Annotated in this window: 57 protein-coding genes and 1 riboswitch (1 of these 58 running past the window's edge); of the genes, 36 read left to right on the forward strand and 21 right to left on the reverse strand. The window is 62.8% G+C overall.

Annotated features, from left to right (window positions below; genetic code table 11):
- Positions 1-370 precede the first annotated feature (370 nt).
- The 10 genes from M2394_RS29330 to M2394_RS29375 all read left to right on the forward strand — a co-directional run bounded on the left by M2394_RS29330 (position 371) and on the right by M2394_RS29375 (position 10438).
- Positions 371-964, forward strand: coding sequence for a transposase (locus tag M2394_RS29330; protein ID WP_259175731.1), 594 nt, complete (start codon positions 371-373; stop codon positions 962-964).
- A gap of 62 nt (positions 965-1026) precedes the next feature.
- Positions 1027-2613, forward strand: coding sequence for a ShlB/FhaC/HecB family hemolysin secretion/activation protein (locus tag M2394_RS29335; RefSeq protein ID WP_259175652.1), 1587 nt, complete (start codon positions 1027-1029; stop codon positions 2611-2613).
- 24 nt (positions 2614-2637) lie between these two features.
- Positions 2638-4437 carry a DUF2341 domain-containing protein gene (locus M2394_RS29340; RefSeq protein WP_259175653.1) on the forward strand — a complete coding sequence of 600 codons (1800 nt, stop codon included), beginning with the start codon at positions 2638-2640 and terminating at the stop codon, positions 4435-4437.
- 11 nt (positions 4438-4448) lie between these two features.
- On the forward strand, positions 4449-4874 hold the full coding sequence (locus tag M2394_RS29345) for a biopolymer transporter ExbD (protein WP_259175654.1): 426 nt from the start codon (positions 4449-4451) through the stop codon (positions 4872-4874).
- Positions 4875-4877: 3 nt separating this feature from the next.
- On the forward strand, positions 4878-5582 hold the full coding sequence (locus M2394_RS29350) for an energy transducer TonB (RefSeq protein WP_259175656.1): 705 nt from the start codon (positions 4878-4880) through the stop codon (positions 5580-5582).
- Between the two features lie 42 nt (positions 5583-5624).
- Positions 5625-7325: a putative porin gene (locus M2394_RS29355; RefSeq protein WP_259175658.1), complete on the forward strand. Its 1701-nt coding sequence runs from the start codon at positions 5625-5627 to the stop codon at positions 7323-7325.
- Between the two features lie 18 nt (positions 7326-7343).
- Positions 7344-7970 (forward strand): DNA repair protein, encoded by a 627-nt coding sequence (locus M2394_RS29360; protein ID WP_176999481.1) that lies wholly within the window; start codon positions 7344-7346, stop codon positions 7968-7970.
- Between the two features lie 20 nt (positions 7971-7990).
- A complete protein-coding gene (locus M2394_RS29365; RefSeq protein WP_176999480.1) occupies positions 7991-8470 on the forward strand; it encodes a YbjN domain-containing protein in 480 nt (159 codons plus the stop codon).
- Positions 8467-9408: a peptidylprolyl isomerase gene (locus M2394_RS29370; RefSeq protein ID WP_259175659.1), complete on the forward strand. Its 942-nt coding sequence runs from the start codon at positions 8467-8469 to the stop codon at positions 9406-9408. The genes M2394_RS29365 and M2394_RS29370 overlap by 4 nt, the downstream gene beginning before the upstream one ends.
- A 52-nt stretch (positions 9409-9460) precedes the next feature.
- Complete coding sequence (locus tag M2394_RS29375) at positions 9461-10438, forward strand: LysR family transcriptional regulator (RefSeq protein ID WP_259175660.1); 978 nt, start codon at positions 9461-9463, stop codon at positions 10436-10438.
- A 391-nt stretch (positions 10439-10829) separates the two neighbouring features.
- Here the strand turns inward: M2394_RS29375 and M2394_RS29380 are convergent, their stop codons facing one another.
- Complete coding sequence (locus tag M2394_RS29380) at positions 10830-11696, reverse strand: LysR family transcriptional regulator (RefSeq protein WP_259175661.1); 867 nt, start codon at positions 11694-11696, stop codon at positions 10830-10832.
- Positions 11697-11789: 93 nt separating this feature from the next.
- Here M2394_RS29380 and M2394_RS29385 point away from each other — a divergent pair, with 93 nt between their 5' ends.
- Positions 11790-12329, forward strand: coding sequence for a DUF4865 family protein (locus M2394_RS29385; protein ID WP_178919712.1), 540 nt, complete (start codon positions 11790-11792; stop codon positions 12327-12329).
- A 1-nt stretch (position 12330) separates the two neighbouring features.
- On the opposite strand, the gene M2394_RS29390 is transcribed toward M2394_RS29385, so the two are convergent.
- Both M2394_RS29390 and M2394_RS29395 read right to left on the reverse strand, forming a co-directional pair.
- Complete coding sequence (locus tag M2394_RS29390) at positions 12331-13059, reverse strand: CbtA family protein (RefSeq protein WP_259175662.1); 729 nt, start codon at positions 13057-13059, stop codon at positions 12331-12333.
- 19 nt (positions 13060-13078) lie between these two features.
- Entirely contained in the window at positions 13079-13291 is a 213-nt protein-coding gene (locus M2394_RS29395) for a CbtB-domain containing protein (protein WP_065905961.1), read from the reverse strand.
- 31 nt (positions 13292-13322) lie between these two features.
- Positions 13323-13454: riboswitch (cobalamin riboswitch) on the reverse strand.
- A gap of 36 nt (positions 13455-13490) precedes the next feature.
- Between M2394_RS29395 and M2394_RS29400 the strand changes: the two genes are divergently transcribed.
- The 3 genes from M2394_RS29400 to M2394_RS29410 are packed head-to-tail and all read left to right on the forward strand — an operon-like array spanning position 13491 to position 15577.
- A complete protein-coding gene (locus tag M2394_RS29400) occupies positions 13491-14045 on the forward strand; it encodes a histidine phosphatase family protein (RefSeq protein WP_259175664.1) in 555 nt (184 codons plus the stop codon).
- A 45-nt stretch (positions 14046-14090) separates the two neighbouring features.
- Positions 14091-14846, forward strand: coding sequence for a precorrin-6A synthase (deacetylating) (cobF, locus tag M2394_RS29405; protein WP_178919715.1), 756 nt, complete (start codon positions 14091-14093; stop codon positions 14844-14846).
- Positions 14847-14857: 11 nt separating this feature from the next.
- Entirely contained in the window at positions 14858-15577 is a 720-nt protein-coding gene (locus M2394_RS29410) for an alpha/beta hydrolase (protein WP_259175665.1), read from the forward strand.
- Positions 15578-15706: 129 nt separating this feature from the next.
- Here the strand turns inward: M2394_RS29410 and M2394_RS29415 are convergent, their stop codons facing one another.
- Together M2394_RS29415 and M2394_RS29420 are read right to left on the reverse strand one after the other, a co-directional pair.
- Positions 15707-16276 (reverse strand): hypothetical protein, encoded by a 570-nt coding sequence (locus tag M2394_RS29415; protein ID WP_178919717.1) that lies wholly within the window; start codon positions 16274-16276, stop codon positions 15707-15709.
- A gap of 72 nt (positions 16277-16348) precedes the next feature.
- Complete coding sequence (locus M2394_RS29420; protein WP_178919718.1) at positions 16349-18157, reverse strand: monovalent cation:proton antiporter-2 (CPA2) family protein; 1809 nt, start codon at positions 18155-18157, stop codon at positions 16349-16351.
- Positions 18158-18608: 451 nt separating this feature from the next.
- Here M2394_RS29420 and M2394_RS29425 point away from each other — a divergent pair, with 451 nt between their 5' ends.
- The 3 genes from M2394_RS29425 (at position 18609) to M2394_RS29435 (ending at position 20291) form a co-directional block, all read left to right on the forward strand.
- Positions 18609-18974: a type II toxin-antitoxin system RelE/ParE family toxin gene (locus M2394_RS29425; protein WP_178919719.1), complete on the forward strand. Its 366-nt coding sequence runs from the start codon at positions 18609-18611 to the stop codon at positions 18972-18974.
- The gene (locus M2394_RS29430) at positions 18967-19272 is read left to right on the forward strand and encodes an XRE family transcriptional regulator (protein ID WP_178919720.1); all 306 of its coding nucleotides are present in this window, start codon (positions 18967-18969) and stop codon (positions 19270-19272) included. The genes M2394_RS29425 and M2394_RS29430 overlap by 8 nt, the downstream gene beginning before the upstream one ends.
- Positions 19273-19394: 122 nt before the next feature.
- On the forward strand, positions 19395-20291 hold the full coding sequence (locus M2394_RS29435; protein ID WP_259175666.1) for a LysR family transcriptional regulator: 897 nt from the start codon (positions 19395-19397) through the stop codon (positions 20289-20291).
- On the opposite strand, the gene M2394_RS29440 is transcribed toward M2394_RS29435, so the two are convergent.
- The gene (locus M2394_RS29440; protein WP_259175667.1) at positions 20281-20682 is read right to left on the reverse strand and encodes a RidA family protein; all 402 of its coding nucleotides are present in this window, start codon (positions 20680-20682) and stop codon (positions 20281-20283) included. The two genes, M2394_RS29435 and M2394_RS29440, sit on opposite strands and share 11 nt — an antisense overlap.
- A gap of 85 nt (positions 20683-20767) precedes the next feature.
- Positions 20768-21655 (reverse strand): EamA family transporter, encoded by an 888-nt coding sequence (locus M2394_RS29445; protein WP_259175670.1) that lies wholly within the window; start codon positions 21653-21655, stop codon positions 20768-20770.
- Positions 21656-21758: 103 nt separating this feature from the next.
- Here M2394_RS29445 and M2394_RS29450 point away from each other — a divergent pair, with 103 nt between their 5' ends.
- From M2394_RS29450 to M2394_RS29460, 3 genes are all read left to right on the forward strand, one after another.
- The gene (locus M2394_RS29450; RefSeq protein ID WP_259175671.1) at positions 21759-22541 is read left to right on the forward strand and encodes a helix-turn-helix domain-containing protein; all 783 of its coding nucleotides are present in this window, start codon (positions 21759-21761) and stop codon (positions 22539-22541) included.
- An 87-nt stretch (positions 22542-22628) separates the two neighbouring features.
- Positions 22629-24182, forward strand: a complete 1554-nt coding sequence (locus M2394_RS29455) for a DUF726 domain-containing protein (protein WP_259175672.1) — start codon at positions 22629-22631, stop codon at positions 24180-24182.
- 41 nt (positions 24183-24223) lie between these two features.
- The gene (locus M2394_RS29460) at positions 24224-25543 is read left to right on the forward strand and encodes an Nramp family divalent metal transporter (RefSeq protein ID WP_259175673.1); all 1320 of its coding nucleotides are present in this window, start codon (positions 24224-24226) and stop codon (positions 25541-25543) included.
- Between the two features lie 13 nt (positions 25544-25556).
- Here M2394_RS29460 and M2394_RS29465 read toward each other — a convergent pair whose 3' ends face one another.
- Positions 25557-26489: a LysR family transcriptional regulator gene (locus M2394_RS29465; protein ID WP_176996563.1), complete on the reverse strand. Its 933-nt coding sequence runs from the start codon at positions 26487-26489 to the stop codon at positions 25557-25559.
- A gap of 119 nt (positions 26490-26608) precedes the next feature.
- Here M2394_RS29465 and M2394_RS29470 point away from each other — a divergent pair, with 119 nt between their 5' ends.
- The 6 genes from M2394_RS29470 to M2394_RS29495 all read left to right on the forward strand — a co-directional run bounded on the left by M2394_RS29470 (position 26609) and on the right by M2394_RS29495 (position 29912).
- Entirely contained in the window at positions 26609-27097 is a 489-nt protein-coding gene (locus tag M2394_RS29470; RefSeq protein ID WP_259175674.1) for a DMT family transporter, read from the forward strand.
- A 4-nt stretch (positions 27098-27101) separates the two neighbouring features.
- Positions 27102-27557 (forward strand): DMT family transporter, encoded by a 456-nt coding sequence (locus M2394_RS29475; protein ID WP_259175675.1) that lies wholly within the window; start codon positions 27102-27104, stop codon positions 27555-27557.
- Between the two features lie 89 nt (positions 27558-27646).
- Positions 27647-27817 (forward strand): metallothionein, encoded by a 171-nt coding sequence (locus tag M2394_RS29480; protein ID WP_178919728.1) that lies wholly within the window; start codon positions 27647-27649, stop codon positions 27815-27817.
- Positions 27818-27893: 76 nt separating this feature from the next.
- Positions 27894-28658: a helix-turn-helix transcriptional regulator gene (locus tag M2394_RS29485; RefSeq protein WP_259175732.1), complete on the forward strand. Its 765-nt coding sequence runs from the start codon at positions 27894-27896 to the stop codon at positions 28656-28658.
- Between the two features lie 89 nt (positions 28659-28747).
- A complete protein-coding gene (locus M2394_RS29490) occupies positions 28748-28921 on the forward strand; it encodes a DUF1427 family protein (protein WP_176996559.1) in 174 nt (57 codons plus the stop codon).
- Positions 28922-28952: 31 nt separating this feature from the next.
- Entirely contained in the window at positions 28953-29912 is a 960-nt protein-coding gene (locus M2394_RS29495; RefSeq protein WP_178919729.1) for a zinc-binding alcohol dehydrogenase family protein, read from the forward strand.
- A gap of 115 nt (positions 29913-30027) precedes the next feature.
- Here M2394_RS29495 and M2394_RS29500 read toward each other — a convergent pair whose 3' ends face one another.
- From M2394_RS29500 to M2394_RS29510, 3 genes are all read right to left on the reverse strand, one after another.
- Entirely contained in the window at positions 30028-31056 is a 1029-nt protein-coding gene (locus tag M2394_RS29500) for a purine nucleoside permease (RefSeq protein ID WP_259175679.1), read from the reverse strand.
- 14 nt (positions 31057-31070) lie between these two features.
- Positions 31071-32033: a nucleoside-specific channel-forming protein Tsx gene (locus M2394_RS29505; RefSeq protein ID WP_178919731.1), complete on the reverse strand. Its 963-nt coding sequence runs from the start codon at positions 32031-32033 to the stop codon at positions 31071-31073.
- 155 nt (positions 32034-32188) lie between these two features.
- Positions 32189-33127 carry an AraC family transcriptional regulator gene (locus M2394_RS29510; RefSeq protein ID WP_178919732.1) on the reverse strand — a complete coding sequence of 313 codons (939 nt, stop codon included), beginning with the start codon at positions 33125-33127 and terminating at the stop codon, positions 32189-32191.
- A 277-nt stretch (positions 33128-33404) separates the two neighbouring features.
- Between M2394_RS29510 and M2394_RS29515 the strand changes: the two genes are divergently transcribed.
- Entirely contained in the window at positions 33405-34664 is a 1260-nt protein-coding gene (locus tag M2394_RS29515; protein ID WP_372339898.1) for a sugar ABC transporter substrate-binding protein, read from the forward strand.
- A gap of 20 nt (positions 34665-34684) precedes the next feature.
- Entirely contained in the window at positions 34685-35458 is a 774-nt protein-coding gene (locus M2394_RS29520; RefSeq protein WP_259175681.1) for an L-iditol 2-dehydrogenase, read from the forward strand.
- 136 nt (positions 35459-35594) lie between these two features.
- Here the strand turns inward: M2394_RS29520 and M2394_RS29525 are convergent, their stop codons facing one another.
- Positions 35595-36287, reverse strand: coding sequence for an NUDIX hydrolase (locus tag M2394_RS29525; protein ID WP_259175682.1), 693 nt, complete (start codon positions 36285-36287; stop codon positions 35595-35597).
- A 147-nt stretch (positions 36288-36434) separates the two neighbouring features.
- On the opposite strand from M2394_RS29525, the gene M2394_RS29530 reads away from it, so the two are divergent.
- From M2394_RS29530 to nadE, 3 genes are read left to right on the forward strand one after another with little or no spacing between them, the layout of a single operon-like run.
- Positions 36435-37082, forward strand: coding sequence for a nicotinamidase (locus tag M2394_RS29530; RefSeq protein WP_178919736.1), 648 nt, complete (start codon positions 36435-36437; stop codon positions 37080-37082).
- Positions 37083-37093: 11 nt separating this feature from the next.
- The gene (pncB, locus tag M2394_RS29535) at positions 37094-38311 is read left to right on the forward strand and encodes a nicotinate phosphoribosyltransferase (RefSeq protein ID WP_178919737.1); all 1218 of its coding nucleotides are present in this window, start codon (positions 37094-37096) and stop codon (positions 38309-38311) included.
- A 1-nt stretch (position 38312) separates the two neighbouring features.
- Positions 38313-39122 (forward strand): ammonia-dependent NAD(+) synthetase, encoded by an 810-nt coding sequence (gene nadE, locus M2394_RS29540; protein WP_178919738.1) that lies wholly within the window; start codon positions 38313-38315, stop codon positions 39120-39122.
- A 76-nt stretch (positions 39123-39198) separates the two neighbouring features.
- On the opposite strand, the gene M2394_RS29545 is transcribed toward nadE, so the two are convergent.
- From M2394_RS29545 to M2394_RS29575, 7 genes are read right to left on the reverse strand one after another with little or no spacing between them, the layout of a single operon-like run.
- Positions 39199-40230: an ABC transporter substrate-binding protein gene (locus M2394_RS29545; RefSeq protein WP_178919739.1), complete on the reverse strand. Its 1032-nt coding sequence runs from the start codon at positions 40228-40230 to the stop codon at positions 39199-39201.
- Between the two features lie 14 nt (positions 40231-40244).
- Positions 40245-41342, reverse strand: a complete 1098-nt coding sequence (locus M2394_RS29550; protein ID WP_178919740.1) for an FAD-binding oxidoreductase — start codon at positions 41340-41342, stop codon at positions 40245-40247.
- Positions 41339-42682 (reverse strand): NAD(P)/FAD-dependent oxidoreductase, encoded by a 1344-nt coding sequence (locus M2394_RS29555; RefSeq protein WP_259175683.1) that lies wholly within the window; start codon positions 42680-42682, stop codon positions 41339-41341. Before M2394_RS29555 ends, M2394_RS29550 begins: the two co-directional genes overlap by 4 nt.
- Positions 42679-42969 carry a (2Fe-2S)-binding protein gene (locus tag M2394_RS29560; RefSeq protein ID WP_259175684.1) on the reverse strand — a complete coding sequence of 97 codons (291 nt, stop codon included), beginning with the start codon at positions 42967-42969 and terminating at the stop codon, positions 42679-42681. Before M2394_RS29560 ends, M2394_RS29555 begins: the two co-directional genes overlap by 4 nt.
- Positions 42969-43763 carry an ABC transporter permease gene (locus M2394_RS29565; RefSeq protein ID WP_016974527.1) on the reverse strand — a complete coding sequence of 265 codons (795 nt, stop codon included), beginning with the start codon at positions 43761-43763 and terminating at the stop codon, positions 42969-42971. The genes M2394_RS29560 and M2394_RS29565 overlap by 1 nt, the downstream gene beginning before the upstream one ends.
- Positions 43764-43767: 4 nt before the next feature.
- Positions 43768-44613, reverse strand: coding sequence for an ABC transporter permease (locus M2394_RS29570; protein WP_176996544.1), 846 nt, complete (start codon positions 44611-44613; stop codon positions 43768-43770).
- Positions 44610-45638: an ABC transporter ATP-binding protein gene (locus M2394_RS29575; RefSeq protein ID WP_178919744.1), complete on the reverse strand. Its 1029-nt coding sequence runs from the start codon at positions 45636-45638 to the stop codon at positions 44610-44612. The genes M2394_RS29570 and M2394_RS29575 overlap by 4 nt, the downstream gene beginning before the upstream one ends.
- A gap of 243 nt (positions 45639-45881) precedes the next feature.
- Between M2394_RS29575 and M2394_RS29580 the strand changes: the two genes are divergently transcribed.
- Complete coding sequence (locus M2394_RS29580; RefSeq protein WP_178919745.1) at positions 45882-46712, forward strand: IclR family transcriptional regulator; 831 nt, start codon at positions 45882-45884, stop codon at positions 46710-46712.
- A gap of 132 nt (positions 46713-46844) precedes the next feature.
- On the opposite strand, the gene M2394_RS29585 is transcribed toward M2394_RS29580, so the two are convergent.
- Positions 46845-47510, reverse strand: coding sequence for a response regulator (locus M2394_RS29585; protein WP_178919746.1), 666 nt, complete (start codon positions 47508-47510; stop codon positions 46845-46847).
- Positions 47485-50868: an ATP-binding protein gene (locus M2394_RS29590; RefSeq protein ID WP_259175693.1), complete on the reverse strand. Its 3384-nt coding sequence runs from the start codon at positions 50866-50868 to the stop codon at positions 47485-47487. The genes M2394_RS29585 and M2394_RS29590 overlap by 26 nt, the downstream gene beginning before the upstream one ends.
- A gap of 313 nt (positions 50869-51181) precedes the next feature.
- On the opposite strand from M2394_RS29590, the gene urtA reads away from it, so the two are divergent.
- The 4 genes from urtA to urtD form a co-directional block, all read left to right on the forward strand.
- Positions 51182-52390 carry an urea ABC transporter substrate-binding protein gene (gene urtA / locus M2394_RS29595; protein WP_178919748.1) on the forward strand — a complete coding sequence of 403 codons (1209 nt, stop codon included), beginning with the start codon at positions 51182-51184 and terminating at the stop codon, positions 52388-52390.
- 184 nt (positions 52391-52574) lie between these two features.
- The gene (gene urtB / locus M2394_RS29600) at positions 52575-53492 is read left to right on the forward strand and encodes an urea ABC transporter permease subunit UrtB (RefSeq protein WP_176996539.1); all 918 of its coding nucleotides are present in this window, start codon (positions 52575-52577) and stop codon (positions 53490-53492) included.
- Between the two features lie 10 nt (positions 53493-53502).
- Entirely contained in the window at positions 53503-54654 is a 1152-nt protein-coding gene (gene urtC / locus M2394_RS29605) for an urea ABC transporter permease subunit UrtC (RefSeq protein ID WP_178919749.1), read from the forward strand.
- Positions 54651-54980, forward strand: the 5' portion of a protein-coding gene (gene urtD / locus M2394_RS29610; protein WP_025855702.1) for an urea ABC transporter ATP-binding protein UrtD. 429 nt of this gene lie beyond the right edge of the window; 330 of the gene's 759 nt are visible here — the first part of the coding sequence; it begins with the start codon at positions 54651-54653; the stop codon falls past the right edge of the window. Before urtC ends, urtD begins: the two co-directional genes overlap by 4 nt.

The raw sequence follows: 54980 nt of genomic DNA on the forward strand, positions 1-54980 counted from the left end.
GGGTTAGCCGTCCTGGGCCAGGGATGGCCCATGACGGCGGCCCACGGATTCAAGCCTTCGTTCGGGCACACCGAGCCTAGGCGAGGTGCCGAGTGTTGGGGCAAGAGCCCTTTGGTTACTTTGGGGCTCTTTTCCAAAGTGACCCGCCGTAAGGGCGGAACCCTACTCAGCCATCACCCAAATAACGGATATACCCCCCACCCCAAGCCCCCCAAAAAATTGCCCCCCACTCAATCCAAAATGAAGCTTTCATGACAAAAGTTCGGTAGCTCCCACCCCCTCCCGTCTCTCCTGTGTAACGCGCTGGATACGATCAAAAGTCGTCTCCCAAGCCGTCAGCAGGACGCCAGGAGTGGGGCAAATGGGAACTATGGAACGTTATTCGAAAGTAGGCATGCAGGAGCTCGATCAGCGCCTGTCGAAGATCGTCGAAGCCGCGCGCAAGAAGCCGGTTTCGGTATACCGCTACGGCGCGCCGTGGGTGTGGATCGTCTCCCAGGACGACTGGCAGGGCGCCTTGAAGGAAGTGTCCAGCTACATCCCCTCCGGGCACTCACTGGTGCTGTTGCGCCCGCAGATCGACGAGGTACTCGACAACCATCGCGACCTGCTCCAGGCCGATCCTGGCATGTCCATCGCGCCGCACACCGTGGTGCACATCCTCCTGCTGCAACTGCTGTATTCGGTGCCCAGCGAACAACAGCTGCACGAACAGCTCAACTACAACCTGCTGTTTCGCTGGTTCGTCGGCCTCGACCTGAACCAGCGTGTATGGGGCATCCAGACCCTGCAGCGGGATATCGCCACGCTGTTGAACAACCCGCAGGCGGTACAACTCATCCAGAAAATCATCGGTGAAGTGTTCTGTGGCGCCTTGCTGCACATGCCGGAGTTCTCGTTGAACTTCGCCCTGTTGCACACCTGGCTGGCCCGGCACAGCCATCTTTCGACCAGCAGCAATTGAGCAGGCCGAACGCCGTGCAATCGGCGAAGGCATACAACTTTTTCAGAAAACCAGGGGGCGGTGTGGAGCATCTGTTCAAGTCAACGCTGGCGCTGTGCCTGACGCTGGGGGCCTTGGCCCAATCGGTGCTGGCCGAAGAGGCCGGGGACGCGCCGGCACGCCGGGTGGACGTCAACGAGTACTTCGTGCGCGGCAATACCGTGCTCGACGCGGCGACCATTGAGGAAGCGGTGTACCCGTTCCTCGGTCCGCAAAAGACCCTCGACGATATCGAAGGCGCCCGCGATGCGTTGCAGAAGATCTATCAGGCGCGGGGTTACCAGTCGGTATTCGTCGAGTTGCCCGAGCAGAAGGTCGATGACGGCATCGTCTATTTGCAGGTCAGCGAAACCAAAATCGGCCGCGTCCGTGTGGTCGGTGCCAAGCACTATTCGCCGGTGGAGATCCGCGAGCAGGTGCCGGCGCTGGAGGAGGGCGCCGTGCCGGATTTTGCCACGGTGCAAAATCAGTTGGCCGGTCTCAACCGGGGGGTGGGGCGCCAGGTCACGCCGCTGGTGCGTGAAGGCGCGCGCCCCGGCACCATGGACGTGGACCTGCAGGTGGAGGACCAGAACCCCTGGCACGCCAGCCTCGGCCTGAACAACGACTACAGCGCCGACACCGAGAAGCTGCGCTCGGTCGCCACCCTGGGGTACGACAACTTGTGGCAACTGGGCCACAGCATTTCCCTGACCTACTTCACGGCGCCCGAGGACAGCAGCAATGCCAAGGTCTGGTCGGGTTCCTACAGCGCGCCGCTGAATGAGCGCTGGACCTTGCAGTTTTCCGGCTACCAGTCCGACAGCAACATCGCCACCATCGGCGGCAGCAACGTGTTGGGCAAGGGCCATTCCTACGGCGTATCGGCGATCTACAACCTGCCGGCGGCGGGCGCCTGGGCCAACTCGTTCTCCTTCGGCGTGGACTTCAAGGACTTCGACGAAGAAATGAAGTTCGGCTCCAGCAGCGACCAGGTGCCGCTCAAATACGCGCCGTTCACCCTCGGCTACAACGGCTATCGCTACACCGAGCAATCCCAGTTGGGCCTTGGCTTGAGCCTGGTGGTGGGCACGCGCGCGTTCTTTGGCTACGGCAGCGACGCCGAAGAGTTCGACTACAAACGCTACAAGGCCAGCGCCAGTTTTGCGGTGCTCAAGGGCGACCTGAATTACACCTACACCTTCACCAACGATTGGCAATCGGCAACCAAGGCGGCGTTCCAGCTGGCCTCGGGGCCGCTGGTCTCCAACGAGCAGTACTCCGCCGGCGGTGCCACCTCGGTGCGCGGCTACCTGGCGGCGGAGCGCACCGGTGACGAGGGCTATTTGCTCTCCCAGGAACTGCGCACGCCGTCCCTGGCCAAGTACCTGGGCAGCTACGTGCAGGAGTGGCGTTTCTATGCGTTCGCCGAAGGCGCACGCCTGCGCCTGCACGACCCGCTGCCCGAGCAAGAAGACGAATACAGCCTGGCCAGTGTCGGCCTGGGCACCCGCGCCAGTTTGAGCAAATGGTTGTCCGGCAGCCTGGACTGGGGCTACCCGCTGCTCGATGGACCGAACACCCAGAAACAGGACTCGCGACTGCACTTCAGTGTGCAGGCGACTTTCTGACTTTTTCTTCCGGAGACTTCACCCATGCAACGCCTATTCCTGAGCCTGTTGATCTGCCTGGGCTTCACGCTCCCGGCCACCGCCCATGCCTGGTGGCAGGACGACTGGCATTACCGCAAACAGATTTCGGTCGACACCACCGCCCAAGGCGCGGCGATCAACCAGGCCCTGGGCCGCACTGCGTTGCTGGTGCGCCTGCACACCGGCAACTTTTCCTTTGACGGGGTCAAGGACGACGGCGCCGATCTGCGCTTTGTCAGTGCCGATGACAAGACCGTGTTCAACCACCAGATCGAAAGCTTCGACCCGCTGATGGGCATGGCGCTGATCTGGGTCGATGTGCCCAAGGTCGAAGGTGGCCAGCGCCAGGACCTGTGGATGTACTACGGCAACCAGAAGGCTGCGGCGACCGCCAACGGCCAACTGACCTTCGATCCGAACTACACCGCACTGTTTCACTTTGACGGTGCCAACGGCACACCGGCCCGGGACACCACGGCCTATGCCAATACCGCGCTGAACGCCACCGGTGCGAGCATCGATGGCGTGATCGGCCGCGCCCTGCAACTCAGTGGCCAGCCGCTGATGTTGCCCGCCAGCCCGTCGCTGCAACAGGCGGCTGGTGGCGCATTCACCTTCAGCGCCTGGCTGCGTCTGGACCAGGCCAGCGGCGAGCAAGTGGTGTTCGCCCGACGTGACGGCGGCCACAGCCTGTTGCTCGGCCTGAACCAGGGCATGCCGTTCGTGGACATCGATGGCCAGCGTGCGGTGTCGACCCAACCGCTGAACCCGGGCCAATGGCAGCACCTGGCGTTCACCGCCGAGGGCCAAAAAATCGCGCTGTACGTCAATGGTCGCGAAACCGCGAGCCTGGCGGTCGCGTTGCCGGCGTTCAACACGCAGTTGGCCATTGGCGCCGACTTGCCGGACGCCGCCAGTGGCCACCTGCCGTTTGCCGGCGCCATTGATGAGTTGCGTCTGTCCAAGGTGGCCCGCCCGGCCACGCTGCTGCTGGCTGACGCGAGTGCCCAGGGCGCCGAGTCGAAACTGGTGGCCTACGGGGTGGATGAAGAACAGTCGGGCTTTGGCTTCGGCAGCCTGGGTTTCCTGCTCAATGCCGTGCCGGTGGATGCCTGGGTGATCATCCTGGTGCTGGTGGCGATGATGGTGCAGTCGTGGTTCATCATGCTGCGCAAAAACCGCATGGTCAGCCGCGTCAGCAGTGCCAACGAAGTGTTCCGCGAGCACTTCGCACAGATCGGTACCCGCCTGGAAATGTACTACGACGATGAAGTGCTGGCTGAGCGCCTGACCCACTCTTCGCTGTGGCGCCTGTACCGCGTGGCGGTCAAGGAGATCCGCACCCGCCGCGCCCAGGGTGCCGACACCTCGTCGGTGTCGGCCGCCACCATCGAAGCAATCCGCTGCTCCATGGACGGCGTGCGCACCCGTGAAAACCAGGCCCTCAGCGCCAAGCTCTCGACCTTGTCCAACGCCATCGCCGGCGGCCCGTATATCGGCCTGCTCGGCACCGTGCTGGGGATCATGGTGGTGTTCCTCGGCACGGCCATGGCCGGTGACGTGAACATCAACGCCATCGCCCCGGGTATGGCGGCGGCCTTGTTGGCCACGGCCATGGGCCTGTTCGTCGCGATCCCGGCGCTGTTTGGCTACAACCGCCTGATCACGCGCAACAAGGAAGTCAGCGCCGACATGCGCGTGTTCGTCGACGAGTTCATCACCCGCCTGGCGGAAATGCACGGCGAAAGCCAGTCCAGTGAAGCGGCCCATCGCCGCGAGCACCACGCCAGCGTGCCGGCCTGAGGAGAATCGCCATGGCTTCCGTAAACGCCTCCCACGACGATGACGAAGATGCCGCCGTCGACAGCATCAACATCACACCCCTGGTGGACGTGCTGATGGTGGTGCTGGTGATGTTCATCCTCACCGCCACCGCCCAGGTCTCGGGCATCCAGATCCACTTGCCCAAGGCCAGCGCCTCGGTGTCGTTGTCGGAGGCCAAGACCAAGGCGATCTCCGTCAACGACGGCGGCCAGGTGTTCCTCGATGCCTACCCGGTGACCCTCGGTGAGCTGGAAGAGCGCCTGCGCATCGAGAAAGCGCTGAACCCGGACTTCCCGGTGATCGTGCGCGGCGACGCGTTGGTGCAGTACCAGAAGGTGATCGAAGTGCTCGATTTGCTGCGACGGCTGGAGCTGTCCCAGGTCGGGCTGGTCACCGGCAAACCGAGCCAGGGCTGAGTCATGACCGCACAGATCCCGATCGCGCCCCTGGCGGTGAAGAAGAAACCGCCATTGCGCCCGTTGAAATGGGGCGCCGGCCTGCTGCTGGGCGCCGTGGCTGCCTGGTTCTTGTGGCAGTGGGCCAATGACATGAGTGGCGTGCGCCGCGAAGCACCCAAGGTGCCGACGATTATCCCGTTGCCGCCACCGCCGCCACCGCCGCCGGAAAAACCCAAGGAGCCCGAGCCCCAGGTGGAAGAAAAGGTGCCGGAACCGGTGCCCAGCCCCGAACCCGAAGAGGTCAAGCCCGCCGAAGAGGCACCGCCTTCACCGGCCGAGGACTTGGCCAACCCGATGCAGATCGATGGCGATGCGCAGTCCGGCAACGATGGTTTCAACATCGGCGCCGGCAAGGGCGGCGGCATGGCGGGCAGTGGCGGCGGCGGGTTGGGCACCGGCACTTACAAGCAGTACCTGGCGGGCACTTACCAGCGCCTGATGCGCGAGGACCCGGAGCTGCGCAAGAAGGCCTTCGCCATACAGATCGACCTGTGGCTGGGCGCGGATGGCCAGGTCACGCGGGCGGTGGTGGCCAAGTCCAGTGGTGATAGCGAGACCGACGCCCAGATGCTCGCGCTGGTGCAGGCACCGCGCGCCACACAGAAGCCGCCGGCGTCGCTGACGCTGCCCATGCGCTTGTCCCTCAAGGGCCGGCGTCCGGATTGATCGAACCCTCTTTCTACGGTTTTTTACAGGAGTTGCGTACACATGATTTCCCCCGTGAATCGACTGACCCTGGCGGTTGGCATGGTCATCGCGACCCTGGTCGGCCAGGCGACAGCAGCGCCGGTCGCCCCCTCGGAAAACGTCACCATCAACCTGATCCGCCTGCTGGTGCAGCAGGGTGTGTTGACCCAGGACACCGCCAATGGGCTGATTGCCCAGGCCGAAAAAGAAGCCCAGCAGGCGCGCCAGGCCAACGCCGCGCCGGTGGTTGCCAGCGGCCCTGTGGCGGCACCTGGGGATGTGCGGGTGCAGTACGTGCCGCAAGCGGTGCGTGATCAGATCCGCGACCAGGTGAAGGCCGAAGTCATGGCCACCGCCAAGAATGAAAACTGGGCCCAGCCCAATACCTTTCCTGACTGGGTGTCGCGTGTGACGTTCGACGGCGACATCCGCCTGCGGGATGAGTCGCGCTACTTCTCGGGCAACAACAGCAATGAGCTGGTCGATTATGCCAAGCTCAATGAAAGCGGGCCGTACGACGTCAACAAAGACACCAACACCAAGTTGCCGCCGCTGCTCAACACCACCAAGGACCGGGAAAACCTGTTTCGCCTGCGTGCGCGCCTGGGTATGAAAGCCGTGATCTCGCCGGAATGGACCGCGGGTATCCGCATCGGCACCGGCTCGGACAACAACCCGGTGTCCACCACCCAGACCCTGGGCGGCGGCTTTGGCAAGAAGGACATCTGGCTCGACCAGGGCTACCTGAGCTGGAAGGCCACACAGGACGTGACCCTCACGGCCGGCCGTTTCGCCAACCCGTTCTACTCCACCGACATGATGTATTCGGGTGACCTGAACTTCGACGGTATCGCTGCCAATTTCAACCACGCCCTGAACAACCAATGGGGGCTGTTCGGCACCTTGGGTGTGTTCCCGGTGGAGTACACCTCCGACGCGGCCAGCAGCAACGGTTTCGACAAGGAAGACAGCGACACCAAATGGCTGTTCGGCGGGCAGATCGGTGCCAACTGGAAGATCAACCGCGACAACAGCCTGAAGGGGGCGGTGGCCTACTACCACTTCGACGATATCGAAGGTCAGCGCTCCAGCCCGTGTGCGCCCTGGGCCGGGGCGCCGGGCTGCGACTCCGATGGTTCACGCCTGGCCTTCATGCAGAAGGGCAACAGTGTGTTCCTGCTGCGCAATATCTCGCCCAACCCGGCCACACCTGGGCTGACCCCACAGCCGCAGTACGTGGGCCTGGCTTCCAAGTTCGATGTGCTGGACCTGAACCTGGCGTGGGATGCCGAGCTGCCGAGCGACTTCAAACTGCGCACCCAGGGCAACTTCATCCACAACCTGGCCTACGACAAGGGCGAGATGCTCAAGCGCAGCGAAGGCGAGATCGTCAACAACATCAACAGCAAGGGCCAGTTTGAAAGTGGCGGCAATGCGCTGATGGTGCAGTTTACCCTCGGCAGTGCGCTGGAGATGCGCAAGCGCGGCGACTGGAACGTATTGGCCGGCTACAAATACATCCAGCCTGACGCCTTGCCCGACGGCTTCAACGACTCGTCCTTCCACCTGGGCGGCACCAACGCCAAAGGCTACTTCATTGGCGGCAACTACGGCATCGACAAGAACATCTACGCCAGTGCGCGTTGGTTGAGCGCGTCCGAAGTGTATGGCGCGCCGTTCGAAGTGGATGTGATGCAACTGGAACTCAACACGCGCTTCTGATGCGCAGGGAGATGCCACATGAACATGCGAATTGGCGGGCTGCTGTTGCTGTTCGTCGCCACGGCGGCCTCGGCGGAAGGCATGGAAGAGCGCCTGCGTACGCAACTGCGCAGCACCACCCAGCAATTGCAGGCGCTGCAGAGCGAACAGGCCCAGGCCAGCGCGGCGCGTATTGCCGCCGAAAACCAGGCCAAGCAGGCCCAGGCGCAGATCAAGCAACTGACCGCCGAGCTGGAAAAAGCCCGTGGCGTAGCCGAACAACTGGCCGGCCAGCAACAGAACCTGCACAGCCAGGCGCAGGCCCAGGTGGCGGCGAGCAATGAGCAGATCGGCAAGTTCAAGAAGGCCTACGACGAGTTGCTGGTGCTGGCCAAGGGCAAGGAAACCGAGCGCGCCCGCTTGCAGGCGCAACTGACCGAACGTGACACACAAGTGCAGCAATGTTCAGTCAAGAATCAACAGATGTACGGCGTGGCCCGGCAGTTGCTCGCGGCCTACGAAAAAATCGACGTGGCCGAAGTGATGAGCATCCGCCAACCCTTCGCCAGCAGCGCGCGGGTCAAGTTCGAGGAACTGGCCCAGGGGTTTGGCGACGAGCTTTACCAGAACCGCTTCGATGCGCCGCACACCGCCCTTAATCATTGATCGACAAGGAAGAGACTACGATGAGCGACGTTCAACTGATCACCAGCGTGACCCCACAGAGCCTCACCGAGCTGCTGCAGGAAGCCGGCTACCGGGTCAACCAGACCGAACAGAACGGTATTGTACAACTGCTCAGTGCCAGTCAGGGCATCGGCTTTGCCGTGCGCTTTGGCAACGCGGCGGTAGAGCCGGGCAACTACGTGGACTTCACCTACAGCTGCGCGCTGCGCGTGCAGGGTGAGTTGCCCGAAGGCCTGGCCCAGGTGTGGAACGCTTCGCGCCGTTTTGCACGGCTGTCGTTGCAGGGTGAATTCCTGCTGATGGAAATGGACGTGGTGGTGGCCGGTGTCGGCGCTACCCACTTGCGCAGCCAGTTGGAACTGTGGGACCGCCTGTTGCAGGAGTTCATTGTCTACCTGCGCGAGTACAGCCAGCAGGCCGCCCAATTGCAGGCCCAGGCCGCTACTGCCCCTGAGGGTGAAGAGGCGCCAGTCCTGTGAAAAAGCCAACCCTGATGGTCAGCGCCGGTGCCCTGGCGTTGCTGGTGGTCGCGGTGGGCCTGGGTTTGCGCCCGGGCAACGACCCCGTGGCTGCGCAGCAACCGACGCCGGCCGGTAAGCCGCTGCAAGACGGCCCGGCCGTGGCGCGCCTGGGCAACCAGCAGATCGACCTGCCCGAGCTGAAAAGCGTGCTGGCGAGTTTGCCCGCCGAGTCCCGCGAACAACTGCGCGGCAATCGCGGTGCGCTGGAAACCTGGATCCGGTCGCGCTTGGCGCAAAAGGCCGTGCTCGAACAGGCTGACGCCCAAGGCTGGCGCCAGCGCCCGGAGGTGGAGCAGCAGACCCGCGCCGCCACCGAGCAGATCGTGTTCCGTGACTACATGCTGTCGGTCAGCCAGGTGCCAGCCGACTACCCCAGCGCCGCCGAGTTGCAACAGGCCTACGACAGCGGCAAGGCCCAGTGGGTGACGCCGCCGATGTACCGGGTGAGCCAGATCTTCCTGGCGGTCAACGACCCACAAGGCGCCGACGCCGTGCGCCGTCAGGCACAGGAACTGAGCCGCAGGGCCCAGGCCGCACCGAGTGAGTTCGCCGCCCTGGCCACGCAATATTCCCAAGACCCGGACACCGCCCAGCGCGGTGGCGACTCAGGTATGCAACCGTTGCAGCAACTGGTGCCCCAGGTCCGCGACGCGGTGTCGCGCCTCAAGGTGGGGGCCGTGTCGGAGGTGGTGCAAAGCCCGGCCGGTTTCCACGTGCTCAAGCTGATCGGCCAGCAACCGGCACGCACCGCCACCCTGGACGAACTGCGCGAACGCTTGACCCAGGCCCTGCGCGCCCAGCGCCAGGAGCAGATCGCCAAGGCCTATCTGGAAGGCATGCTCAATACCGCCACCTTGAGCATCGACGGTGCTGAGTTGAACAAGGTGCTGGAGTAGCACACGCCAACACGCATTGGATGCACAAGACCTACAAGACAGGGAGTCTCCCATGGCATTTCTAGAACCGTCTGCCCCCCAGGGGGCTGCACCCTATCGTGAGCCGATGGCGCCGCGCAGCGCCTGGCTGGCCCAGGCCGGCGAGATCGAACCGGAGGTGGCGCGCTATTTCCTGGTGAGCGCGCGCTGTGGTTGTTTCATGCAGGCGGCGCGCAGCTTGAATATCAAGGCGACACTGCTGCGCAAGCGCTTGGCGCAGCTGGAGGAACAGCTGCACCACTCGTTGTTCACTTACCAGGGGAATGGGCTGGTGCTCAGCCGTGACGGTCAGCAGTTGCAAGCGCACCTGGTGGCGCTGGCCCATGAGCGGCGCTTGCCAGTGGTGGAGCAACCGCTGATTCGCCTGGCGGTGGCCGAGCCGATCCTGCATGACATTCTTGGGCGCGACCTGATCGCCTTGTTGCGCCGCAATGCCAGTGTGCGGTTGGAGATCATTTCCCTCGACAGCCAGTTGTCCCTGCAGGCGGTGGATGCGGATGTGGTGCTTTGGCTGTCGGATGCCGACGGGCCGTTGCCGGGGCCGAGTTTTCCGACGCAGCCGCCTCGGGCGTTGGCGCGGTTGCATTATCTGCCGCATATCGCCAAGCGTTATTCACGGTTGACCACGCGGCCGGACAGTGTCGAGGACCTGGACGATTACATGCTGGTGCAGTGGCAGCCCGATGTGCAGGTGGAGGCGTTGCAACCCTGGAACGCGGTGGTGGAGCAGCGGCTGGCGGCGGTGGTGCAGGTGCAGGCGTATTCGTTGATGTTGGAGATGATTCGCTGTGGGGCATGCATTGGGTTGTTGCCGCATTACATGAGCAGTTTTGACCGGGGGTTGGTGGCGTTGCCGGGGTTGCTGGCTGAGAGTATGCAGCGGCAGGTGTGGTTGGCGGTGAATGCGCGGGTGCAGGATGCTGATGCGGTGAGGAGGGTGGTGGAGTTGATTGTGGGGACGTTTGAGGGGCGGCGGGAGTGGTTTGATTGAGTACATATCCGTTGCTGGGGTGACGGCTGATATTGGTTCCGCCCTTACGGCGGGTCACTTTTGGAAAGAGCCCAAAAGTAACCAAAAGGCTCTTGCCCCAACACTCGGTGCCTCGCCTAGGCTCGGCATGCCCTCACTCCGGCTTGAATCCGTGGGCCGCCGCCCCGCGCCATCCATGGCGCGGGGCGGCTAACCCGGCGTCCTGCCGGGTTACCCACGGATTCAAGCCTGCGTTCGGCCAGCGTGTTTGATGGGGCGCCCAAGATCAAAAGCAAAAGCAAGAGCACGGCGGCCTAGTAGCCGACCTTAGTGGTGTGGATCTGTAGGAGCCGGCTTGCCGGCGATGCAGGCGCCTCGGTGAATCAGGCATGTGCCAAACCGGGTGGCGGGTTCAGCGTTGTAGAACCCCCCGAAAGGTTGCACTCAGCGCGCGCAAGGTTTCCCGCGAACGTGCATCGCTGATCCGGCTGAAGAGCACCACTTCACTGACGGGCAATGCGGGCAGTCCAAATTGCGCACTCACGTCCACCGCGCCGGGTGGGGCTACGCGATGGGCGAGGGCGGCGACGCCGAGGCCGGCGCTCACGGCGGCGCCCACGGCCATTACGCCGCCGCCGACGAAGACCTCGGTCCAGTCGATGTGGGCTTCGTCCAGGGCGCGGGTGGCCAGGTGGCGAACCCCGCACGGTGCGGCCATGGTCGCCATGCGCAGTGGCGTGCCTGGCGGGTGTTGCCAAGTGGGGGCGGCGAACCAGCCGAAGCGTTCCACGGCCAGGACTTCGCCGTCTTGGCGGTCGCCTTCGTTGCGCACGATCACGGCGTCCAGTTCGTTGCGGTCGAACGCGGCCACCAGGTCGCGGGACGAGGCGATGCGCACTTCGAGGATCACCAACGGGTCGTAGGCCGCCAGGCGGCTGAGCCACAGCGGCAGGTCGGGCCCGGCCACGTGGTCGCTGATGCCGATCACCAGACGTCGTTGCACTTGGGCGGCCATGTCGCCCAAGGCGCGCTCGTGGGCGTTGAGCAGGGCGCGGGCGGCGACGATGAATTGCTCGCCCTGGGGCGACAGCCGCACATGCCGGGGCGTGCGTTCCAGCAGGCGATAACCGAGGCGTTCCTCCAGGCGCTTGAGCTTGAGGCTGATGGCGGCCTGGGAGGTGTCCAGCGCCTCGGCGGCGCGGGTGAAACTGGTGAAGTCGGCCACCAGCACGAACGCTTGCACGGTGTCGATATCCAGGGGTTTGGGTGCGTCAGCCATATCGGTTCCTTATCGCACATATATCGGCTCATATCTTGTTGAAATCATCGCCGCTGCGCAAGCTGGAACCTCATCTTGCACAGGAGTTTTTGTATGTTCGCCAAACAGTATTCGCACCGTTTGCCCGCCGACTACGACATGGGCGTGATTCGCCGGCGTGCCGCGCAATTGGGGCCATTGTGGGATAACGCCGAGGGGCTGCTGTTCAAGGCGTTTATCGCTCAGGAGCAGGGCGGCAACGTGTATGCGTCGGTGTACCTGTGGTCCGACCCGTTGCAGGCCGCCGACTTTTTGCTGGGGTCACGCTTCCAGAAAGTGCTCGACAGTTTCGGCCGCCCGCATATCGAAAGCTGGCTGCCGCTGGATGTGCAACGTGGGCCGGCGCAGGCGGCGTTGAGTTTGTATCGGGAAGAGTGGCCACTGGCGCCGGGGGCGGATCGGGCCGCGATACTGGCTGAAGAGAAAGTGCGCAACCTGCAAGTGGCGGACAGCCGTGACACCTTCGCGGTGTTCCTGGCGCTGGATGTGCAAGCCTGGCGTTTGGTGCGCATCACCTTGTCGGCCAAGGCACTGGATGTGACGCATCCCGGGACGGGCTATCAGGTGTTCTACCTGGCCCATCCCGGAATCTAGCTCAGGAGTTCAAGCGTGCGCGTGGCTGGCTCAAGAAGCGCTCGGCCACCGCACCGAACACCAGGCCCAGGGTGGTCCACAGCACCAGCTGGATGCCCAGGGACGCGACGCGGAATTTCCACAGCAGCACGGCCGAGAATTGCTCCGGCACTTCATTGATCACCGGGAACAGGCTGCCGGCCACCGACACGATCACGATGTACAGCGCAACGCCCAGGATTACCCCGGCCCACACGCCACGGCGGGCAATCAGCTTGCGTGCGGCGTTGATCGCGATCACCGCGGCCGCTACCGACACCAGCAGCATCAGGAAGAACAGCTGGGTGCGCTGGGCGATGGTCTCCGGGTCACCCACGGATGGCGGGTTGGCCGGGTATTTCAGGCCGGGCACCAGGATGAGGGTGGCAAACGCCGCCAACGCCAGCAGTGCCGCCAGGCCACGGGGGCCGACCTTGCCGATGCGGCCCAGGGCGTAAGCAAACACCAGGGAGAAAATCCCGCCCAGGGAAACGCTATACACCACCACACCGGTGAACAGGCCGAAGGTGCTTTGCACGTCGCGGCTCACCAGTTCTTCTTCCGGCGCATCGCCGTGCATCTGTGCCATCTGGTCTTCAAAGGCGATGGCCTTGTCGATCTGTGGCTCACCAAAGGTCTTGGCGAAGCCGAATGCCAATACGCCGGCGAGCAGGCCCACCAGCATCCCGCGAACGAGTAATTGCCCTGTCATGTCCTGTCTCTCTTGTTGATTAATGGCAGGGAAAGCCCAGCAGATGGCGACCGTCGTGGACGAATTCGTGCACGTACATGCCCTTGAAAACCGCTGTGGCACCTTGCTCGGCGCCGACGAAGTAGATCGCCAGCATCAACAGCAGGCCGCCGAAGATCGCCCAAGGGAGGATTTCGCCCAGGGGAATCGTTGGCACATAGACATCAGGGTGGGTTGCAGCGGTATTAGCCATGAAAACCTCCAGGGATGACGCGTCCCGAAATGGAAAGCATAGGGAGCTGAAACAGGGTCTGGCTTACGGCTGTGGGGCCGAATACAGTGGCGCGACCGCGCCGGCTTCGAACCGGCTTCCTGTTTCATGTTCGTTGTAACATGTTGAAACAACTTTGCCAGTCTACGCTGACTGCGCGCCGAAACAGAGTGAATTTGTGATGCAGACCACCCGTTTAAGCCTGATCTGCCATGCCGCCACGCGGGCGCAGAAGCAGGGGCGGTTTCCCGATGACGAATCTGTCGTGCTGGACTGGCAGCGTGAGGCGCTATCCCAGGCCGGTCGCTACCCGAAAAAACACCGCCTGATCTGCGGGCCGGAAGCCAGGGCCCGGCAGACCGCTGGCTTGTTCGGTGACAACGCACAGGTAGAAGTCGCCTTGCGCGACGGCGATTTTGGCCACTGGAAAGGCCAGGCCATCGACCAACTGGACGATGAAGCCATGAGTGCCTGGCTCACCGACAGCGCCAGCGCGCCCCACGGTGGCGAGTCGGTGGACCAGATCTGCCTGCGGGTTGGACAGTGGATGACATCCCTGGAAAGCCAACCGGGGCATGTCGTGGCCGTTACCCATCCCTTTGTGATCCGTGCCGCGTTGTTGCACGTGCTGCAGTTGCCGCTGTCGATGTTCTACCGGGTCGACGTCGAGCCGCTGTCATGCACCGAGCTGCGTTTCAACCGCGTGTGGCGCCTGCGCCTGGAAACTCACGCCTGAGCCCGCGAACATGGCAAAATCCACGCCCCGCAATGAGAGCAACCCATGAAACGCATCCTGATCATCGGCATTGGCGCCGGCAACCCTGACTACATCACGATGCAGGCCGTGAAGGCGCTCAACCGCACCGACGTGTTCTTCCTGATGGACAAGGGCCAGAGCAAGGACAAGTTGATCGACCTGCGCCGCGAGATCTGCGAGACCTACATCACCGAGCCCGGCTACCGCTTTGTCGAGGCCGACTGCCCCGAGCGTGTGCGCGGTGATATCGACTACACCACCGCCGTGCAGGACCTGAACCGCGACAAGCAGCAGACCTTCGAACGCATGATCAATGAGGAAATGGCCGACGGCGAAGTGGGCGCATTCCTGGCTTGGGGCGACCCGGCGCTGTACGACAGCACCATTCGGATCCTGCAGGCGATCCTGGCCAGTGGCCGTTGCACCTTTGAATTCGAAGTGATCCCCGGCATCACCAGCGTGCAGGCCCTGGCAGCGCAGCACAAAGTGCCGCTGAACCGCATTGGCAAGTCCGTCGAGATCACCACCGGGCGCCGCTTGGCAGCAGGGCAGGCCAGCGACGCCGACACCCTGGTGGTAATGCTCGACGCCGAAGATTCCTACCGTACCGTGGCCGATCAGGACCTGGATATTTATTGGGGCGCCTACCTGGGCACGCCGGACGAGATCCTGATCAGCGGCAAGGTGGCTGATGTGGCAGAAGAGATTCAACGGGTGCGCAAGGCCGCGCGCCTGGCCAACGGCTGGATCATGGACACCTATTTGTTGCGCAAACCCTGAGGTAACGTCCCATGCTCAAACTGTATGCCCTGGCGCTGGCCCTGGTGGTCGGTGCTGCTCATGCTGACGATTCGCTGCACACCGACTTGCCGTTGGCGTACCTGGAACAGACCCAGAGTGACGCACGCAACCAGCCGTTGGTGATTTTCCTGCACGGGTTTGGCAGCAACGAGGAAGACCTGTTTGGCATCAAGGATTCGCTGCCGTCCACTTGGACTTACCTTTCGGCACGGGCACCCATGCCAGTAGACCCCCAGGGTTATCGCTGGTTTACCAAGACCCAGGGTGAAGCTGAGTACAACGGCGAAACGGCCGACCTGCAGCGCAGTGCAAAATTGATCGAAGACTTTATCGGCAAGGCCACGGCCAAGTACCACACCCGGCCCGATCGGGTATTCCTGGTGGGCTTCAGCCAGGGCGCGATCATGTCCTACGAGGTGGGCTTGCGTCAGCCGGAGCGGGTACGCGGGATCGCGGCGCTCAGTGGCAGTGTGCTGCCAGTGCTCAAGGCCGAGCTGAAACCGAATGACGCGTTGGGAGCGCTGGCGATCTTCATCGGGCACGGCACGCTGGACCAGGCGCTGCCCTATGCGTCGGCCACGCGGGCGAACGAAGTGTTGACGGGGTTGGGGTTGAAGCCGGAGTTTCACGGTTACCCGGGCATGCCGCATACCGTGAGTGAAGCCGAAGTGCAGGATTTGAAAGCCTGGCTGGAAAAAAGCCTGAAATAAACGCGGTCAAAAAATGTGGGAGCGGGCTTGCTCGCGAATGCGCTGGATCAGTCAACCTATCTGTGACGGGTACACCGCATTCGCGAGCAAGCCCGCTCCCACATTCGATTTGTGTTGTACGTAGCGGGGTTATTTACCGCCGGTAATCTGCTTCACCAACTCCGCATGCCCCTTCACATCATCCCCACGGGAAATGGCCTGGATCACCAGCAGGTGATTCCCCGAACCGCCGAGGAACGTGGAGTTCAGCGTCTTGCCGCCGCCCTGGGTGGCGGTGCTGTCGACCTGGCGCAGGCCCAGCCCCTTGAAGGTCAGCTTCTTTTCGCCTTGTTTCTTGAAGTCGGGCAGGGCGGCACTTTGGTCCTTGATAAACCCGGCCACGGCGCCATCGAGGAACTGGGTGTCGTTGTCCTGGATGGTGACCCCATCTTTACGCGCGGTTTCGGCGACGATCACCACGCTTTTGGTGGTCTGGTTGGCGTACAGCGTGCCCTGGGTGTCAGCAGTGCCGTCTTCGGCCTTGCCGGTAGGCAGCGTGTCGGCCACATACGCCTTGGGCAGCTTGAAGGTGAACTTGCCGCCCAAGGTCGAGATGGTTTGCGTGTCGGCTTTCTGTGGTGCGGGTTTGCTGGCCGCGAAGGCAACGCTTGCACTGAGCGCGAGGGCCAGCAGGGCGGCGGTCTTGGTGAGGGTGGCCATGTAGCGCTCCAGAGATGAACGAAATTGCGGCGTATTCTGTCAGAAATTTCGCAATATCGTTCATCTGCCGCCTCACACCTTATCGGACTCCTCCTCAAGCCGGTCCATCTCAAACAGCCGCGCCAGTTCCGCCCGGGCTTCCTGGGCGGTTTGCATCACCTTGGCCGCATCGTCGTACACCGCGTGCTGGGCAGCCAGCACTTGCAGATCGTGATTCTTGAAGCGGGTGATGCGCGCATCGGCCTGGGCCTGGGTCAAGCCGAGGCCGACCAGGGTACGGCGGCTCATTTCCAGGCTGGAGTAGAAGGTTTCGCGCACCGGTGATGCGTCCAGGTCCACCAGGCGGTGAACGTGCTGGCGGTTGCGGGCGCGGGCGATGATCTTCATGTGCGGGTAGAGGTTGCGCACCAGCTCCGCCGTCTTGATGTTGATCTCCGGGTCGTCCATGGCGATCACGAAGAATTCCGCCTGGTCGACCTTGGCCGCATGCAGGATCTCAGGGCGTTGCGGGTCGCCATAGAACACCGGCATGCCGCCGAAACTGCGGGTCAGCTCGATGGTTTCCACCGAGGTGTCCAGGGCGATGAACGAGATGTTTTGCGCACGCAGAATTCGCGCGACGATCTGGCCCATGCGACCCATGCCGGCGATCACCACGCGGGGCGCATCGCTTTCGATGGTGCGGTATTCCTCGGGCACTTCCACCGGCTTGGCCTTGGGCTTGAACAGCTTGGGGCACACCAGCAACAGCAGTGGCGTCACCGCCATGGACAGGGTGATGGTCAGCACCAGCACGTCGTACAGGTGAGGGTCGAACAGGCCCTGGTCGCGGCCGATCTTGAACACCACGAAGGCAAACTCACCGCCCGCCGCCAGCACTACGCCTAGGCGCAGCGCGCTTTCGCGGTTGAGGTCGCCCACCAGCCGGCCCACGGCGTACAGCAGGGGCAGCTTCAGGCCGATCAGCAACAGGGTCAGGCCGATCACCACCAGCGGCGCACTGAGCAGCAGGCTGAGGTTGGCGCCCATGCCCACGCTGATGAAGAACAGCCCCAGCAGCAGGCCCTTGAACGGTTCTATCTGGGATTCCAGCTCGTGGCGGTATTCAGAGTCTGCCAGCAGCAGGCCGGCGAGGAACGCGCCCAGGGCCATGGACACACCCACCAGTTCCATCAGCCAGGCGGTGCCGATCACCACCAGCAGCGCGGTGGCGGTGGACACTTCACGCAGGCCGGTCTTGGCCACGATGCGAAACACCGGCCGCAACAGGTAGCGCCCGCCGATGATCACCACCGCGATGCTGCCGAGAATCTGCAGCACATGCTGCAAGCCTTGGGCCTCTGTGGTGGGGTGATCACTGCCGGCCAGCAGCGGCACCATGGCGATCAAGGGGATGGCGGCGATGTCCTGGAACAGCAGGATTGCGAAGGCCAGGCGGCCGTGGGGCTGGTTGAGTTCTTTGCGCTCGGCCAGGCTTTGCAGGCCAAACGCGGTGGACGACAGTGCCAGGCCCAGGCCGAGCACGATGGCACTGTTCCACGATTGGCCAAACAGCCACAGCGCCACCACGCCCATCACCAGGCCGGTGAGCAGCACCTGGGCCAGGCCGACGCCAAACACCGCCTTGCGCATCACCCATAACCGCTTGGGCGACAGCTCCAGGCCGATGATGAACAGCAGCAACACCACGCCCAGCTCGGAGAACTGCGCGACACTTTGCGGGTTGCCCACCAGGCCCAGCACCGACGGGCCGATGATCACACCGGCGAACAGATAGCCCAGCACCGCGCCCAGCTGCAGGCGTTTGGCCAGGGGCACGGTCAGCACGGCGGCGAGCAGGAACACCACGGCTGCTTGTAACAGGTTGCCTTCATGGGGCATTGCGAACTCCAGGATCGTTGAAGCGGATCAAAACAGGGGCTATTAGAGCGCTTTTTACATTTCGAAAAATTGTATTTTTGCCGCGTGCAGCGATGGGTGTGGGGTGGAATCCCATTTCTGCTGGGCATTTACGAAAGTATTAATACCATTTAATTCAATGACGTTTTCGAGGGTCGACTACCGTTTTGGCACACAGGATCTGTCGTTGTCACTGTCAATTTCTACCTCGGTTTCTGATCAAAGCCGAGTTCCTTAAGCCGCCCGGAAGGGCGGTTTTTTTTTGGAATTTTTTGAATCCTATTCAATGAACCCTACAAGCACCGGGATTGCGGAAGCAGGTGCGTGCTGAAGAATGTACAAACAATTTGCCTAGGAACCTGGGTGGCGACAGAGGCCGCCGTGATCCTAAAGTTATGCCCTTGAGTTTATATTCCTTGGGTGGCATATTTGCATGGTCTGGGACATTGAATACACGGATGAATTCGGAGACTGGTGGGGCGGTCTTGATGCACGGGAGCAATCGTCGGTATCTGCCAGCGTTGACCTGCTTGGGCTTTTTGGGCCGGGCCTGCGTTTTCCCCATAGCAGCGATATCAAGGGCACTCGACATGGCAACTTGCGCGAGTTGCGCGTACAGCATGCAGGTCGGCCTTTTCGGGTGTTGTATGCATTCGATTCCAGGCGGTGTGCCGTTCTGTTGATTGGCGGCGATAAAACTGCACAGCACCGTTGGTACGACGTGCACGTTCCCATGGCAGAAAAGCTGTATGACGTGCATTTGGAAACATTGCGTAAAGAGGGCCGTAACCATGGCTAAAAAATTCGCTGACCTTCAAGCGTGCATGACGCCTGAGGCGCGCGCCGATGCCGAGCAAATACTGCGTCAGCACCTGAAGGAAATGCCGTTGCATGAACTGCGCAAGGCGCAGCAGTTGAGCCAGGAGAGCCTGGCCAAAGCGCTGAACATCAACCAGGCGGCAGTCTCCAAGATGGAGCGTCGCACTGACATGTACATCAGCACCTTGCGTGATTACATCCGCGCGATGGGAGGGGAGCTGGAAATTATCGCAACGTTTCCGGATGGCCAGGTCAGGATCGACAACTTCGCCTGCTAGAGGCGCAACCGTGATGGGCAGGAGCCCGGCCTGAGTGCCGGGCTTTTTGTTGCCTGGCGTTCTGTCGGTATTGTGCAGCTTGGTGGACAATAGCCGTCACTCCCCACCCGCGGAATCGCCCCGTGAACCAACTTCTCGCCATGCGTGCCTTCGTCCGTGTCGTCGACACCGGCTCTTTCAGCCGGGCGTCCGACCAGTTGGCGCTGCCACGTTCCACGGTCAGCAAGCTGATCACCGACCTGGAACAACACCTGGGCATCAAGCTGATGCACCGCACCACCCGCACCTTGGCACCCACCGCCGAAGGGCTGGAGTACTACGGGCATGCACGGCGGCTGGTGGCCGAGCTGGATGAGGTGGACAGCCTGGCCCGTGGACAGGTCCTCACGCCCCGTGGGCATCTGCGGGTGGATGCGCCGGCGTCGTTTGCCAATTGCCTGTTGATTCCGGCGCTGGTGGATTTTCATCGCGAGTACCCCGATATCACGGTTGCCCTGGGGATCAGTGACCGAGCGGTGAACATCGTCGGGGAGGGGGCCGACTGTGTGATCCGGGCCGGCAAGCTGGAGGACATGGGGATGATCGGGCGCAAGGTGGCCGACCTGGAATACCTGACCTGCGCCGCGCCCAGCTATCTGCAGCGCCGTGGCCTGCCGATTTCGCCCCAGGACCTGGAGCAGAACCACCTGCGGGCAGGGTATTTTTTTGCAGGTTCCGGCAAGCCTGAACCCCTGATCTTCGAGAAGGGTGAGCAGCACATTGAAGTGGGCGATTGCGCGTTCTCGACCAACGAAGGCAACGGGCTCAAGGAAATGCTGCTTGCCGGGCTGGGCGTCGGGCAACATTTCACATCGATCGTGCAGTACTACATCGATGCGGGCCAACTGATCAGCGTGTTGCCGGACTGGTCACGCCCGGCCACGCCGCTGCACATCCTTTACCCGCCCAATCGTCATCAGAGCGCGCGGCTCAAGGTGTTTACCGAGTGGGTGATCCGCACCTTCGGCGTCAAGGAATAATGGCCGTCACCCGGATCTCCACGCGCATGGTCGGCAGCCCCAAGGCGTCGACGCCGACCTGGGTCCAGATGGGCGCATGGTTTGGCATGTAGCGGCGGTACTGCTTGACCATTGCCTCGTTGACTTCGGGCGGGAAGCCGCCGACGTGGTAGGAGTTGACGTGAATCACATGCTCCCAACCGGCGCCTGCGCTGGCGAGGGTTCGCTCCAGGTTGTGGAAGGCCTGGGCGATTTCTTCGGCCAGGTCGGTGGGGATCTGGAACTCATCGTCCCAGCCTCCCTGGCCTGAGGTTTCAATGCGATTGCCGACTTTCACCGCCTGGGAATAGTGCAGGTGCTCGCGCATGTAATCGCCATAACCTGGGGTGACAAAGAATTCGGGCGTGCTCATGGGGTGACCTCGAGTCAATGGAAAACCCGGTGAATCCTAGTGAACACGCAGCAGCGGAAAAATCCCGGTTTTCTGCCATGACTGTCTATCGGTGTGCACAATCGGGCGCCACGCGCGGAGCCGGCTTGCGGTAAAGGCCGACGCCCAGGCCGGTGATGATGATAGCGATGGCGATCCACTCGACGGTGCTGACCTGTTCGCCGAGGATCAACACGGAACTGGCGATGCCGAACACGGGAATCAGCAGCGACAGCGGCGCTACGGTGGACACCGGGTAGGCCTTGAGCAGCGAATTCCAGCCCCAGTAGGCCACGTGCGTGGCCAGGTACACCTGGAACAGGATCGACAGCACGGCGGTCAGGTCAAGGCTGGCCTGCACCTGGGCGAACGACGCGCTGCCGTGCAGCCACCAGGCCATGAGCCCCAGCGGGATCGGCGGAAACAGGCTGGCCCACACCATGAACGAGAAGATCTCCTTGACCCCCGATTGCTTGATGATCACGTTGCCCACGCTCCAGGCGAGGGCGCTGAACACGATCATCATGACCCCCAGCACCGCATGCTCACCCTGCTGTGTGGCGATGATGCCGCCCAGTCCAATCAGCGCGAGCAGGGCGCCCACCCACTGGGTGCCGCGAATTTTTTCGTTGAACAACACGCAGCCCCAGCCCAGGGTGAAAAACACGCTGAGCTGAATGATCAGCGAAGCAATGCCCGGGCTGACGCCGACCTGGATGCCGTAATTGATCACGCCCCACATGCCCAGGCCGAAGATCACGCCGTAGGCGGCGACATAGCCGAAGTTGACGCGGGGGCGCTTGATGAAGAACACCAGGGGCAAGGCGGCGAGGGCAAAGCGGATGCCCGTGAGCACAAAGGGGTCGATCGAGCGCAGGCCCAGTGTTGTGATGGGAAAGTTCAAGCCCCAGATCAGCGTGACGAGTACGGCCAGAGCGAGGTGTTTCTTGTGCATGGGAAATCCTTGGGGCAGGCAGGGCTGTTCGATTGCCCACAGGTTAGGGCGCTGCCGGATGGCCCGCTTGCTATGTCGGGCCATGCTTTGACATTATCGGGCCATGATTCCGACCTTTGATGCCCATGTTCCCGAAGCGCTGGTCACCCTGCGTGAATACCCGTGCGGTACCGTCTTCCCACGGCACACCCACCCGCGTGGCCAGTTTGCGTATGCCTCCACCGGCGCACTGAAGATGTTCACCGACCTCGGCAACTGGGTGGTCCCGCCGCAGCGGGCGATCTGGGTGCCCGCCGGCGTGCCCCATGAGATGCACATGCGTGGTGAGGTGGTGATGCTCAACACTTACCTCGACGACCAGGCCACCGAGCGCGCCGGTTTGCAGGCGCGTTGCCAGGTCTTCGAGGTATCGCCACTGCTGCGCCATCTGCTGGAAGCGGCGCTGGCATTCGAGCCGTCGGCGCCTGCCAGTGAGCGACAGCGCTGTGTGCTGACGCTGTTGATCGACGAAATGGGCGCCATGCCCGAGCTGCCCCTGAGTGCGCCGCTGCCCGGCGAACCACGCCTGGCCCAGGCCTGCCAGCGCTTTCTGGAGGCACCCACGCAAACCATCTCACTGGATGAAATGGCCGCCTGGTCGAACATGAGCCGGCGCACCTTCACCCGTCATTTTCTCGAAAGCACCGGCATGACTTTCGTGGCCTGGCGCCAACAGGTCTGCCTGTTGGAGGCCACGGCACGCCTGAGCCATGGCGCTTCCATCACGGCGGTGGCGTTGGAGTTGGGGTTCAGCAGTTCCAGCGCCTTTACCTCTGTGTTCCGGCGCAACCTGGGCGAGTCGCCGGCGCGCTACCTGGCCAAGTCGAAGGCGGCCGCGTTGTTCTGAATCTTCAACACGTCGGTCAGGATTCACCTCTTTTGCGGCCGCGCTTTGGTAGTATCGCCCTCCATCGTCACCAGGAGTCACCGGCCCATGCAACACCAGTGGGATGAAATGCACCGCACCCGCAAGCCCACCTTTGTATTGTGCGGCGAGCCTCAGGGAGAGGTGCTCAATCTCTACGTTCACGGTTACTCGGCGTTCTTTAACCGCCAGCAATTGGGCAGCTTCAAGGACCAATTGGCCAGCATCGAAGGCTCGACCAACCTGATGCTGTTCTGGCCGGCGGGGCATTTCCTGGAGAACCTGTTTGCCCCGTTCAAGGAGGTGATAGGTTCGATACTCGGCGGCGGAGGCCTGGGCGCGGCCACCGTGGGCGTGGGCAAGGCCATCGCGTATTTTCTCGACCACTACAAAAGTGTCGAGGCGCGTGTCGATGAAGTGGCCAAGACCCTGTTGCCCGAGCTGGCGGGTTACCTGCACGCCGAAGCATTGCCAGTGCGGCGCATCAACCTGATCGGGCACTCCCTGGGCGCGCGCATCCTGGTCAAGAGTGTGCTGGCTCGTCCGGATATCGCCCGTGAGCTGCCGTTGAACAATCTGCTGTTGATGGGCGGTGCGATTTGTACGTCGAGCCCTTGGGACGAGGTGTCTGCGCCGCTCAAGGGGCGCGTGATCAACTGCCATTCCAGCAAGGACTGGGCGCTGGCGATGAAACCGGACACCGAGCGCTGCATCGGCCGTTATGCGATCCCGCTGACCCCGGCGCTCAAGGCCAAGGTGACCAATGTGCACCTGGCCACCTTCGACCATGCCGCGTACTGGCCGCAGTTGAAGACGGTGGTGCAATACACCGACCTGCTGCAGGAACGTCGCGGCCTGATTCGCTCTGATCAACGCAGTGTCGAAGTGCGGTTTGCCGAGGAGGACGTGGAGTTGTTCCCGGCGCTGGTGCAGGCCCGCCCTGAAGAACTGAAGTTTCTCGCCGAGCTGATGGCGCAAAAGCGCAGCGCGTCGATTGATGCCAGCGTGCGCGAACCGTTGAAGCTGGCGATCGAGTTGCAGCGCATGGGCGGCGACACGTTCATGAATCTGGCCCGTGGCCATGGCGTGAGTTATCGGCAGATCGCCGAAGATGTGGCGCAGCGGCTGGGCATCAAGTTCGATGAGCCGCTCGACAGCGTCGCGCTCGCAGACATCGAGGCACAGGTCGCGGAAACACTTATCGAGCAATACAAGGACAAACTCAACCGCGCCGACCGCCAGGCCTTCGACGCCGAACTGAAGGCGGCGGCGCAGAAAGAGCAGGGTGTGTTCAATCGTTTCGACGTGGGCCGTTCGGCGACAACCGCCTTGAGCGGCACGGCCCTGGCGGGACTCACCGGGTTCATGCTGCGGCGCGGGGCGGCTACGGCCATTCCGGTGGTGGGCCAGGCCCTGGCGGCGGCGATGTTGCTGGTGAGTGGTGTGCGGGCGTTTTCCGGCCCAGCCTACTCAATCACCACCCTGGCGGTGCTGGTGGTGGGTGTTATTCGCCAACGCATGGAGCGCGAGGCGTTGAACCAGGAGATGGACCTGGTGGTGCAAGTGGTGGAGGCGTTTGACCTGCCCCGGGACACGGTGATGCGCACGGTCGCGTCCGACTGATAAGCTGTTTCCCTGTCTTGTGTGTTTGCCTGGGATACCGCGTGAAATTCAGCCTGCCGAAAATCGCTACCGCCCCGTTTTGCCCGCCGGAAGTGGCCGGCTCCGTCGCCGTCGACCCCAAGGCTTCGTTTTTCAAGCGGATGCTGATGTTCGCCGGCCCCGGCCTGTTGATCTCCATCGGCTACATGGACCCCGGCAACTGGGCCACCGCCATCGAGGCGGGTTCACGCTACGGCTACAGCCTGTTGTTCGTGGTGTTGCTGGCCAGCCTGGCGGGCATGGCGGTGCAGTGCCTGTGTTCACGGTTGGGCATCGCCACCGGCAAGGACCTGGCGCAACTGTCGCGCGAGCGCTACAGCCAGCGCTCGGCCCGCACCCAATGGGTGTTGGCGGAAATCTCGATCATCGCCACCGACCTGGCCGAGGTACTGGGCTGTGCCCTGGCGTTTCACCTGCTGCTGGGCGTCTCGCTGACCACTGGCATCGTCATTACCGCCTTCGACACGTTGCTGATCCTGGCCCTGCAAAACCGTGGCTTCCGTCGCCTGGAGGCAATCATGCTGGCGCTGGTGGCGACCATCGGCGTGTGTTTCTTCATTGAACTGGTGCTGATCAAACCGTACTGGCCGGACGTGCTCAGCGGCTTTGCGCCATCCTTGTCGGCCATCAGCGATGCTGCGCCGCTGTACCTGGCCATCGGTATTCTGGGTGCCACGGTGATGCCCCATAACCTTTACCTGCACACCTCGGTCGTGCAAACCCGCCTGATCGGCAAGGACCTGGCCAGCAAGCGGGACGCCGTCAAGCTGGCACGGATCGACACCATCGGCTCCCTGGCCCTGGCCTTGCTGGTCAACGCTGCGATCCTGGTGCTCGCCGCAGCCGCCTTCCACAACACCGGCCATGCCGATGTGGTCGAGATCCAGGATGCCTACCACTTGCTCGATCCCCTGGTGGGCGGCGCGTTCGCCAGCATCCTGTTCGGCATCGCCTTGCTCGCCTCCGGGCAAAGCTCCACCTTCACCGGCACCATCGCCGGCCAGGTGATCATGGAGGGCTACCTCAACCTGCGGATTCCCTGCTGGCAACGCCGTCTCATTACCCGCGGGCTGGCGCTGATCCCGGCGTTCCTCGGCGTATGGCTGATGGGCGACGACGCGATTGGCAAACTGCTGATCCTCAGTCAGGTCGTGCTCAGCCTGCAGCTGCCGTTTGCGCTGTACCCGTTGATCCGCATGACCGGTGACGAGCGATTGATGGGGCCGTTCGTGAATCGCTGGCCCACGAAGCTGTTGGCGTGGTTTTTGTTCGCGGTGATCAGTGGGGCGAATGCTTGGTTGATTGGGCAGTGGGTGTTTTGATCGTTTGACTGGCTCACCGATCCCAATACGGCACCGTCCCAAAACACTCCACGAAATAATCAATCACCGTGCGCACCTTCAGCGACAGCCGGCGGCTGCCCGGCCATAGCGCGGCGATCTGCTGCGGCTCCAGGGTGGTCGCCACTTCGTATTCGGTCAGCACCGCCTGCAAGGTGCCCGCGCGCAGGCCTTCGCCGATCAGCCAGGACGGAAACACCACCAGCCCCAGGCCTTGTTCGGCGGCGTGGGTGAGGGTGTCGGCGTGGTTGCCGGTGATGGGGCCTTTCACGCTATACGGGGTCCAGTCACCCTGGTCACGGCGGAAGAACCAGCGTTGCTGGCCGGTGATGCCTTTGTAGGCCAGGCATTGGTGGTGGGCCAGCTCGTCGGGGTGCCGGGGTGTGCCATGCCGGGCCAGGTAAGCCGGGCTTGCGGCGATGCGAAAGCGTTGGGGGGCGAAGATGCGCGCCTGCATGCTGGAGTCGTTGAGCACGCCGATGCGAAACAGCAGGTCGGTACCGTCTTGCAGTGGGTCGACGTAGGTGTCGGTCTGCTGGATATCCAGCTGCAACTTCGGGTAGCGCCGGCACAGTTCGCCCAACCATGGCGACAGGTGGCGCTGGCCAAACACCATCGGCGCGTTGATGCGCACCAGGCCGCTGGGCTCGCGCTCCTGTTCCTGCAAGGCCTGGCTGGCGCTTTCCAGTTGTTCGAGCATCAAGCGCGCATGGCGCCCGAGCACGCGGCCGGCTTCGGTGGGGCTCACGGCGCGGGTGTGGCGGTACAGCAACTGTTGGCCGAGCGCTTGTTCCATCAACTGGATCTGCCGGGAGATGGAGGAGGGCGCCAGGCTCTCGCGGCGCGCGACCTCAGAGAAGCTGCCGTGGTCGAGTACCGCGACAAACAGTCGAAGCGCCTTGAAACTCAATTCATTCAAGCCTTGCATCATGCTCTCCAGGCTGTGCGCTTTGCGCAAAGGTGTTGTCGGCATGCTCCCATTTATCGCACAGCACGGCCACCGGATAATGCGCGCCATGTTTCCTTTCTTTGATGCGCAGGTGATGTATGCAAGCGAGTTCCATGGCGGGTGTGGCTTCGGCCACGCCGAAAAAAAACCTGTTGCGGCTGCTGTTGTTGCCGCTGGTGATCTTGGCGGGCATGGGCCTGTCAGTAGAGGCCGGGCTGCTCGGTCCGTTGGGTGTGCAGGTAGGCCACTTATGGGCAACCCTGAGCATTTTCGGCGTCGGTTCGGCGATTTTGTTTCTGTTGCTGCTGTTCAGCGGCCCGCAAAAAGGCCCGGCGTTGACCGACTTGCCACGCTGGCAGTTGATCGGCGGGTTCCTGGGGCCGATGTACGTGGTGGTGTTGACCCTCGCCACGCCGCACATCGGCATTGCGATGACCATGATCGCGATCCTGTCGGGGCAGGTGGGCAAGAGTGTGCTGATCGACCACTTCGGCTGGTTCGGCACCCAGCGCAAGCGGGTCAATGGCGAGCGTTGGGTTGCCCTGGCGTTGATTGTGGCGGCACTTGTTCTGATTGCACGAGGGTAAGGCGATGAATCTGATTCTGTTGTTGGTGCTGGTGATCGCAGCGGGTGCTGTCTTGAGCGTGCAAGCCGCGATCAACGGGCGTTTGGGCCAGGCGGTCGGCGTATTGCGCAGCAGCTTGCTGACCTTTGCGGTGGGTGCTATCAGCACGGCACTGCTGATTTTCTTCTTCGAACCGGCCCAGGCCGTCAGCCTGCTGGACGTGCCGAAATGGCAGCTCACCGGTGCCTTGTTTGGCGTGGTGTACATGATGGTGATGGTCGGCGCGGTGCCTGTGGTGGGCACGGCCGTGGCGACGGTGGCGGTGATCGTCGGGCAGTTGGGCATGGGCATGCTGATCGATAATTTCGGCTGGCTGGGCAACCCGGCCATCGAACTGTCGGGCAGCCGTCTCCTGGCGATGCTGCTGTTGGCGCTGGCGCTGGTGTTCATGTACCGCAGCAATAGCCGTCTGGCCGATTAATGGCGCTGAACCCTGATGGCTTGCCTATAGTCACTGCTTAAGGTGTGGCGCCCGCTGCGCCTGGACGACCATGAAAAAGGAGTCTGACCATGGCTGATAAAACCTGTGCCTGCCCCCATTGCAAGTGCGTACTGGGCAAAAATGCGGTGATGAAGGACGGTAAAGGCTATTGCTGCAAAGGCTGCGCCGAGCACCATGCCCATGGCGAGCCCTGCGCTGCGGCGACGGGCTGCGAGTGCGCCAAGTCGGCCCACGGCTGAAACCTGTAAAAATCCGCTCGGATTATCCGGTGGCGGTCATTACCATGGCCGCTCACCCTTGATCGATGCCTTCTTCATGGCCCTGGCCGCACCCCCTGACCTCTCTGATCACGCCGTCCCCGTGCAACCGTTGGCGCGCACCTACCCGCGTGGGTTGTATGTGGAACCCCACAGCCACGATTGGGGCCAGTTGCTGTATGCCATGAGCGGGGTGATGTGGGTCGAGACGCCCCGCGAAGCCCTGGTGGTGCCGCCGCAGCGTGCGGTGTGGCTACCGCCGGGGGTGGAGCATGGGATCCGCGTGGTCTCGGACCTGCAGATGCGCAATATCTACCTGCGCCCGGCGTTGGCGGCGACGCTGGACAGCCAGGTGCAGGTGATCGAGGTGGGTGGGTTGTTGCGCGAGCTGATCGTCACCCTGGTCGATCAGGGCGATAACGGCGAGCCGGCGTATTACGACGCAGTGGTCAGCCTGGCCCTGTTGGAGCTGCAACGGGCGCGCCGTTCGCAGATCCGCATCGCCATGCCAGTGGAGGCCGACCGGCGACTGGTGAATGCCTGCCAGGCGGTGATGGCGGCGCCGTCCCTGGAGATCCCGTTCGAACAGCACGCCGACGCCGCCGGTGCCAGCGTGCGCACCTTGTCGCGCCTGTTCCAGACCCATCTGGGCATGGGCTTCGCCGAATGGCGCCGCCAGGTGCAACTGGCCACGGCGGTGGCGGAGCTGATCCAGGGCCAGTCCGTCAGCGGCATCGCCCGCTCCCTGGGGTACTCGCCCAGCAGTTTCAGCGACATGTTCCGTCGCGCGCTCGGCGTGGCGCCTTCGCAGTACGTGGGTTGAGGGTTTGGCCGAAATCCTGAAGCACTTGGCCGATGCTTCAGCAATGGGCTCTCTACACTGAGCCCATCCACCCAACTGGCATGACCCCCATGAACTACCTGATTTCCCTCGCCATCGGCCTATTGGTCGGCGTGATCTACGGTGCCCTGGATTTCCGTTCGCCCGCGCCACCCGCCATCGCCCTGGTGGGCCTGATGGGCATGCTGCTGGGCGAAAAGCTCTGGCCCGTGGGCCGGCAGCTGGTCAGCGGTTGGTTGTCCTGAATTCCTTCCCTCCTTTCGATGGATATTGGCCATGAAAGCACTGCAATTTTCCGCCACCGGCGACCTTTCTTCCCTGCGCTTTGTCGACGTCGCCACCCCGGTGCCCGCTGCCGGTGAGGTACTGGTGCAGGTCAAGGCGGCCGGCCTGAACCCCAGCGATGTGAAAAACGTACTTGGCCGCTTCCCTTACACCACGCTGCCGCGCATTCCCGGGCGTGACTTTGCTGGCGTTGTGGTGGACGGCCCGCAAGCACTGATCGGCCAGGAAGTCTGGGGCACTGGCCGCGACCTCGGTTTTTTTGCCGACGGTTCCCACGCCCAATACCTCACGGTGGCCGCCGAAGGCGTGGCGCATAAACCGACCCACCTGAGCTTTGCCCAGGCCGCCAGCCTTGGCGTGCCGTACACCACCGCCTGGGATGCCCTGGCGCGCAGTGGTGTCACCCAAGGCACGCGGTTGCTGGTGATCGGCGCGAACGGGGCGGTGGGCAGCGCAGCGTTGGCGCTGGCCAAGATCCTCGGTGCCGAAGTGCTGGGCGCAGTGCGCAAGGCGGATCAGGTCCAGGTGCTGAAGGCGCAAGGCTTTGACGCGATCACCCTGGGTGAGCCGGATGCCTTGGGCGCGCAGGTGAGTGCAGTGTTCAAGGGCGGCGCCGATGTGATCTTCGACACCACGGGTTTCTGGCTACCGGCGGCGGTTGCTGGCTTGGCGCCGTTCGGGCGTATTGCGATCATCGCCGCACCGGTTGACGGCCACGTGCAATTGCCGGCGCTGGCCCTGTACCGCAAGGGCGGTTCGGTGGTGGGGATCAATTCATTGCTCTACAACTGCCAGCAGTGCGCAGTGATGCTGGAGCAGTTCGGCGGCTTCTTTGACGAGGGCTTGCTGCCCCTGCCGAGCGGCCTGCGCGAAGTGGCGCTGGCCGACGGTTTGCAGTGCTATGAGGACGTGAACAGCGGCAGTGCGGACAAGATCATCTTCCTGCCTTGATATACAGTCAATACGGTGGGAGCGGGCTTGCTCGCGAATGCGCAGTGCCAGTCACTGAATCTGTTACTGATAGACCGCATTCGCGAGCAAGCTCGCTCCCACAGTTTGATCTTCACTAGGCCTCGGGAACGCCTTTTTCCCAGGCCGACCAGTTCTTCAGAATCGCCTGCACCAGCGGGTTGCCCGTGCGGTACAGGTTCTCCAGCGCCGGTACAAAGCCGCCCTGGTCTGCGTATTTCAGCAGGTTGTCCACTTCGCTGTAGCCAGGGTACGGCCGGTCGAAGTCGGAGCCGGCGCGCACCACCGCCAGGCGCTGGATATCCACCAAACCTTCACGGCTGGCACGCAGCAGGGCTTCATAGGTGGAGTTGTCTTCCTGCTGGGTGGTGCAGTACTCGCCCTTGTTGTCCGTCAGCAGCTTGGTCCAGACCTCGGCGCGCTCGCTCAGGCGTGTGCCGGAGAACCAGGTATTACCTGCCAGGGTGTCGCAGCGGGTGACCTGTGGCGGCTGGTTGGCCGGTGCCGCCGGGTAGTGCTTGCGCCAGGCGCTGGATTCCTTGCTTTCGGTCAGTTCGACTTTCTGCGACAGGGCAAATGCCTTGGCCTGCAACTTGGGGTTGAGCTCAAACACTTCGGTCTTGTAGTCCAACGGTGGTTTTTCGTTGGGCCCCTTGGTGTTGATGCCGATGTAGCCGGTCGGCCAGTCCTTTGGCGCGTCCCGCGAATCCAGCTCCCACTGGGTGCCGAATTCCACCAGGTAATGGGCCCACGCGGCTGTGCCGATAGTGCCGTGTTTAGGGCTGATACCCGCGATCCCGGCGATCAAGAAATAACTCTGGCGCAGGTCGAACTTGGGCGACAAGGCCAGCGCCAGGGTGGATGCGGCGGCATTGGTCTGGCCCATGCCGGTCACCAGCAGGCACACGTCCTGGGTGTTGCAGCGAATCACCGGGTATTCGGCGGACAAGCCCGGCACACGGACTTCCCGCTTGAGTTCCAGGCGATCGATCCAGGTTTGCGCCTCGGGGGCGAACATGGTGATCAGCATCACTTTGGGCTTGATCGGAGCCGGCGTATCGGCCAATACCGCAGGGGCCAGCAGGGCCAGGCCCACGGCAATCGAGAGACGGGTAAACGCGTTCATGTAAAGCTCCTTGATCAGAATTGGTAACCCACGCCGGCGTAGTAACCCCAGCCGTCGGAACGGGCGCGGAAGTTGCCCTCGCCGAAATTCAACTCACTGCCATCCTCCCAATTGCCGCCGTTATGGAAGTAACGGCCGACCAGGGTAAAACGCAGGTGGGTGAACGAGTACAGCAGCACGTTGGTGGCCACCACCGAGTTGGCGGTACGCGCCGGATTGTCCTTGTGCAGGTCCGAGCCAAAATCGTAGTTAGTGAAGCCGATGTAGGTCAGCGAGGCGCCGTTGTCGAAGCTGCTGATGGGCACGATGTACTTCATCTGCGCGCGGTAGCCATCCCACGAATACTCGTTGCTGGCGCCATAGTTTTCCCACTGGTAACGGCCATAGAAGTTCGCCGACAGGTTGACCCGCGAGTGGGTGTCGATGTCGGTGCCCAAGCCGCTGTACAAGGTGTTGGCGCGGTTGGCCTTGTTGCTGCCGTGGTCGTAGATCCAGTCGAACGCCACATACCATTCCTTGAACGGCCCGATCGCCAGGCTGCGGCCCGCCAGGTAGTCGATGGAGATGCGCGGCTCGTGTTCCATGAACACCGGCGAGCCATGGTCCCACACGCCTTTGTCATTACTGTTACCGATGCCGAGGATCTTCGGCACATCGATGTAGCCGTACAACTCGAACGGCCCCTTGCGGCCGAAGTACTCGTATTCCAGGTAGACATCATCCTGGGGTTTGGGGCCGAAGCTGATGTCCTTGCTGCCGATCAATGTGAGGTCCTGGTTGAACCATTCCGACAGATAGACGCCTTTTTTCGCCGGGCTGGCTTCAGGGTTTTTCGTGTCGGGGCTCAGGGTTTCGCCCTGTGCTGAGTCATCGATGGGTGTTTGCTGCGCCAAAAGGGGGGCGCTGAGTACTCCCGTAACGGCGGCCAGTAGCAAAGAAACACCAAGGGAAGCAGGACGCCTTGAGGTGGGGTGCATTGAAAATCCCTATTCGTACGCGGTTTGAACCCGATTCTTCGGGTAAAGGTGAACCTGGTTGCCAAGTTCGTTCCGCAAACGTTTGCACAGGCTGTACCAACTTCTCTCAATCGGTTGATCAGCTTGAAAAAAATGGGGATTAGTCGACCTTTTGATCAGAAATGACTGGGTGTCATTTTTTCGATGCGATTGAACAGGTGCATCGCGGTTTCGCGCCGGTATTCGCTCGGCGTCTGGTTCATCTCGATGCGAAAGTGCCGGTTGAAATTGGACAGGTTGGCGTAGCCCACTTCAAAGCAGATGTCCGCCACCGACATATCGCTTTGCAGCAACAGCCGGCAGGCGCGTTGCACGCGGAACTTGCGCATCAGGTCGATAAAGCCGTGGCCGGTGTTGCGCTTGAAGAAGCGCGAAAACCCCGGTTCGCTCATCTCCAACTGTTGGGCGATGACCGACAGGCGCAAGTCGCCGGTGAGTTCACGCATCAGGTAATCAAAGGCTTTGTTGATCCGCTCGGCGCTGCGCGCGTCCAGGGTCGGCGCGTAGCAGGGGCTGGCGAGTGCCTGGACGTGCTGCGCGGGGGCGTTCTTCAGCGTGTTCAGCAATTGCAGGAACAGGATCAGCCGTTGCAGGCCGTGGGCCTTGCCGATGGCTTCCATCAACTGCGCCGCCTGTACGGCGGTGTCGCCGCTGAATTCCAGGCCGCGCCGGGCGGTTTCGAACAATTGCTGCAAATCGCCGAGTTCCGGCAGGGTCTTGCGCAGGGCGAGGAGGGCGGCGCCGTCGAATTGCAGCACCACGTCGCGGCCGGTCAGGTACTCGCCGGGAGCCAGGTCGCCGATCCAGTCATGGGGCAGGTCCGGGCCGATCAACGCCACATGCCCGGCACTGAAGGCGCCGATGTAGTCGCCGGCCACCAGCTTGCCGCTGCCTTGGCGGATCAGGTGGATTTCGAATTCGGGGTGATGGTTCCAGCGCGCCAGATCAAAGGGGTAGTCGTGTTCGAACCAGCGGAAACAGTGGTCCGGCTCGGGCAGGATCACTTCGAGTTCGGCAGGGCGGTGCTCGAACAGCTGGGCGCGGCTGACAGGCATGATGCGGCCTCTGGGTGGGCGTGGACTCGCTTCAACATACGCGCCCCGCACGGGTAAGCGCTACCCTCGGTTTCGCCCGGCACTGATACTTTTTTGATCCGTGCCGCGAAGTTAAAAAAGTATCAGTCGGGCATTCGCCATTCGTTTGTGAGGGGGTGGGCAAGCTGCTGTAATCAGGCCTCGACAACAAAAACAACAGGTGGAAACCGCCATGTTCCAGATCTGCAAAGGCAAGCTCCCGCAAGCGTTGTTCCTGCTTTCCGGCCTGGCGCTGGCCATGCCCAGCCACGCCGCCGACACCGTGACCATCGCCACGGTCAACAACAGCGATATGATCCGCATGCAGCGCCTGTCCAAGGTGTTTGAAGAACAGCACCCGGACATCAAGCTCAACTGGGTCGTGCTGGAAGAAAACGTGCTGCGCCAACGCCTCACCACCGACATCGCCACCCAGGGCGGGCAGTTCGACGTGCTGACCATCGGTACCTACGAAACCCCGTTGTGGGGCGCCAAGCATTGGCTGGAACCGCTGACGCAACTGCCGGCCGCGTACGACGCTGACGATATTTTTCCCTCGGTACGCCAGGGCCTGTCGGTCAACAACACCCTGTATGCCTTGCCATTCTATGGCGAAAGCACCGTCACCTATTACCGCACCGACCTGTTCAAACAGGCCGGCCTGAGCATGCCCGCGCACCCGACCTGGACCCAGCTCGGCGAATTCGCCGCCAAGCTCACGGCAAAAGACAAAGACCAATACGGCATGTGCCTGCGGGGCAAGGCCGGCTGGGGTGAGAACATCGCCTTGCTCAGCACCATGGCCAATGCCTTTGGCGCGCGCTGGTTCGACGAGCAGTGGAAGCCCGAGCTGACCAGCCCCGAGTGGACGGCCGCCGCCAACTATTACGTCAACACCCTGAAAAAATACGGCCCGCCTGGCGTCTCCAGCAACGGCTTCAACGAAACCCTGGCGCTGTTCAACAGCGGCAAATGCGCGATCTGGGTCGATGCCAGCGTCGCCGGCTCCTTCACCACCGACAAGAGCCAGAGCAAGGTCGCCGACAGCGTCGGTTTCGCCGCCGCGCCCACCGAGGTTACCGACAAGGGCTCGTCCTGGCTGTACGCCTGGTCCCTGGCCATTCCAGCCACCTCCAAGCACAAGGAGGCGGCCAAGGCGTTCATTACCTGGGCAACATCGAAGGACTACATCCAACTGGTCGCCGATAAAGAAGGCATCACCAACGTACCGCCAGGCACCCGCCAGTCCACCTACAGCGACGCGTACTTGAAGGCCGCGCCGTTTGCCCAGGTAACCCTGGAAATGATGAAGCACGCCGACCCTGCACACCCGTCGGCCAAGCCGGTGCCGTACGTGGGCATTCAATACGTGACCATCCCTGAATTCCAGGCGATCGGCACGTCGGTGGGCAAGCTGTTTTCGGCGGCGCTCACCGGTGGCATGTCGGTTGACCAGGCGTTGCTCGAAGCCCAGTCCACCACCGAACGCGAGATGAAACGCGCCGGCTACCCCAAATAATTCCCAAGGACACGAACGTCATGAAACGACTGGAAGGTAAAAGCGCGTTGATCACCGGGTCGGCGCGCGGCATCGGCCGCGCCTTTGCCCAGGCCTATATCGCTGAAGGCGCCACCGTTGCCATCGCCGATATCAACCTGCAACGGGCCCAGGCCACCGCCACTGAACTCGGCCCCAAGGCGTATGCCGTCGCGATGGATGTGACCGACCAGGCCTCCATCGACGGCGCAATTGCCGCCGTGGTGGCCCACGCGGGCAAGCTGGATATCCTGATCAACAATGCCGCGCTGTTCGACCTGGCGCCCATCGTCGATATCACCCGCGACAGCTATGAGCGGCTGTTTTCGATCAACGTTGCCGGCACGTTGTTTACCCTGCAGGCCGCGGCCAAGCAGATGATCAGCCAGGGCCACGGCGGCAAGATCATCAACATGGCCAGCCAGGCCGGGCGCCGGGGCGAACCGTTGGTGGCGATCTACTGCGCGACCAAGGCGGCGGTGATCAGCCTCACGCAATCGGCGGGGCTCAACCTCATCAAGCAGGGCATCAACGTCAACGCCATCGCCCCGGGCGTGGTCGACGGCGAACATTGGGACGGGGTGGATGCACTGTTCGCCAAGCATGAAGGCCTGGCGCCTGGCGAGAAGAAGCAGCGGGTAGGGGCCGAAGTGCCGTTCGGGCGCATGGGCACGGCAGAGGACTTGACCGGCATGGCGATCTTCCTCGCCTCGAAGGACGCCGACTACGTGGTCGCCCAGACCTACAACGTCGACGGCGGCAATTGGATGAACTAAAGCCGTACGTCGACCAAAAATGTGGGAGCGGGCTTACTCGCGAATGCGTAGTGTCAGTCGCTGAATCTGGGACTGTTACACCGCATTCGCGAGCAAGCCCGCTCCCACAGGTGATCTTCGGTGTTTTTAAATCGCGTTACTCGGCGAAGCTGCGGTCGAAGAAGTAGATCTCACCCGGTTTCAGCGCCGCCACCGTCGCCTGCGGCCGGCCCCCGTCACCCTGCTTTTTACGCCCCGTCTCCCGCAAATACCCCGCCTCAGTCAGCTTCAACAACCGCTGGCGGATACTGGTCTTCAACACCGGCCGCGCCAGCACCAACGAAAAGATCGCGGTCGCCTCCGGTGCACTGAACTCCTCACCCAAAAACATCAGCGGCAAGCTGCTGTACAGCGATTTGGACAGCAGCCGCTCCTGCACGGCCGCCACGATCAGGTTGTGATCGAACGGCAGCTTGAGGCTGCCATCCGCCACGTCATCCAGGGAAAACCAGGCCTGATGCTCTCCCAGCGCCACCTCGTCGGCGACGATTGCCAGGTAATAGGTCGACGATGACCAGCAGCGTGGGTCGCGAAACGCATCCCCCACGGTGCCCACTTGCTCGCTCCAGGCCAGTTCCAGGCCGACCTTGTCACTGGCGCGCAACCGTTCCACCGCATCCTTGAGGCTCAGATCTTGCACGTCGCCATTGACCACCACGCCTGGCAGCGCCCAATGCCCGGCGAAGGGTTCGGCGTCGCGCTTGTTGAGCAGCAGTTTCAGCTCGCCCGTGGCGCGGCAGTAGAACAGCACGCACAGGTCGACGGTGTGGAGGTAGGCGTGAAGGGGCATCGGGCAGTCCTTGTGAACAGTGGCGGGGCACAGTCTAACGGATAGAGCAGATATGTCATGTACTCGCTCCAGCATAGATAACCAAATGTTTCTTGCAATGAAAGTACATGACGTGTACTTTTGTTTCCAGGCCACAGGAGAACCATCATGACCCTTGCGAAAACTGCCATTGCCTCATTTGACGTCGATGCCCAGAAGAGCTTCACGCCCCTGTGCCCCAACGAGTTGCCGGTGGCCGGCGGTGACCAGATTGGTGCCGAACTCAACTACATGGCCAGCTTGGCCGGCCACCGCGTCGGCAGCAAGGACGCCCACACCCCGCACGCGCCTTGGGTGGTGTCGCAACACAGCGACATGCTGCAAGCCACTGGCCTGGCCCACGCCGACGTGACCTGGGTGAGCCACTGCGTACCGGGCACCGAGGGTTTCACCTTGCTCGACGAGCTGCCCACGCCCTATGAGTACGACTACTTCATCTGGAAAGGCGTCGAACCCGACCTGCACCCCTATGGCGCCTGCTACCACGACCTGCACGACAAACTCTCCACTGGCGTCATCGAGTACCTCAACGCCAAAGGCGTGAGTCGGGTGATCGTCGGCGGCCTGGCCCTGGACTACTGCGTCAAGACCACCGCGTTGCAACTGCTCAAGGCGGGCTTCGAGGTGATCCTGCACCTGCCGGCGTGCCGAGGTATCAGCGAGGAGGGCGGTGTGCAGGCCGTCAACGATTTGCTCAAGGCCGGTGCCGTCATCAGCAGCACCCGCGAAGAACTGGCCGCGATGGCCACGCGTTAAGGAGACACACCATGGAAAGTGCCTACGACTACGAAGCCCCGGTGATCCAGGGTTTGCTCGACACCGACTACTACACCTTCACCATGATGCAGGCCGTGTTGCACCAGCACCCGAACGTCGATGTCGAGTACAACTTCATCGTCCGGTCCAAGGAAAAGCTCGGCCACCTGATCCCCGAACTGCGCGCCGAGCTGGAGAGGATGGCCGGCCTGCACATGCGCGAAGGCGAGCTGCGTTTTCTGTTCAACCCACGTTTTCGCGAATACCTCACCCCGGACTACGAGCGTTTCCTCGGCCTGTTCCGCTTCAACCTGCGTTACATCCACGTCAGTGAAGTCGACGGCCAACTCAACATCCGCGTGGTCGGACCGATGCTGCACTGCATCATGTTCGAGCAGCCGGTGCTGGCCCTGGTGAGCGAGCTGCGCAACCGCGACAAGTACCCCGACGTGACCCTGGAAGACGTCACCCGCAAGCTCTACCAGAAGTTCGACTGGCTGCAGAAAAACCTCAGCCGCGACGAGTTGGCCGACCTGCGTGTTTCCGATTTCTCCACACGCCGGCGCTTGTCGTTCAAGGCCCAACGTGAAGTGGTCGACATCATGCGCCGTGACTTCCCCGGCCAATTCGTCGGCACCAGCAACGCGCACCTGGCCTATGAATTCGACCTGCCGCTGATCGGCACCATGGCCCACCAATGGCTGATGGTGCACCAGCAACTGGGGCGCTTGCGCGAAAGTCAGAACGCCGCGCTGGAAAACTGGGTGCGTGAATACCGTGGCCGCCTGGGCATTGCCCTGACCGACTGCATCAGCACCGACTTTTTCCTCAAGGACTTCGACCTGTACTTCGCCAAGCTGTATGACGGCCTGCGCCAGGACTCCGGCGACCCCATCGCCTGGGCCGATAAGGTATTGGCCCGCTACAAGCAGCTGGGCATCGACCCGATGACCAAGGACCTGATGTTTTCCGACGGCCTGAACTTCGAAAAATGCCTGCCGATCCTGCGTCACGTGCGCGGCAAGGCCAAGTTCGGCTTCGGCATGGGCACCAGCCTGGCCTGCGATGTGGAAGGCGTGGAACCGTTGAGCATCGTGATGAAACTGGTGCGGGTGCACGGCGAGCCGGTGGTGAAGTTCTCGGATGACCCGGTCAAGAACGTCTGCGAAGACGCCTCGTTTTTGCAGTACGCAGCACAGGTGTTCAATGTGGGCAATGTGGAGGTGTGACATGCAAGACCGTATCGCACAGGAACTGAACATCAATCGGCAGTTGGTCAAAGGCGGTGAAGCCAAGGAAATTCAACGGCGCATCGACTTCATCAAGGCCACCTTGCGCAGTTCGGGCGGCAAGGCCCTGGTGCTGGGTATCAGCGGCGGCGTCGATTCCCTCACCGCTGGCCGCCTGTGCCAACTGGCCGCCGAGCAATTGCGCAGCGAAGGGTATGCCGCGCACTTCATCGCCATGCGCCTGCCCTACAAGACCCAGGCCGACGAGCGCGACGCCCAGGCTTCCCTGGGTTTCATCACCCCGGACCATATCGATACCCTGAACATCGCCGCCAGTGTCGACGGCCTGATGGCCAGCCTCACCGCCAGCGAAGCCAGCGCGGCCCATGTCGACTTCATCAAAGGCAACGTCAAGGCCCGTGCGCGGATGATCGCCCAGTACGCCGTGGCCAACCTGCACAACGGCCTGGTGGTCGGCACCGACCACGGCGCCGAAGCCTTGATGGGGTTCTTCACCAAATTCGGTGACGGTGCTTGTGACCTGGCGCCACTGTCGGGCCTGACCAAGACCCAGGTGCGCCTGCTGGCCACGGCCCTGGGGGCGCCGGACAACCTGGTGCACAAACACCCCACCGCCGACCTGGAAGAGCTGGTGCCGGGCAAGCTGGATGAACATGCCTATGGTTGCTCGTATGCCGAGATCGACGCGTACCTCATGGGCGAACCGGTGAGCGAGCGGGTACGCCACGTCGTGGAGCAAGCCTACCTGAAGACCGCCCACAAACGCGCGCTACCCATCACCCCCCTGTAGGCGCCGGCTTGCCGGCGATAATCGCAACGGCGCCGCGTCACCGTTAACGAGCATCGCAGGCAAGCTCCCACAGGGGTCAGCGTTCGATCGAGCGGCTCCACCGCGCATTCCATTCCGGCCGCGCCAGGTTCACTTTGTCCCAGTCGATCGAAATCGCCGTCTGCAAGTAACCCTGCATCGCTTCCACCCGCGCGCGGGTTTTGTCGGTGGTCGGTGTGGTCGGGTTCGACGGGATCTGGTCGCCTTCCTCCAGCGCCGGCGCCTGGGCTTCGGCGGTCAGTAGGAAGGCGGCGAGTTTCTGCGCCAGTTCCGGCTGGTCGTTGCGCGCAATCACGCATTCGGCCACGTTCAGCACCACCGCGCCTTCCTTGGGTTGCGCATATTCCATCGGCACACCCAGCAGTTGCTGAGTGGTGACTTGGGTCGGCGTGAGCGGGAAGATCGCCGCTTCGTCGGTTTGCACCATTTCGGAGATCTTCGCCGAGCTGGCAATGTATTCCAGCACATTCGGCCCGATGGTTTTTGGCCAGGCCTTGAAGCCCGGCTCCACGTTCGTTTCGTCGCCGCCCTGGATACGGTTGAACATCAGGAAACCGTGCAAGCCGAAGGTGGACGACGCCAGGGACTGGAACACCACTTTGTCCTTGAAGCGCGGGTCGGCCAGGTCCATCCATGAGGTCGGCGCTGCCCAGCCTTTTTCCTTGAACATCTTCGCGTTGTAGCCAAGGCCCGTCACGCCGAGGGTCACGGCCACGGCCTCTTCCTTGATCTTCGCTTTGGCCGGGATCTGGTCGAGAGTCGGGTTCGGCGTGAGCTTGTCGCACAGGCCCATGGAGATGGCGCGGTACATGATGCCGTCGTCAAGGAACATCACGTGCATCTGCGGGTTATCTTTGTTGGCCTGGACCTTGGCGAGGATGTCCGACGAGGTGCCGGGCACGATCACCACCTTGACGTTGTTGGCCTTTTCGAATGCGGGCAGCACCTTGTCGGCGTACACCCGTTCCATGGTGCCGCCGTTCATGCCCAGGTACAGCGTGGGCGCGGCATGGGCGGTAGAGGCGAGCAGGGCGAGGGACAAGCAGGACAGCGCAATACGTGGGTTCATGGATGTTTTTCCTCTCAGGCTTGGAAACGACGGATGGAAAACGCTTCGATGGGTTGCCGGCTGGCCCCGGTGCAGACGATCTCTGCCAGGGCTTCACCGACGGCGGGGCCGAGCTGGAACCCGGCGCCGGCAAAGCCGAAACCGTGGAGCAGGCCGGGTTGGGTGCTGCTGGGGCCGATCACCGGTTCATGATCGGGGAGGTAACCTTCGGTGCCGCTCCAGGTGCGGATCGCCTGGGCACCTTTGAGAAACGGGTACAGCTCGCCGGCATTGCGCAAAATCTCCAGCACCGCCGCTTGCCCCGGTCGGGCTTGCTGCGGGCCCAGGGCAAAGCCACGACCGCCGCCGAGGATGCAATTGCCCCGGGCGACCTGCCGCGCATAAATGCCGCCGCCTTCCACGCCGGTGCTCACGTCCATCACCACCGGCAACGGCTCGGTCACCAGCATGGCCGGGTGCGCCGAGGTGATCGGCACCGGCTCGCCAAACTGCTCGGCCACGGTGCCCGCCCAGGCGCCGGCGCAATTCAACAGCCACGGCGCTTGCAACTGCAGGCCATTGGCGCACCTCACCTGGAACTGGCGGCCGTCGTGTTCGATGCGGACCACTTCGGCCTGCTCGTACACCGTGGCGCCGCAGCGTTGCGCCGCACGGGCGAAGGCCGGCGACACCAGGCGCGGGTTGGCGTGGCCGTCTTCCGGGCACAACGACGCGCCCACGGCGATATCGCCCACCCACGGGAAACGTGCACGCAGCTCGGTGTAGTCGAGCAGCTGCAAGCCCAGGCCAAAGCCCCGGGTCTGCTCGGCGTAGGCCTGCAAGGCGGCGAAATCGGCATGGCTGCGCGCCAGCTTCAAATGCCCGGAGCGCACGTATTCGCCGTCGATGCCGATCAGCCCCGGCAAGTCTGCCCACAGTTCATGGGCGCGTTGCGACAACGGCAGTTGATGCAACGGCCGCCCCTGGCGCCGCACGCCGCCATAGTTGACGCCGCTGGAGTGGGAGCCGCAAAAGTCTCGCTCCACCAGCGCGACACGTTGGCCTTTTTGCGCCAGGGTCAAGGCCGCCGAGGCGCCGACGATCCCGCCGCCCAGTACGATCACGTCGATCATGGCTGCACCTCCACGCCAAACGGCAGGGGCTTGATCGGTGCCTGGCCACGCAACCGGCCGACCTCCTCAATGCCCCGGCCACTGCGTTCGGCCACGATCTCTGCTGCCGCCAAGCCGCACATGCGCCCTTGGCAGCGGCCCATGCCGACGCGGCAGTGAGCCTTGACCCGGTTGATCTCCCAATGGCCTTCATCCACCACCGCGCGCACGTCGCCAACGCTGACTTCTTCGCAGCGGCACAGGATCAACGCGTCCGGCGCGTGTGCCGCCCACTGTTCGGGGAAGGGGAACGCGGTTTCCAGGCCATGGCGAAAGCGCTGGATACCGGCCAGTTGTTGTTCGAGCACGGCGTTGCGGCGCTGATTAATTGCGATACCCGAATCTTCCAGCACCGCCAATGCCGCTCGCTCGCCCGCCATCTGTGCGGCATCGGCGCCCATGATTCCTGCGCCGTCGCCCGCCAGATACACCCCATTAACGCTGCTGCGTCCCGCGCTGTCGCGTTGCGGCAACCAAGCGCGGTTCAGGGCATTCCAGGTGAATTCACAACCGAGCAAGTCCGCCAGTTGCGTTTCGCTGCGCAGGGCATGGGCGAAGGCCACCGCATCGCATTTAAGGGTGCGCGAACCCCAGCGAATCCCGGTGACCCGTTGCTCACCGTCAATCTGCGCAAGCGTGGCGCCCTGGTGCACCGGAATGCCGTGGGCGCTGAGCCATGCGCGGTAATACATGCCCTTGGCCAAGGTTGCCGGTTGCCCGAGCAGCGCAGGCAAGGCACGGCACTGCGCGCTGAACGGCGCACTGTCGAGCACCGCCACCACCTGGGCGCCGGCCTTGGCGTATTGGTAAGCCACCAGATACAGCAACGGCCCGCTGCCACAAAACGCCACGCGCTCGCCGATGGCGCAGCCCTGGTACTTCAGGGCGATCTGCGCCGCGCCCAGGCTGTACACGCCGGGCAGGGTCCAGCCCGGCACCGGCAGGATGCGGTCGGTGGCACCCGTTGCGACGATGAGCTGCGCATACTCAGTGCTTTCGGCATGGCCGTTATTGAGCAGGTCCAGGCGGCCATCCTCGGCATTCCACACCAGGGTTTCCGGGCGGTAGTCGATCAAGGGCGCCAGTTCGTCCATCGTGCGGTGCACAGCCTCGGCCTTGCCCGCTTCAAAGCCGTAGAGTTGCTTGGCCGAGCGCTGGAAATTCGCCGGTTGGCGACGATAGATCTGCCCGCCGCCACGCACGCTTTCATCCACCAGGCACGCTTTGATGCCATGGTCGAGCAAGGTGCGTGCCGCGCTGATGCCGGCCGGGCCTGCGCCCACAATTACCACCGGCTTCATGGCTGGCGCCCCGGGTCGCGGCTGATCGACTGGCCGGCTTCCAGCAGGGTCGAGCACGCACGCACGCGCCGGCCATCGGCAAGCCGTACCCAGCAATCCTGGCAGGCGCCCATCAGGCAGAAACCGGCGCGCCGTTCGGCACTGAAATCGCTGCCGCGCAGGTGCTCGGCGCAGGTCAGCACGGCGGTGAGTACGGTGTCACCGAGCAGGCCGGTCGCCGGTTGTCCGTCAAGGGTAAAGGCCAGGGCAGGGCGCCCGGTCTCGGCCAAGCGTTTGAACAAAGCCATCAGTGTTTCCCCACCAGCACGCGGTCGAGGCCGTAGACCCGGTCCAGCAGGATCATGGTGGCGGCGGTCAGCGCAATCACCAGCGCGGAAACGGCGGCCATCATCGGGTCGATGGACTCGGTGGCGTACACGTACATGCGCACCGGCAGGGTTTGCGTGGCCGGCGAGCTGACAAAGATCGACAGCGTCACCTCATCGAAACTGTTGATGAACGCCAGCAACCAGCCGCCTGCCACACCCGGCAGGATCATCGGCAGGGTGATCTGGCGAAACAGCGTAAAGCGGCTGGCCCCGAGGGATTCGGCGGCCTGCTCGGCACTGCGATCAATGCCGATGGCCGCCGCCAGCACCAGGCGCAGCACGTAAGGGGTGATGATCACCACGTGGGCCAGCATCAACCAGGTGAAGCTGCCATTGACGCCCATCAGGGCGAACAGGCGCAGCATCGCCACGCCCAGCACCAGGTGCGGGATGATGATCGGCGACAGGAACAGGGCGCTGAAAAAATTGCGCCCTGGGAACTGATAACGGCTGATGGCCAAGGCGGCCGGCACGGCAATCAACGTTGCCAGGCTGGCGGCGGTAAAGGCCAGGATCAGACTGTTATAGAACGCCTGGATAAAGTCGGCGCGTTCGAACACCGCCCGGAACCAGCGCAGGGAGAAACCCGACGTGGGCAAGCTCAAGGTGTTTTCCGGGGTGAAGGCCACCAGGCACACCACCACCAGTGGCGCCATCATGAACAGCACCACCAGGCCGTGGAAGCCGAGGGCCAAAGGACCGTTTCTGGACATGCGCTTAAACCCCCAGGGACTTTTTGTAGCGGCGTTCGACCATGCGGTTCCAGCTCAGCATGATCAGCAGGTTGACCAACAGCAGCACCACCGCGATGGTCGCGCCCATGGGCCAGTTGAGTTCCGAGAGGTACTGGTCGTACACCACCGTGGCGACCATCTTCAGGCGACGCCCGCCGAGCAGGCCGGGGATCGCGAACGAACTGGCGGCCAGGCCGAACACGATCAAGGTGCCGGACAGCACACCGGGCATCACCTGCGGCAGCACGATCTTGCGCATCACCGTGGCCTGGCTCGCACCGAGGGACAACGCCGCCTGTTCGGCCGACGGGTCGAGCTTCTGCAAGGAGGTCCACACCGGGATGATCATGAACGGCAGCATCACGTGCACCAGTGCGATCACCACCGCGAAGGGCGTGTACAGCAGTTTCATCGGGCGCCCGCCCAGGGCCTGGATCACTTGGTTGACCAACCCGTCGGCGCCGAGCAACAGGCTCCAGCCGAAGGCCCGCACCACCACCGAGATCAGCAGCGGCGTGAGGATCAGGATCAGGAAAATCGAGCGCCATGGGGTGCCCATGCGGCTGAGGATGTAGGCCTCGGGCACGCCGATCACCACGCACAACAGGGTCACCAGCGCGCTGATCCAGAACGTGCGCCAGAAGATTTCGTAGAAGTACGCATCGCTGAACAGCGACAGGTAATGGGCCAGGGTCCATTCATCCGCCTTCACCCCCACTTGGTAGTCGAACACGTTGAACGACAGCACCAGGGTCATCAGCAGCGGCAACACCAGCAGCCCGGTGAACAGCGCCAGGGCCGGCAGCGACAACAGGTAGCCCCGGCTCATGCGCGCACCTCATCGGCGGCCAGCACGCGCAGCAGCTCTGCCTGCCAGTCCAGGCCTACGAGGGCGCCGCAGCCCAGCGGCGCGCTGCCGTCGTTGCTGCGCACCACGGTGATTTCGCCCAGCAGGGTGTGGATGCGGTACAGCCACTGGCTGCCGAAGAAGTAGCGGTCGAGGACCTTGCCCTGCAAGCGACCGTGACCTGGGTCCACCAGCTGGATTTTTTCCGGGCGCAGGCTGAGGGTCAGCTCGCCGTGGCCGCTTTCATGACGCACTTGCGGCACGCCCAGTTGGTCGAAGTCGCCGGGCAGCAGGTTGGCCTTGCCGACGAAGTCCGAAATGAACCGCGTGCGCGGGTGTTCGTACAGCTTGTAGGGCGCATCCACCTGGGTCACGCGTCCAGCCTGCATGACCACCACGCGGTCGCTGATGGACAGCGCCTCGGCCTGGTCATGGGTGACCATCAGGGTGGTGATGCCCACGGCGCACTGGATGCGGCGGATTTCAAATTGCATCTCTTCGCGCAGGTTGGCGTCGAGGTTGGACAGCGGTTCATCGAGCAGCAGCACCGGCGGCTCGATCACCAGGGCACGGGCCAGGGCCACGCGCTGGCGTTGGCCACCGGACAATTCCCGTGGGTAGCGTTCGGCATGAGGCGCCAGGCGCACCAGTTCCAGCACGGTCTTGACCTTGGCGGCGATCTCGGCGGCGGGCACTTTGCGCATCTTCAGGCCGAAGGCGACGTTGTCGCGCACGCTCATGTGGGGGAACAGCGCGTAGCTCTGGAACACCACCCCCAGGCCACGGCTGGCGGGCTTGGCGTGGGTGATGTCGCGGCCGTCGAGCAGGATCTGCCCACCGCTCACGTCGACGAAACCGGCGATCATTTGCAGGGTGGTGGTCTTGCCGCAGCCCGACGGGCCGAGCAGGGACACGAACTCGCCTTTTTCCACCGCAAGGTCGGTGGCGACCACCGCATCGACGGCGCCGTAGCGTTTGCTCAAGGCGTTGAGTTGGAGAAATGCCATGGTTGCGTTCCACCTTTTTTAAGTCGCGTCGACACGCGCTTTGTTGTTTTGGGCAGATGCGAAAAGAGTGTTGCGGGTGCGGTGGCGCTCGATCTTTAGTCGGCTGCCGGTTGTTGTTCATTTCGCCCCTGGTGGACGCAGATTAGGACGAAGACTAGGATGGGCGGAAGATGGAATTTCACTGAACGGACTACTATTTTCAGTTTTATTCACTCACCGGAATTTACTAAGAGATCTGTTGTTATGGATTCCAATGAACGAAACGAAAACGCCAAGGAAGTCGGTGTCGGTGGGGTGTCCCGGCTGTTCGCGCTGTTGCGTACCTTGGGTGAAGTACCGGAGGGCGGCGAGCGCGTGACGCAATTGGCGCAGCAAGTCGGCTTGTCCCAACCGACTACCCACCGCCTGCTGCGCAGCCTGATGGACGAAGGCATGGTCGAGCAGGACGCGCGCAGCAAGCGCTATCGCCTGAGCCTGGAGTTCTTCGCCCTGGCGGCCAATGCGGGCAAGACCGGCAACCTGCGTGACCTGGTGCGGCCGAGCATGTTGCGCCTCAGCGCATCGCTGGGGGACTCGCTGTTCCTGCTGGCGCGTTCGGGGTTTGACGCGATCTGCCTGGACCGCAGCGAAGGCCCGTACCCGATCCGCACCTTCACCGGCGATATCGGCGGGCGCGTGGCGTTGGGCGTGGGGCAGGGCAGCCTGGCGATCCTGGCGTTTTTGCCGGAGGAAGAGCGCGAAACGGTGATCCGCTACAACCTGCCACGGCTCAAGGACTTCCATCTGTATGACGAAGTGTTGTTGCGTTCGGAGGTAGAGAACGTGCGCACCCTGGGTTATGCGGCGCGCAATACCGGCGTGCTGGAAGGCATGGCGGGGTTGGCGGTACCGATCCTCAACCGCGATGGCCACGCGGTGGCGGCCTTGAGTGTGGCGACCATCAGCGACCGGCTGGGGCCGAGCCGGTTGCCGATGGTGGTGGAGTTGCTCAAGCGCGAAGCGGCGGCAATCGGGCCAAGAATCAACCCTTTCGATCCCACACTGCGCCGGCCCTCACAAACCTTTGGCGGATAACGATTTCAGCCACGATGAGGATCAAAATGTGGGAGCGGGCTTGCTCGCGAATGCGGTGGGTCAGCCAAGGATATGTCAACGGATACGCCGTATTCGCGAGCAAGCCCGCTCCCACACAAGCCCCACACCCATTCAGATTGCAGCCAACGCGACTGACGTCGCTGCGGTGCGGGTCTCCACGCCGAGCTTCACATACACATGCTCCAGGTGCTTGTTCACCGTCCTCGGGCTCAACCCCAAAATGTCGCCGATATCCCGATTGGTCTTGCCACACGCCACCCAGCGCAGCACCTCGACTTCCCGTTCCGTCAGGGCAAACCGCGCCGACAACAAGCGGTGCGCCGGCTCATCCTCCAGCGTCAGCACACTCGGCTGCTGTGCCTCCCGCGCCGACAGCAAAATGCGCGAGGTGCGCAAATGCGCCGCCACCCGTGCCAGTACCTCGTCGGTCTGGATCGGCTTGGTCACGTAGTCGCTGCCACCTACCTCGAACCCCTGCACCACATGCTTGCTGTCGGTCAGCCCGGTCATGAACACCACCGGGATATCCGCGCTGGCCGGTTGGGCCTTGAGCCGGCGACAGGTTTCGAAACCGTCCAGGCCCGGCATCATCGCGTCGAGCAGGATCAGGTCCGGGCGGCGGCGCTGTACGCGGTTCAACGCGCTGAGGCCGTCGAGGGCCACCAGCACCATGTAGCCGGCATCGTCGAGAGCGTCGGACAGCATCGCCAGGTTGTCCGGCGTGTCATCGACGATCAGCACCACGCCAGGTTCAGTGCTGCGGGTGAGTGCATTCATCTACGGCCTCCTTGAGGGTTCGGTTGAGTTCATCCAGGCGAAAGCCCTTGAGCAAACCGCGCACTTTGCTGATGAAAGGCGCGGCGTCGGGGGTTTGTACGAGGATCGTGTCGAGTCGTTCGTGCAGGCCGCGCACATAGCCGATGGCGCTGAGTTCAGCGAGGGCGGCGAGGTCTTCGGGGCAGGGCAATACGCTGGGCGGCGAAGGTGGCACGCGGCTTTGGGTGCGCCGCAACCACTCCAGGCCCAGGTGCGTTTGCAGGCGCCCGAGCAGTTCCGGGGTGCGCACCGGCTTGGCCAGGTAGTCGTTGCAGGCGGCCGCGAGGCTGCGCTCGCGGTCGTCGGTAAAGGCATTGGCCGAGATCACGATGATCGGCGCGGTCGACAGCGCGTTGCGCCGGATCAGGCGGCTGGTCTCATAGCCGTCCAGCGTCGGCATCGACAGGTCCATCAGGATCAGGTCAGGGGCCAGCAGCGCCACCTGCCGGATCGCGTCCTGGCCGTTGCTGGCCTGGATCACTTCAAACCCCAGGGGCGTGAGCATGCCGCTGAGCACTTTGCGATGGTCCACGTGGTCATCCACCACCAGGATGCGCCGGCGTGAACCGAGATAGCCGATGATGTCGTGCTCCACATGCACCACCGCCTGCGGCGCGCGTACCTGGGACAGGAACAGCCGCACCTGGAAGCACGTGCCCTTGTCCCGTTCGCTGGTGACGCGCAACTCGCCGCCCATCAACGCGGTGAGCATGCGCGTGATGGTCAGCCCCAGGCCCACGCCCTTGTCCTGGCGCATCAGGTCGCCGCGCTCGAACGGCTGGAAAATCCGCTCCAGCTGCTCCGGGTCTATGCCGATGCCGGTGTCGATGATTTCAAAATTGGCGGTCTCGCGCCTGTAGGTCACCCGCAGGCACACCTCGCCGCTGTCGGTGAAGTTCACCGCATTGCCGAGCAGGTTGATCAGGATCTGCCGCACGCGCTTCTCATCGCCGCGCACCACCGCCGGGATATTGCCCGCGCAATCCAGACGAAAGCGCAGGCCCTTGTCCTGGGCCTGGGGCGTGAACATCTGTTCCAGGTCGTGAAGCAGTTCCGGGAAGGGAATTTCGGTGAGTTCCAGGCGCAACTTGCCCGCCTCGATCTTGGCCACATCCAACAGCCCGTCGATCAGCGACACCAAGTGCGAGCCGCTGCGCAGGATGGTCGCCAGGGCGTCCTGATGCTGCTCGGGCATGGCGCTGTCGCGCTGCAGGATCTGGGTGAAACCGAGGATGCTGTTCAGCGGCGTGCGCAGTTCGTGGGACAGCCCGGTGACATAGCGGCTTTTGGCGGCATTCGCCGCTTCCGAAGCTTCCTTGGCCTGTTGCAGGGCCTGGTCGGTGAGGCTGTGGGCGTCGATTTCCTGCATCAGCAGCAGGGTTTGGCGGTCGGACTCCTGCTGGGCTACGCCACGGCTTTCACGGGTGAGCACCACCCACCAGGCGAGCACGGCGGCCAACACCGACAGGGTCAGGAAGGCCTTGAAGAACGCCTGATACAGAGTTTCCGAGTGGGGCAGGCCCTGGGCGGCCTGCACGTAGATCAAGGCCAAGGCGCCGGCGAGCATCAACACCAGCGCCAGCAGCAACCCAAGGTAATGGGCCAACCGCGTGTGCAGGCGCGGCATCATCGTATTCGGCAGCAGCCAGCGCAGCACGCCTTCGAACTGGGTCACCAGCCTTGCGTGAGGCTTGCAGCGGTCGCCGCAGCGCGCATCCAGCGAGCAACACAACGAGCAGATCGGCGTGCTGTAGGCCGGGCAGAACGCCATGTCGGCGGTTTCGAACGGGTTGCTGCACAGCCCGCACACCGCGTGGGTGGCCGGCGCCACCGGGTGAATCAACTGCACGTCGCTGGTGCGGGCGATGTAGTACTTGCCCCCGGTCAGCCAGGCCAGCAACGGCGCCATCACCAGTGCTGTGCCCAGCGCGACAAAGGGCGGTGCCGCCTGGGCCAGGGCACCGAACAGGCCGAAGTGGGCGAGGATCGACAGCAACGACGCGATCAGCATCGAACCGACCCCCACCGGGTTGATGTCGTAGAGGTGCGCGCGCTTGAACTCGATGTGTTTGGGCGACAGGCCCAGGGGCTTGTTGATCACCAGGTCCGCCACCAGCGTGCCGATCCAGGCAATCGCGACATTGGCGTAGAGCCCCAGCACCTGGTCGATCACATCGAACACGCCCAGCTCCATCAGCATCAGCGCGATGGCCACGTTGAACACCAGCCACACCACGCGGCCGGGGTGGCTGTGGGTGACGCGGGCGAAGAAGTTGGACCAGGCCAGGGAGCCGGCGTAGGCGTTGGTCAGGTTGATCTTCATCTGCGAGATGAACACGAACAGCACCATGGCGCCGAGGGCCCATTCTGGCGAGCTGAACACATAGCGGAAGGCGACCAGGTACATCTGGGTCGGCTCGGCGGCGCGTTCCATGGGGATTTCGTGTTGCAGGGCGAGAAAGGCCAGGAACGCCCCGGCGAACATCTTCAACGCGCCCGGGATGATCCAGCCGGGGCCGGCGCAGAGCAGGGCGGCCCACCAGCGCTTACGGTTGGCGGCGGTTTTTTCCGGCAGGAAGCGCAGGTAGTCCACCTGTTCGCCGATCTGCGTCACCAGGGACAGCGCCACGGTGCATGCGGCGCAGAACGCCAGCAGGTTGAACCCGCCCCCTTCGCCGCTGCGCCCGACAAAGCTGGTCCAGTCGCTGAAGGCGTCGGGGTTTTTCCACCAAACAAAGCCGTAGGGCAGCACCAGCAACAACAGCCAGAGGGGCTGCGTCCACAGTTGCAGGCGGCTGATCAGGGTCACGCCGTAGGCCACCAAGGGGATCACCAGCAATGAACAGATCACATAGGCAATCGCCAGCGGGATGTGGAAATACAGCTCCAGCGCCAGCGCCATGATCGCCGCTTCGAGGGCGAAGAACAGGAAGGTAAAGCTGGCGTAGATCAGCGAGGTGATGGTGGAACCGATGTAGCCGAAACCGGCGCCACGGGTGAGCAGGTCCATGTCCACGCCGTAGCGCGCGGCGTAATAACTGATGGGCAGGCCAGTGAGGAAAATCACCAGGCTGATGGCCAGGATCGCCCAGAAGGTGTTGGTGAACCCATAACTCAAGGCCAAGACGCCGCCGATGGCCTCCAGCGCCAGGAACGACACCGCGCCCAGGGCCGTGTTGGCAATACGCAGCTCCGACCATTTGCGAAAGGACTTGGGGGTGTAGCGCAGGGCGTAGTCTTCCATGGTCTCGTCGGCGACCCAGGTGTTGTAGTCGCGGCGGATCTTGACGATGCGCTGGGTGCCGGGAGGGGGATGCACGGTGGGGGACTCCGCAAAGAAGGCTAAATCGAATGAGCAAGTTCCATGCCCCGACGAACACTGAGGTCCAAATGTGGGAGCGGGCTTGCTCGCGAATGCGGTGGGTCAGCTTGAACATCAGTGACTGATACGCCGCATTCGCGAGCAAGCCCGCTCCCACATTGGATCTCTAGTGTTCGAGGGAGCGCGATCCTGCGCGAAAATGGTGCGCAGCGGCATACGTCAAATGACGTACCCGCTTACGTCAGGCTGCGTATACCCGCGCTGGCCCCCTGCCGCCATGCTGGACCCCTCATTGCAGAGGAGTCGCCCCATGGCACACCGATTGATCCGCTCCACACCGCTGTTGGCCTTGTCATTGCTGGCGGCCGCTCTGTTCAGCCAGGGCGTGCTGGCCGATAACGAAGGCCTGGCCGTGACACCTACCGAAGTCACCGTCGGTCAGTTGCACTCGGCCACCGGCACCATGGCCATCTCCGAAACCGGCTCGATCCAGGCCGAGCGCCTGGCCATCGAGCAGATCAACGCCTCGGGCGGGATCCTCGGCCGGCAGATCAAGGTGATCCAGGAAGACGGCGCGTCCGACTGGCCGACCTTCGCCGAGAAAGCCAAGAAGCTGCTGGTCAACGACAAGGTCGCCGCCGTGTTCGGCTGCTGGACCTCGGCGTCGCGCAAAGCGGTGCTGCCGATCTTCGAGAAAGAAAACGGCTTGCTCTACTACCCGACCTTCTACGAAGGCCTGGAACAGTCGAAAAACGTGATCTACACCGGGCAGGAAGCCACCCAGCAGATCCTCGCCAGCCTCGACTGGATCGCCAAGACCAAAGGCGCCAAGACCTTCTACCTGGTGGGCTCGGACTACATCTGGCCGCGTACCTCGATGAAGATCGCGCGCAAGCACATCGAAAACGTGCTGCACGGCACCGTGGTCGGCGAAGACTACTACCCGCTGGGCAACACCCAGTTCGGTTCGCTGATCAACAAGGTCAAGCTGAAGAAGCCGGATGTGGTGTTTGCAGCGGTGGTGGGCGGCTCCAACGTGGCCTTCTACAAACAGCTCAATGCGGCCGGCGTGAACGCGTCCAAGCAGACCCTGCTGACGTTGTCGGTCACCGAAGACGAACTGCTCGGCATCGGCGGCGAAAACATGGCCGGTTTCTATGCCTCGATGAAGTACTTCCAGAGCCTGGACAACCCGAACAACAAAGCCTTCGTCGAAGCCTTCAAGGCCAAGTACGGCAAGGATGCGGTGATCGGCGACGTGACCCAGGCCGCCTACCTCGGCCCATGGCTGTGGAAAGCCGCGGTGGAGAAGGCCGGCAGTTTCGACGTGGATAAAGTCGTCGCCGCATCCCCAGGCATCGAACTGAAAACCGCGCCGGAAGGCTACGTGAAGATTCACGAGAACCATCACCTGTGGAGCAAGTCGCGCATTGGCGAAGTGCAGCCCAACGGCCAGTTCAAGGTGATCTACGAGTCGGATCTGATCGAGCCGAACCCGTTCCCCAAAGGCTACCAATAACCCTGCGCAACACACCGATCCACTTGTGGGAACGGGCTTTGTGTGGGAGCTGGCTTGCCTGCGATGCAGACGACTCGGTCTTGCAGTTAAACCGAGGTGATGCCATCGCAGGCAAGCCAGCTCCCACATAAAGCAACAGCAGACCGCATTTCAATTATCACCTGGTTCTCAGGAGACCATCATCATGGAATGGCTATCGGAATTTGGAGCCATCGCGGCAATGCAGGGGTTCAACGGCTTGTCCGTGTTCTGCGTGCTGTTGCTGATGGCATTGGGGCTGGCGATCATCTTTGGTCAGATGGGCGTGATCAACATGGCCCACGGCGAGTTCCTGACCATCGGCGCCTACACCACCTACGTGTGTTCCAGCCTCACCGCGCATTTTGCGCCAAGCTTCCAACCCTATTACTTCTTCTTTGCCATCGCCCTGTCGTTCCTCGTTGCCGGCGCCATCGGCTGGCTGGTGGAGTGGGCGATGATCAGCCGCTTGTACAAGCGCCCGCTGGACACCTTGCTGGCGACCTGGGGCCTGTCCCTGGTGATGCAGCAAACCTTTCGCTCGGTGTTTGGCGCCCGTGAAGTCAGCGCCGAACCGCCCGCGTGGCTGATGGGTTCGGTGAACTTCACCGACGCCATCGAGATCCCGCGCAACGGCCTGTTCATGATGGGCCTGACCCTGCTGCTGACCGGTGCGATCTTCATCATGCTCTACCGCTCGCGCTGGGGCTTGCAGGTGCGAGCCACGGTGCAGAACCGCCTGATGAGCCGGGCGGTGGGGATCAATACGCGCAAGGTCGACCGCATGACTTTCGCCCTGGGCTGCGGCGTGGCCGGGGTGGCGGGCGCGGCGTTCACCACCATTGGCTCCACCGGGCCCACGGCGGGTTCGCAGTACATCGTCGACACCTTCCTGGTGGTGGTGTTCGGCGGTGCGCAGAGCCTGTTCGGCACCATCGCCTCGGCGTTCGTGATTGCCCAGACCCAATCGCTGTCGGAGTTTTTCCTCAGTGGCTCGATGGCCAAGGTACTCACCTTGTCCTCGGTGATCCTGATCCTGATGCTGCGCCCGCAAGGGTTGTTCTCCATCAAAGTGCGCAAGTAGAGGCGAGCAGATGAAGGCTTTAGACAAGCTGCTGGGCGGCCAGCAAAACCTGATCGGCATCGTGCTGCTGGCGCTGTTGATCCTGGTGGTATTCCCCCTGACCCTGGACGCGTTCCGCCTGAACATGGTCGGCAAGTACCTGACCTATGCGTTCGTCGCGGTGGGCCTGGTGCTGTGCTGGGGCTATGGCGGCATTCTCAGCCTGGGGCAGGGCGTGTTCTTTGGCGTCGGCGGCTACTGCATGGCGATGTTCCTCAAGCTGGAGGCATCGGACCCGGAGAGCACCAAGATCCAGTCCACCCCCGGCATCCCGGACTTCATGGACTGGAACCAGATCACCGAACTGCCGCTGTTGTGGCAGCCGTTCCACAGTTTCAGCTTTACCCTGGTGGCGGTGATCGCCGTGCCGGTCTTGCTGGCGTTCGTGATCGGCCTGGCGTTGTTCAAACGGCGGGTGGGGGATGTGTATTTCTCCATCGTCACCCAGGCAATTGCACTGATCCTCACCGTGCTGATCGTCGGCCAGCAAGGCCTGACCGGCGGGGTTAACGGCATCACCGACCTCAAGACCCTACTGGGTTGGGACCTGCGCACCGACAGCGCCAAGTTGATCCTGTACTTCATCAACGCGGGCTTGCTGTTTGGCTGCATCTTCATTGGCCGTTTCATCCTCGCGTCCAAGCTCGGCCGGTTGCTGATGGCGATGCGCGACAAGGAAGAGCGCGTGCGTTTTTCCGGCTATGACGTGGCCAGCTTCAAGATCTTCGTGTTCTGCGTGGCCGCTGCGTTCTCGGCGATTGGCGGGGCCATGTTTGCCTTGCAGGTGGGCTTCATGTCGCCGTCGTTCGTGGGCATCGTGCCGTCGATCGAGATGGTGATCTTTGCCGCCGTGGGCGGGCGCATGTCGCTGCTGGGCGCGGTGTATGGCGCGTTACTGGTGAACTATGGCAAGACCTACTTTTCCGAGTCGTTCCCCGAACTGTGGCTGTACCTGATGGGCGGGCTGTTCATTGCCGTGGTCATGTACTTCCCCAACGGCCTGGCCGGGTTGTGGGAAAGCCATGGCCGCCAGGCATTGGCCAAACTGCTGCGGCGCACACCGGTGGCGAAAGCCCCGGTCAAAGCCAAGGCCAACACCAAAATCCTGGAGACCCAGCCATGACTGCCGTCGGTTTTGAGATGAAAAAACCGGTGCTGGCCATCGAAGGCCTCACCGTGTCGTTCGACGGCTTCAAGGCCGTCGATAACCTCAACCTGTATATCGACCGCAATGAAGTGCGCGTGGTGATCGGCCCCAACGGCGCCGGCAAGACCACCGTGCTCGACCTGATTTGCGGCAAGACCCGCGCCACCAGCGGCAGCATCCAGTTCGACGGGCAGGAACTGACCAAAATGCGCGAATACAACATCGTGCGCGCAGGCGTGGGGCGCAAGTTCCAGAACCCGTCAATCTACGAAAACCTCACGGTGTTCGAGAACCTCGAGATG

The organism is Pseudomonas sp. BIGb0164, assembly GCF_024810135.1.
Taxonomy (GTDB): Bacteria; Pseudomonadota; Gammaproteobacteria; order Pseudomonadales; family Pseudomonadaceae; genus Aquipseudomonas.

Coding starts and splice junctions, on each gene's coding strand:
- M2394_RS29330 (WP_259175731.1), top strand. CDS start 371: ATGGAACGTTATTCGAAAGTAGGCATGCAGGAGCTCGATCAGCGCCTG.
- M2394_RS29340 (WP_259175653.1), top strand. CDS start 2,638: ATGCAACGCCTATTCCTGAGCCTGTTGATCTGCCTGGGCTTCACGCTC.
- M2394_RS29345 (WP_259175654.1), top strand. CDS start 4,449: ATGGCTTCCGTAAACGCCTCCCACGACGATGACGAAGATGCCGCCGTC.
- M2394_RS29350 (WP_259175656.1), top strand. CDS start 4,878: ATGACCGCACAGATCCCGATCGCGCCCCTGGCGGTGAAGAAGAAACCG.
- M2394_RS29355 (WP_259175658.1), top strand. CDS start 5,625: ATGATTTCCCCCGTGAATCGACTGACCCTGGCGGTTGGCATGGTCATC.
- M2394_RS29360 (WP_176999481.1), top strand. CDS start 7,344: ATGAACATGCGAATTGGCGGGCTGCTGTTGCTGTTCGTCGCCACGGCG.
- M2394_RS29365 (WP_176999480.1), top strand. CDS start 7,991: ATGAGCGACGTTCAACTGATCACCAGCGTGACCCCACAGAGCCTCACC.
- M2394_RS29375 (WP_259175660.1), top strand. CDS start 9,461: ATGGCATTTCTAGAACCGTCTGCCCCCCAGGGGGCTGCACCCTATCGT.
- M2394_RS29380 (WP_259175661.1), bottom strand. CDS start 11,696: ATGGCTGACGCACCCAAACCCCTGGATATCGACACCGTGCAAGCGTTC.
- M2394_RS29385 (WP_178919712.1), top strand. CDS start 11,790: ATGTTCGCCAAACAGTATTCGCACCGTTTGCCCGCCGACTACGACATG.
- M2394_RS29390 (WP_259175662.1), bottom strand. CDS start 13,059: ATGACAGGGCAATTACTCGTTCGCGGGATGCTGGTGGGCCTGCTCGCC.
- M2394_RS29395 (WP_065905961.1), bottom strand. CDS start 13,291: ATGGCTAATACCGCTGCAACCCACCCTGATGTCTATGTGCCAACGATT.
- M2394_RS29400 (WP_259175664.1), top strand. CDS start 13,491: ATGCAGACCACCCGTTTAAGCCTGATCTGCCATGCCGCCACGCGGGCG.
- cobF (WP_178919715.1), top strand. CDS start 14,091: ATGAAACGCATCCTGATCATCGGCATTGGCGCCGGCAACCCTGACTAC.
- M2394_RS29410 (WP_259175665.1), top strand. CDS start 14,858: ATGCTCAAACTGTATGCCCTGGCGCTGGCCCTGGTGGTCGGTGCTGCT.
- M2394_RS29415 (WP_178919717.1), bottom strand. CDS start 16,276: ATGGCCACCCTCACCAAGACCGCCGCCCTGCTGGCCCTCGCGCTCAGT.
- M2394_RS29420 (WP_178919718.1), bottom strand. CDS start 18,157: ATGCCCCATGAAGGCAACCTGTTACAAGCAGCCGTGGTGTTCCTGCTC.
- M2394_RS29425 (WP_178919719.1), top strand. CDS start 18,609: ATGGTCTGGGACATTGAATACACGGATGAATTCGGAGACTGGTGGGGC.
- M2394_RS29430 (WP_178919720.1), top strand. CDS start 18,967: ATGGCTAAAAAATTCGCTGACCTTCAAGCGTGCATGACGCCTGAGGCG.
- M2394_RS29440 (WP_259175667.1), bottom strand. CDS start 20,682: ATGAGCACGCCCGAATTCTTTGTCACCCCAGGTTATGGCGATTACATG.
- M2394_RS29445 (WP_259175670.1), bottom strand. CDS start 21,655: ATGCACAAGAAACACCTCGCTCTGGCCGTACTCGTCACGCTGATCTGG.
- M2394_RS29450 (WP_259175671.1), top strand. CDS start 21,759: ATGATTCCGACCTTTGATGCCCATGTTCCCGAAGCGCTGGTCACCCTG.
- M2394_RS29455 (WP_259175672.1), top strand. CDS start 22,629: ATGCAACACCAGTGGGATGAAATGCACCGCACCCGCAAGCCCACCTTT.
- M2394_RS29465 (WP_176996563.1), bottom strand. CDS start 26,489: ATGCAAGGCTTGAATGAATTGAGTTTCAAGGCGCTTCGACTGTTTGTC.
- M2394_RS29470 (WP_259175674.1), top strand. CDS start 26,609: ATGCAAGCGAGTTCCATGGCGGGTGTGGCTTCGGCCACGCCGAAAAAA.
- M2394_RS29475 (WP_259175675.1), top strand. CDS start 27,102: ATGAATCTGATTCTGTTGTTGGTGCTGGTGATCGCAGCGGGTGCTGTC.
- M2394_RS29480 (WP_178919728.1), top strand. CDS start 27,647: ATGGCTGATAAAACCTGTGCCTGCCCCCATTGCAAGTGCGTACTGGGC.
- M2394_RS29485 (WP_259175732.1), top strand. CDS start 27,894: ATGGCCCTGGCCGCACCCCCTGACCTCTCTGATCACGCCGTCCCCGTG.
- M2394_RS29490 (WP_176996559.1), top strand. CDS start 28,748: ATGAACTACCTGATTTCCCTCGCCATCGGCCTATTGGTCGGCGTGATC.
- M2394_RS29495 (WP_178919729.1), top strand. CDS start 28,953: ATGAAAGCACTGCAATTTTCCGCCACCGGCGACCTTTCTTCCCTGCGC.
- M2394_RS29500 (WP_259175679.1), bottom strand. CDS start 31,056: ATGAACGCGTTTACCCGTCTCTCGATTGCCGTGGGCCTGGCCCTGCTG.
- M2394_RS29505 (WP_178919731.1), bottom strand. CDS start 32,033: ATGCACCCCACCTCAAGGCGTCCTGCTTCCCTTGGTGTTTCTTTGCTA.
- M2394_RS29510 (WP_178919732.1), bottom strand. CDS start 33,127: ATGCCTGTCAGCCGCGCCCAGCTGTTCGAGCACCGCCCTGCCGAACTC.
- M2394_RS29515 (WP_372339898.1), top strand. CDS start 33,405: ATGCCCAGCCACGCCGCCGACACCGTGACCATCGCCACGGTCAACAAC.
- M2394_RS29520 (WP_259175681.1), top strand. CDS start 34,685: ATGAAACGACTGGAAGGTAAAAGCGCGTTGATCACCGGGTCGGCGCGC.
- M2394_RS29525 (WP_259175682.1), bottom strand. CDS start 36,287: ATGCCCCTTCACGCCTACCTCCACACCGTCGACCTGTGCGTGCTGTTC.
- M2394_RS29530 (WP_178919736.1), top strand. CDS start 36,435: ATGACCCTTGCGAAAACTGCCATTGCCTCATTTGACGTCGATGCCCAG.
- pncB (WP_178919737.1), top strand. CDS start 37,094: ATGGAAAGTGCCTACGACTACGAAGCCCCGGTGATCCAGGGTTTGCTC.
- nadE (WP_178919738.1), top strand. CDS start 38,313: ATGCAAGACCGTATCGCACAGGAACTGAACATCAATCGGCAGTTGGTC.
- M2394_RS29545 (WP_178919739.1), bottom strand. CDS start 40,230: ATGAACCCACGTATTGCGCTGTCCTGCTTGTCCCTCGCCCTGCTCGCC.
- M2394_RS29550 (WP_178919740.1), bottom strand. CDS start 41,342: ATGATCGACGTGATCGTACTGGGCGGCGGGATCGTCGGCGCCTCGGCG.
- M2394_RS29555 (WP_259175683.1), bottom strand. CDS start 42,682: ATGAAGCCGGTGGTAATTGTGGGCGCAGGCCCGGCCGGCATCAGCGCG.
- M2394_RS29560 (WP_259175684.1), bottom strand. CDS start 42,969: ATGGCTTTGTTCAAACGCTTGGCCGAGACCGGGCGCCCTGCCCTGGCC.
- M2394_RS29565 (WP_016974527.1), bottom strand. CDS start 43,763: ATGTCCAGAAACGGTCCTTTGGCCCTCGGCTTCCACGGCCTGGTGGTG.
- M2394_RS29570 (WP_176996544.1), bottom strand. CDS start 44,613: ATGAGCCGGGGCTACCTGTTGTCGCTGCCGGCCCTGGCGCTGTTCACC.
- M2394_RS29575 (WP_178919744.1), bottom strand. CDS start 45,638: ATGGCATTTCTCCAACTCAACGCCTTGAGCAAACGCTACGGCGCCGTC.
- M2394_RS29580 (WP_178919745.1), top strand. CDS start 45,882: ATGGATTCCAATGAACGAAACGAAAACGCCAAGGAAGTCGGTGTCGGT.
- M2394_RS29585 (WP_178919746.1), bottom strand. CDS start 47,510: ATGAATGCACTCACCCGCAGCACTGAACCTGGCGTGGTGCTGATCGTC.
- urtA (WP_178919748.1), top strand. CDS start 51,182: ATGGCACACCGATTGATCCGCTCCACACCGCTGTTGGCCTTGTCATTG.
- urtB (WP_176996539.1), top strand. CDS start 52,575: ATGGAATGGCTATCGGAATTTGGAGCCATCGCGGCAATGCAGGGGTTC.
- urtC (WP_178919749.1), top strand. CDS start 53,503: ATGAAGGCTTTAGACAAGCTGCTGGGCGGCCAGCAAAACCTGATCGGC.